Source organism: Rothia sp. P4278, from assembly GCF_048512945.1.
Classification (GTDB): Bacteria; Actinomycetota; Actinomycetes; order Actinomycetales; family Micrococcaceae; genus Rothia.
On sequence record NZ_JBLXXU010000003.1, the window covers coordinates 115,344 to 173,014 of the forward strand.

The 57,671-nt window shown below is 55.2% G+C and carries 44 protein-coding genes, 1 pseudogene and 1 CRISPR repeat array (2 of these 46 cut by a window edge); of the genes and pseudogenes, 17 read left to right on the plus strand and 28 right to left on the minus strand.

Going from position 1 to position 57,671, the window contains the following annotated elements; genetic code table 11:
- Both ACN085_RS07560 and ACN085_RS07565 read right to left on the minus strand, forming a co-directional pair.
- Nucleotides 1-1,078: the 5' portion of an ABC transporter substrate-binding protein gene (locus ACN085_RS07560; protein WP_419111108.1), read on the minus strand. It extends 188 nt beyond the left edge of the window; 1,078 of the gene's 1,266 nt are visible here — the first part of the coding sequence; its start codon is at nucleotides 1,076-1,078; the stop codon falls past the left edge of the window.
- Nucleotides 1,079-4,048, minus strand: a complete 2,970-nt coding sequence (locus ACN085_RS07565; protein WP_419111109.1) for a hypothetical protein — start codon at nucleotides 4,046-4,048, stop codon at nucleotides 1,079-1,081. It abuts the gene before it with no gap.
- A gap of 178 nt (nucleotides 4,049-4,226) precedes the next feature.
- Between ACN085_RS07565 and ACN085_RS07570 the strand changes: the two genes are divergently transcribed.
- Nucleotides 4,227-6,182 carry a serine/threonine-protein kinase gene (locus ACN085_RS07570; RefSeq protein WP_419111111.1) on the plus strand — a complete coding sequence of 652 codons (1,956 nt, stop codon included), beginning with the start codon at nucleotides 4,227-4,229 and terminating at the stop codon, nucleotides 6,180-6,182.
- A 171-nt stretch (nucleotides 6,183-6,353) separates the two neighbouring features.
- Here ACN085_RS07570 and ACN085_RS07575 read toward each other — a convergent pair whose 3' ends face one another.
- Together ACN085_RS07575 and ACN085_RS07580 are read right to left on the minus strand one after the other, a co-directional pair.
- The gene (locus ACN085_RS07575; RefSeq protein ID WP_419100254.1) at nucleotides 6,354-6,560 is read right to left on the minus strand and encodes a cold-shock protein; all 207 of its coding nucleotides are present in this window, start codon (nucleotides 6,558-6,560) and stop codon (nucleotides 6,354-6,356) included.
- Nucleotides 6,561-6,826: 266 nt separating this feature from the next.
- Nucleotides 6,827-7,246, minus strand: a complete 420-nt coding sequence (locus ACN085_RS07580; protein ID WP_419111112.1) for a GNAT family N-acetyltransferase — start codon at nucleotides 7,244-7,246, stop codon at nucleotides 6,827-6,829.
- A gap of 87 nt (nucleotides 7,247-7,333) precedes the next feature.
- On the opposite strand from ACN085_RS07580, the gene ACN085_RS07585 reads away from it, so the two are divergent.
- Nucleotides 7,334-7,855 carry a hypothetical protein gene (locus ACN085_RS07585; protein WP_419100256.1) on the plus strand — a complete coding sequence of 174 codons (522 nt, stop codon included), beginning with the start codon at nucleotides 7,334-7,336 and terminating at the stop codon, nucleotides 7,853-7,855.
- 111 nt (nucleotides 7,856-7,966) lie between these two features.
- Here ACN085_RS07585 and ACN085_RS07590 read toward each other — a convergent pair whose 3' ends face one another.
- From ACN085_RS07590 to ACN085_RS07625, 8 genes are all read right to left on the minus strand, one after another.
- The gene (locus tag ACN085_RS07590; RefSeq protein WP_419111113.1) at nucleotides 7,967-8,716 is read right to left on the minus strand and encodes an amino acid ABC transporter ATP-binding protein; all 750 of its coding nucleotides are present in this window, start codon (nucleotides 8,714-8,716) and stop codon (nucleotides 7,967-7,969) included.
- Nucleotides 8,709-9,386 (minus strand): amino acid ABC transporter permease, encoded by a 678-nt coding sequence (locus ACN085_RS07595; protein WP_419111114.1) that lies wholly within the window; start codon nucleotides 9,384-9,386, stop codon nucleotides 8,709-8,711. The genes ACN085_RS07590 and ACN085_RS07595 overlap by 8 nt, the downstream gene beginning before the upstream one ends.
- 33 nt (nucleotides 9,387-9,419) lie before the next feature.
- Nucleotides 9,420-10,244, minus strand: coding sequence for a transporter substrate-binding domain-containing protein (locus ACN085_RS07600; RefSeq protein ID WP_419111115.1), 825 nt, complete (start codon nucleotides 10,242-10,244; stop codon nucleotides 9,420-9,422).
- 200 nt (nucleotides 10,245-10,444) lie between these two features.
- Entirely contained in the window at nucleotides 10,445-11,281 is an 837-nt protein-coding gene (locus ACN085_RS07605) for an NlpC/P60 family protein (protein ID WP_419111116.1), read from the minus strand.
- 356 nt (nucleotides 11,282-11,637) lie between these two features.
- The gene (gene cas5e, locus ACN085_RS07610; protein WP_419111117.1) at nucleotides 11,638-12,345 is read right to left on the minus strand and encodes a type I-E CRISPR-associated protein Cas5/CasD; all 708 of its coding nucleotides are present in this window, start codon (nucleotides 12,343-12,345) and stop codon (nucleotides 11,638-11,640) included.
- Nucleotides 12,342-13,409 carry a type I-E CRISPR-associated protein Cas7/Cse4/CasC gene (cas7e, locus tag ACN085_RS07615; protein ID WP_419111118.1) on the minus strand — a complete coding sequence of 356 codons (1,068 nt, stop codon included), beginning with the start codon at nucleotides 13,407-13,409 and terminating at the stop codon, nucleotides 12,342-12,344. The genes cas5e and cas7e overlap by 4 nt, the downstream gene beginning before the upstream one ends.
- A gap of 12 nt (nucleotides 13,410-13,421) precedes the next feature.
- Nucleotides 13,422-14,036, minus strand: a complete 615-nt coding sequence (locus ACN085_RS07620) for a type I-E CRISPR-associated protein Cse2/CasB (protein ID WP_419111119.1) — start codon at nucleotides 14,034-14,036, stop codon at nucleotides 13,422-13,424.
- Nucleotides 14,026-15,651: a type I-E CRISPR-associated protein Cse1/CasA gene (locus ACN085_RS07625; protein ID WP_419111120.1), complete on the minus strand. Its 1,626-nt coding sequence runs from the start codon at nucleotides 15,649-15,651 to the stop codon at nucleotides 14,026-14,028. The genes ACN085_RS07620 and ACN085_RS07625 overlap by 11 nt, the downstream gene beginning before the upstream one ends.
- Nucleotides 15,652-15,958: 307 nt before the next feature.
- On the opposite strand from ACN085_RS07625, the gene cas6e reads away from it, so the two are divergent.
- The 5 genes from cas6e (at nucleotide 15,959) to ACN085_RS07650 (ending at nucleotide 23,586) form a co-directional block, all read left to right on the plus strand.
- The gene (cas6e, locus tag ACN085_RS07630) at nucleotides 15,959-16,600 is read left to right on the plus strand and encodes a type I-E CRISPR-associated protein Cas6/Cse3/CasE (protein ID WP_419111121.1); all 642 of its coding nucleotides are present in this window, start codon (nucleotides 15,959-15,961) and stop codon (nucleotides 16,598-16,600) included.
- 9 nt (nucleotides 16,601-16,609) lie between these two features.
- Nucleotides 16,610-19,240 carry a CRISPR-associated helicase Cas3' gene (cas3, locus tag ACN085_RS07635; RefSeq protein WP_419111122.1) on the plus strand — a complete coding sequence of 877 codons (2,631 nt, stop codon included), beginning with the start codon at nucleotides 16,610-16,612 and terminating at the stop codon, nucleotides 19,238-19,240.
- Complete coding sequence (gene cas1e, locus ACN085_RS07640) at nucleotides 19,237-20,175, plus strand: type I-E CRISPR-associated endonuclease Cas1e (RefSeq protein WP_419111123.1); 939 nt, start codon at nucleotides 19,237-19,239, stop codon at nucleotides 20,173-20,175. Before cas3 ends, cas1e begins: the two co-directional genes overlap by 4 nt.
- Before the next feature lie 2 nt (nucleotides 20,176-20,177).
- Nucleotides 20,178-20,489 (plus strand): type I-E CRISPR-associated endoribonuclease Cas2e, encoded by a 312-nt coding sequence (gene cas2e, locus ACN085_RS07645; protein ID WP_419111124.1) that lies wholly within the window; start codon nucleotides 20,178-20,180, stop codon nucleotides 20,487-20,489.
- Between the two features lie 21 nt (nucleotides 20,490-20,510).
- Nucleotides 20,511-22,613: a CRISPR direct-repeat array (repeat unit 29 nt; unit sequence CTCTTCCCCGCGTAGGCGGGGGTATTTCC).
- Nucleotides 22,614-22,956: 343 nt separating this feature from the next.
- A complete protein-coding gene (locus ACN085_RS07650) occupies nucleotides 22,957-23,586 on the plus strand; it encodes a DedA family protein (protein ID WP_419100263.1) in 630 nt (209 codons plus the stop codon).
- A gap of 87 nt (nucleotides 23,587-23,673) precedes the next feature.
- On the opposite strand, the gene ACN085_RS07655 is transcribed toward ACN085_RS07650, so the two are convergent.
- The 3 genes from ACN085_RS07655 to ACN085_RS07665 form a co-directional block, all read right to left on the minus strand.
- On the minus strand, nucleotides 23,674-24,870 hold the full coding sequence (locus ACN085_RS07655) for an RNase H family protein (protein ID WP_419111125.1): 1,197 nt from the start codon (nucleotides 24,868-24,870) through the stop codon (nucleotides 23,674-23,676).
- Nucleotides 24,871-25,080: 210 nt separating this feature from the next.
- A complete protein-coding gene (ilvD, locus tag ACN085_RS07660) occupies nucleotides 25,081-26,919 on the minus strand; it encodes a dihydroxy-acid dehydratase (RefSeq protein ID WP_419111126.1) in 1,839 nt (612 codons plus the stop codon).
- Between the two features lie 258 nt (nucleotides 26,920-27,177).
- The gene (locus tag ACN085_RS07665; protein ID WP_419111127.1) at nucleotides 27,178-27,354 is read right to left on the minus strand and encodes a hypothetical protein; all 177 of its coding nucleotides are present in this window, start codon (nucleotides 27,352-27,354) and stop codon (nucleotides 27,178-27,180) included.
- Nucleotides 27,355-27,541: 187 nt separating this feature from the next.
- On the opposite strand from ACN085_RS07665, the gene treR reads away from it, so the two are divergent.
- From treR to ACN085_RS07680, 3 genes are all read left to right on the plus strand, one after another.
- Complete coding sequence (treR, locus tag ACN085_RS07670; protein ID WP_419111128.1) at nucleotides 27,542-28,276, plus strand: trehalose operon repressor; 735 nt, start codon at nucleotides 27,542-27,544, stop codon at nucleotides 28,274-28,276.
- 155 nt (nucleotides 28,277-28,431) lie between these two features.
- The gene (locus ACN085_RS07675) at nucleotides 28,432-30,087 is read left to right on the plus strand and encodes an alpha,alpha-phosphotrehalase (RefSeq protein ID WP_419111129.1); all 1,656 of its coding nucleotides are present in this window, start codon (nucleotides 28,432-28,434) and stop codon (nucleotides 30,085-30,087) included.
- 124 nt (nucleotides 30,088-30,211) lie between these two features.
- Entirely contained in the window at nucleotides 30,212-31,732 is a 1,521-nt protein-coding gene (locus tag ACN085_RS07680) for an MFS transporter (RefSeq protein WP_419111200.1), read from the plus strand.
- A 10-nt stretch (nucleotides 31,733-31,742) separates the two neighbouring features.
- Here ACN085_RS07680 and ACN085_RS07685 read toward each other — a convergent pair whose 3' ends face one another.
- Nucleotides 31,743-32,774, minus strand: coding sequence for a magnesium and cobalt transport protein CorA (locus ACN085_RS07685; RefSeq protein WP_419105254.1), 1,032 nt, complete (start codon nucleotides 32,772-32,774; stop codon nucleotides 31,743-31,745).
- A gap of 3,259 nt (nucleotides 32,775-36,033) precedes the next feature.
- Entirely contained in the window at nucleotides 36,034-37,326 is a 1,293-nt protein-coding gene (locus tag ACN085_RS07690; protein WP_419111130.1) for an adenylosuccinate synthase, read from the minus strand.
- A 421-nt stretch (nucleotides 37,327-37,747) separates the two neighbouring features.
- Here ACN085_RS07690 and ACN085_RS07695 point away from each other — a divergent pair, with 421 nt between their 5' ends.
- Nucleotides 37,748-38,692 carry an Ltp family lipoprotein gene (locus ACN085_RS07695; protein WP_419111131.1) on the plus strand — a complete coding sequence of 315 codons (945 nt, stop codon included), beginning with the start codon at nucleotides 37,748-37,750 and terminating at the stop codon, nucleotides 38,690-38,692.
- A 25-nt stretch (nucleotides 38,693-38,717) separates the two neighbouring features.
- Here the strand turns inward: ACN085_RS07695 and ACN085_RS07700 are convergent, their stop codons facing one another.
- The 3 genes from ACN085_RS07700 to ACN085_RS07710 form a co-directional block, all read right to left on the minus strand.
- Nucleotides 38,718-39,704 carry an aldo/keto reductase gene (locus tag ACN085_RS07700; protein ID WP_419111132.1) on the minus strand — a complete coding sequence of 329 codons (987 nt, stop codon included), beginning with the start codon at nucleotides 39,702-39,704 and terminating at the stop codon, nucleotides 38,718-38,720.
- A 10-nt stretch (nucleotides 39,705-39,714) separates the two neighbouring features.
- The gene (locus tag ACN085_RS07705; RefSeq protein WP_419111133.1) at nucleotides 39,715-41,211 is read right to left on the minus strand and encodes an MDR family MFS transporter; all 1,497 of its coding nucleotides are present in this window, start codon (nucleotides 41,209-41,211) and stop codon (nucleotides 39,715-39,717) included.
- Nucleotides 41,212-41,369: 158 nt separating this feature from the next.
- A complete protein-coding gene (locus ACN085_RS07710) occupies nucleotides 41,370-42,161 on the minus strand; it encodes a hypothetical protein (protein WP_419111134.1) in 792 nt (263 codons plus the stop codon).
- Between the two features lie 263 nt (nucleotides 42,162-42,424).
- Here ACN085_RS07710 and ACN085_RS07715 point away from each other — a divergent pair, with 263 nt between their 5' ends.
- Together ACN085_RS07715 and ACN085_RS07720 are read left to right on the plus strand one after the other, a co-directional pair.
- Nucleotides 42,425-44,401: a M13 family metallopeptidase gene (locus ACN085_RS07715; protein ID WP_419111135.1), complete on the plus strand. Its 1,977-nt coding sequence runs from the start codon at nucleotides 42,425-42,427 to the stop codon at nucleotides 44,399-44,401.
- Between the two features lie 333 nt (nucleotides 44,402-44,734).
- A pseudogene (locus ACN085_RS07720) lies at nucleotides 44,735-44,956 on the plus strand (LLM class flavin-dependent oxidoreductase); the annotation flags it as partial.
- Between the two features lie 178 nt (nucleotides 44,957-45,134).
- Here ACN085_RS07720 and ACN085_RS07725 read toward each other — a convergent pair.
- Nucleotides 45,135-45,716: a class I SAM-dependent methyltransferase gene (locus ACN085_RS07725; protein ID WP_419111136.1), complete on the minus strand. Its 582-nt coding sequence runs from the start codon at nucleotides 45,714-45,716 to the stop codon at nucleotides 45,135-45,137.
- 157 nt (nucleotides 45,717-45,873) lie between these two features.
- Nucleotides 45,874-46,203 carry a hypothetical protein gene (locus tag ACN085_RS07730; protein ID WP_419111137.1) on the minus strand — a complete coding sequence of 110 codons (330 nt, stop codon included), beginning with the start codon at nucleotides 46,201-46,203 and terminating at the stop codon, nucleotides 45,874-45,876.
- A 282-nt stretch (nucleotides 46,204-46,485) separates the two neighbouring features.
- Between ACN085_RS07730 and ACN085_RS07735 the strand changes: the two genes are divergently transcribed.
- On the plus strand, nucleotides 46,486-46,911 hold the full coding sequence (locus ACN085_RS07735) for a low molecular weight phosphatase family protein (protein ID WP_419100282.1): 426 nt from the start codon (nucleotides 46,486-46,488) through the stop codon (nucleotides 46,909-46,911).
- Nucleotides 46,912-47,114: 203 nt separating this feature from the next.
- On the opposite strand, the gene ACN085_RS07740 is transcribed toward ACN085_RS07735, so the two are convergent.
- Entirely contained in the window at nucleotides 47,115-47,837 is a 723-nt protein-coding gene (locus ACN085_RS07740; protein ID WP_419111138.1) for a DUF4870 domain-containing protein, read from the minus strand.
- Between the two features lie 184 nt (nucleotides 47,838-48,021).
- On the opposite strand from ACN085_RS07740, the gene nadE reads away from it, so the two are divergent.
- A complete protein-coding gene (nadE, locus tag ACN085_RS07745) occupies nucleotides 48,022-48,843 on the plus strand; it encodes an ammonia-dependent NAD(+) synthetase (protein ID WP_419111139.1) in 822 nt (273 codons plus the stop codon).
- 315 nt (nucleotides 48,844-49,158) lie between these two features.
- Here nadE and ACN085_RS07750 read toward each other — a convergent pair whose 3' ends face one another.
- From ACN085_RS07750 to ACN085_RS07770, 5 genes are read right to left on the minus strand one after another with little or no spacing between them, the layout of a single operon-like run.
- Complete coding sequence (locus ACN085_RS07750) at nucleotides 49,159-50,472, minus strand: M18 family aminopeptidase (protein ID WP_419111140.1); 1,314 nt, start codon at nucleotides 50,470-50,472, stop codon at nucleotides 49,159-49,161.
- Nucleotides 50,473-50,482: 10 nt separating this feature from the next.
- Nucleotides 50,483-51,631 carry a lysostaphin resistance A-like protein gene (locus tag ACN085_RS07755; protein WP_419111141.1) on the minus strand — a complete coding sequence of 383 codons (1,149 nt, stop codon included), beginning with the start codon at nucleotides 51,629-51,631 and terminating at the stop codon, nucleotides 50,483-50,485.
- Between the two features lie 46 nt (nucleotides 51,632-51,677).
- Nucleotides 51,678-52,970, minus strand: coding sequence for a glycosyltransferase 87 family protein (locus ACN085_RS07760; protein WP_419111142.1), 1,293 nt, complete (start codon nucleotides 52,968-52,970; stop codon nucleotides 51,678-51,680).
- 6 nt (nucleotides 52,971-52,976) lie between these two features.
- Nucleotides 52,977-53,459 carry a hypothetical protein gene (locus ACN085_RS07765; RefSeq protein WP_419100288.1) on the minus strand — a complete coding sequence of 161 codons (483 nt, stop codon included), beginning with the start codon at nucleotides 53,457-53,459 and terminating at the stop codon, nucleotides 52,977-52,979.
- A 21-nt stretch (nucleotides 53,460-53,480) separates the two neighbouring features.
- Nucleotides 53,481-53,984 carry a DUF456 domain-containing protein gene (locus ACN085_RS07770; protein ID WP_419111143.1) on the minus strand — a complete coding sequence of 168 codons (504 nt, stop codon included), beginning with the start codon at nucleotides 53,982-53,984 and terminating at the stop codon, nucleotides 53,481-53,483.
- A 193-nt stretch (nucleotides 53,985-54,177) separates the two neighbouring features.
- Between ACN085_RS07770 and ACN085_RS07775 the strand changes: the two genes are divergently transcribed.
- Nucleotides 54,178-55,452, plus strand: a complete 1,275-nt coding sequence (locus ACN085_RS07775) for a hypothetical protein (protein WP_419111144.1) — start codon at nucleotides 54,178-54,180, stop codon at nucleotides 55,450-55,452.
- 97 nt (nucleotides 55,453-55,549) lie between these two features.
- Nucleotides 55,550-57,671 carry the 5' portion of a multicopper oxidase domain-containing protein gene (locus ACN085_RS07780; protein ID WP_419111145.1) on the plus strand. The gene runs 743 nt beyond the window's last position, so only the first 2,122 of its 2,865 coding nucleotides appear in the window; its start codon is at nucleotides 55,550-55,552; its stop codon lies off the right edge, out of view.

Below are 57,671 nucleotides of genomic sequence, written 5' to 3' on the forward strand. Positions count from 1 at the left end.
CGTCCTTAGCCTTATGAGAAGGGGAACCTTCCATGGCACGCACAAAAGCTACCAGCGAATCGTGGCTACGGGAATCGGCAGCCCCCGCAACCTCGCTAAAAGGCTGATCGCCTAGGGGGCTTGTAGCGTCAGAAGAATCGCTCATAATCTTCACCATCTGGAGGTAGGCAGACATAGAGCGGCCCTCACCATCTGACTTCAAGGCAACCGCATCACCACTGTCGTAGCCGATGCTGACAGCATTGATAGTAGAGCGCTTGACCTCCCCAGAGAGATAGCTTGCCCCAAAAGCAGGGCTAGTTGCACCCGGAGCGAGGATAAGTTCCGCATCAACACCAAGATCCTGCAAGGAACGCACAACCCTAGCCTGAAGGTAGGGGTCAGCATTGATGGCGATAGCAACCGGGACCTTGCTGTCCTTGACCTGCTGCGAGAGATCCCGCGCAAGCTGCTCAGTATCAGTACCTGCTGTTACCTTCACAACCTGGTCAGCAGGATACTCAACGCCACCAAAGTTCTCCTGGTCAAGGCGGATAAGGCGCTGACCTGCATTGTGAACCGCCATCAGATTTTTCATGCTGTGATCATCGACCTGAAATGACCAGGTCCCCTCCGCATCGGGGGAATCGTAGGGGAAAATGAGAGGAATATCGAGCTGCTGAGCCAGGTCAATAGCCTCCTTGAGGTGCTTACCGCGAGTAGCCACAATGATTCCAGAAACATTTTGCTCAGCCAGCGAGCGAACTGCCGCAAGAGCACCGCTTGCTGTGCCACGGTCATCTTCAGTAACCAACGTGATACCGGCGCCGGCACGGTTAAAACGCTCAAGAGCGACCTGCGCACCGGCTGCTGCCTGGTTCCATTCAGACCCCTCAGCGTTCTCGTTACCAACGGTTACCAGCAAACCGATAGAGCCTCCCCTAACAGAACCTCCCGCCTTAAGCTCAACAGGCACCGTGACAGCAACAGCGTGGTCTTGCTCCTGAGCCTTCGTTTGGAAAATCGCCACCAAAACTAGGGATACGATCAGAGCGATAACAGCAATCGGAGCGCCAACAGTAGCTATTTTGCTTTTCATCTACTTGGCACCGCCCAGAGTGAAGGTATAGATAGTCTTAACCGTTGCGCCCGATGGTGCCTCAAGCTGGAAAGCAGGCATTCCATTGAGCTTTGCAAGCGAGGCCTTGTACTGTGCCTGCTTGAAACGAATCTCACCCATATCCTCTTCACGGAGAGTCGCGTACTTCTCGGCGTTCTGAGTAGCCAGTGAAAGCTGGTAGTCAGCTCCCTCTGCCTTGCTAGCGTTCAGGGTCAAAGATCCCAGAAGACCGGACCCATCAATCGTGGTGTCACCAACATCGAGCATAATTTTCTGAAGCTCGCTGGTCAGAACTGCTGATGCCCCAGCAACATCCTGGGTTGCCTGGTCATGGCTTTCCTGAATACGTTCAAGAGCAGACTGGGTACGAGCATCTGCCTGCTCCACCTGCTTCTGAGCGCTTTCTTTAAGCTGTTCCGTCTGTTCCTTAACCAGATTTTCGGCGCCTGTAGATAGAGTGTTTGATGTGAGGGTAAGTTCAGTCACCTGCTGCGAAAAGAGAGCGCTAATGCTCTGCTTGCCCTGTGAACCTTGCTCAGAAATTCTCCGGGTCTGCTGGCCAAGAAGCTCGTTGACTTCATCCGCGCTCTCAGCTGGAGCGGTCTCAGCCAACTTTTTAATAGCCTGAGCCATAGCATCTTGCTGAGCTGCAAGCTCATCGAGACTAACAGAAAGATTTCCGAAGCTTTCCGATAACCCCGGCATCGCCTCCTTCACCGCTTTCACAGAAGAGCCCTCAGAGGGATCAGGGGTGGCTGTGGCCGATTGGCTAGGGGAAGGATCACCGGGAGTAGGGTCACCAGGGCTTGGTTGAGGGGATTGCCCTTGACCCAGAGCTTGACGGAGCTTAGCTGTTTCGCTGAGAACCCCCTCAATATTCTCTGTAAGGGCACTCAGCTTCTGGGAAGCCCCAGAGGTCTCAACATCCACATCGGTAATGCTCAGAACACTGGCCCACAGGTCAGCCTGGTTCTTCAAACGTTGGTCAAAAGGCGCAGGGAATTTGGGAGACTGACCTATCGGGAGTGTACCGTCGTCTGCCTGACTCGTTGGACTGACAACAGCCAAGCTAGGCGAGGTAGATGGAGCAGGAGCCGCGCTCTCGGTGGAGTGCCCACTCGGAGTAGCGGACGGGCTGGGAGTAGCCTTCTCAGCACCGCACGGAAGATCGGTGAGGTAGCCTCGAAGCCTGTCAATTTCTTCCTGCGACAGCTTGCCCGCCTGTTCGGTGCCGCCATCAGATAACAGGCAGAGCTGATCAGCCAGCTCCTTGTTTTGCGAAACCATTGACATCTTACCGGCAGAGTCATCGGTAAGCTCAGCCAGGGCATCAGCGGCGGTCTGATGGATACTCTGAAGCAGGCCCCGCAAGGATTCAAGATCTTCACTCGATGACTTCATCTTCTCGTCGATCAGATTCAGAGTTGCTAGAACACTTGCCGTATCAACAGGCTCTGAACTTTCAGACGGTGAGGGCGCCGGGTCTACAGGGGGATCCTCAGGGTCGCTCGGTTCCGGGGAAGCCTGCCCTGGTGCTAGGGCATCCACCTTCTTCTGCAGATCCTCAAGAGCCTGAGTAGCGCTAGTGTAGTCGCTCATGACCTGACTCAAGGGGCCAGGATTGAGCTCATCAATGAGCGCCTGGGCATGTGAGCTGTGTTCAAGCATCAAGGCGGTCAATACTGTCTGGGAGTTAAAGACAGCGCAGGCTGCAGATACTGAATCCTTACAGGTTTCAGCGGTCGGGTTCTCGGGGCCCAGAATCGAATTCACGGTTTCCAAGACCTGATCACGGCAGTCAATATTTGCTTCGCTGTAAGCACCGAGTACATTCGACAGCTGAACCATGTTCGAATAAACAGTTGAACCGCCCTCAGGCTGGACAATATTAACCTGGCAAGTTCCAGCATCAAACACGGGTGCAGGGACTTCCTCGCCCTCACGTCCCAGGAAGCTCTCCAGCGCCTCAAGAGTCTGCTGAACTTGGGACACCAACTCACCTTGCGAACTCTGGGTACTCTCACCCAGGTTAGCCTTGAGACCGCCAAGCTTCTCCTGCAAATCAGCAAGCTGACCGGTCAAACGGTCAGAGCTCTGCTTAAGTTCCTGAATCGTCGAAGACTTCAGCCCCTCAGCACTCGAATTAAGGTTGCTACGGACAGAGGACATCGTCGCACCTGCATCTGCAAGTGCCTGGTTTGTTTCAGCAATCAGTTCAACAGTCTGCTGCATCAGCTCCAGCTCAGAAGTCTGCTCAGCACTAAAAGCCGACGACACTGCCCCTGAAGCAGTCAAATCACTAGTTAGCCCAGGCTGGACACCCACAGTGAAACGGGGAACCTTAAAGTCCTCAGTGGAAAGATTTACAGTAAAAGTTGTGCTGGCACTGCCCTTGGGGCCAGCAAGAATCTTGCCCCACTGAATGACAGCGTCCCCCTGATCATTAGTGCTCACGATGCCGTTGGTCTTACCCCTGCCAAGAGTCGCCTCAGACAGGACCGCCTGAGGCTTCACACCGGTCAGCGTGGTAGAAGCTGCAACAGAGAGAGGCGCACCGATCAGAGCGCTCTTCTTCTTCTGCACCCCGGCCACATCGTAGGTCAGTGCTTGAGACTGAACAGTCAGGTTCTCCACCGTAATATCAATGCTGACAGGACCGGTGAAGCCCTCAAGCTCGCTTAAGTCGCTACCGGACTTATCAGCTGTAGTGTAACGAGTCGTCACACGAACGGGTAAATCATTCACCGTTTCCCTCACGCTATAGTCGACCTCTTCGCTAGCGGAGGTACCACGTAAAGCATCAAAAGAGACGATAGTCGAACCAATACTCGACACCTCAGCCGAGTTAGTAAGCTCCACGTTCACATTCTGCAAGATGTTTGAGGCATCCACTGAAGCAGTATTTTGGCTAGAGCAACCGGTAAACAAAAGAGCAGCAACAGCTACCATGGCCGATAGCCTTTTAAACTTTAGATCCGGCGTCCGCCGCAATAGTGTTCTGGATTCAGAAGACATGAAGAGCCCATTTCATGAGGGAGTGTGTGTTGTTTAAAGCTACGCCCCATTGTATCGGGTTTTCAATTACACTAAGGGAGGCATTATGTCTTGAACTGAGGAAGACTAGGGTATGGCAGAGATGAGCGCAGGTGCACCACTCGGTGCCTCGTACACCCTGGTAGAGCAGGTAGGCAAAGGAGCCTCGGGGCAGGTATGGCGGCTTGACCACGCCAAAAAGTCTGAACCGCTGGCCGCAAAAATCCTCCACCATCACCTCACCGCAGACACCGCAATTGTAGAACGATTCGTCCGTGAACGATCCGTCCTCCTCAACCTCAACAACAAAAACATCCTTGCAGTACACGATCTTGTTGTAGAAGGAGAAACCCTGGCCCTAGTCATGGACTACTGTGCGGGTGGATCCCTACGGGAGGTCATACAGAAATCCGGCACCTTAGCGCCCTCACAAGCACTAAAACTCACCGCAACAGTCCTTGAAACACTCGCCTTCGCACACGGCAAGAACGTCATCCACCGCGACATCAAGCCAGATAATATCCTTTTCGCCCTTCCGGAAAGCTCACCGCGCAGCGAGAACCTGCGCATCACAGACTTCGGTATCGCCTCACTGATCCAAGAAGGAAAAGCACACACCACCACGCTTGCAGGCACACCCCACTATCTACCACCAGAGCTTATTCAAAACGGAGTAACCGGCCCCGCAGGCGATGTCTACTCGACAGGCATCATGCTCTACGAGCTCCTTGCAGGGCGCACCCCCTTCGCAGGAGAAGGCACCGACTTTACCGTCGCCTACCGGCATGTATCCGCCACAGTCCCACCTCTAGACCTGCCTGAGCCCATCATGCAGGAACTCATGAGCCTGCTCAGCAAAAACCCCGACCGGCGCCCCCACGCCCTAGACTCTGCGGGCCGACTACGCGCTTTAGCAGACAGATTTGCAGATCTGCCTGCGCTCACGCTCTCCTCTGAACCCAACAAATTCTCCGAAGTAGAACGCCCCAAAACCGTCATCCGAGGGTTAGCACACGACACCGCCCCTGCACTCAAGACCGAAGCTGACGAAACCGACGCCCCCAATCTAGGTCAGGCACCGCTCCCCACGGTCATCAGACCCGAGGCCTTACGACCAGCACAGCCTGCCCGCCAAAGTACCTCCACCGAAGCCCATGACACAGACGAGCAGAAAAAAGCAAAATCAAAAATGCTGTGGTTAGCTGTCATCGGTGCCATACTCCTGATCGCAACAGGGTGGGGAATCTACTGGGCAGTGTCGTCAAGCAGCCAGAACAAAGAACCGTTCACCGTAGTCGGCAGGCAAGAAAGCCCACTGCCCTCAGGGCTATCAGTTCGCCGGGAAGCAACCTACACACCCTCCACCTCCACGATCAACCTCAAAGTAGTCTACTCGGCACAGAAAGCACCGCTGTCCGGGGAAATCCTAGAAGTTCTCCCACCCACAGTTGAAGACGCAGCCTGCCCCAACGCCACCTGGGATAGAACCGACGGTCAACGCAACCAGCCAACAATCACTGATATGACCATAGAGTGCGGCTGGACCCTCAAAGGTATGGACATCAAACCCAACCAGGAGTACGAGGTTCAAGCACAAATCCAGGCACAGCTAGCTGACCAAAAAGCACTTGAAAGCTGGCTTGACACGGTATCTAGCCAAACCAAAGAAGCAGTCACCTCAGCCGACTACCAAAGTACAGCCTATATAGCCCAGCGACTCCAAAATATAGAGGTCAAAGTTCCCGCGCGAACGGTAAGCCAGACAGTCATACCTGTAAAACTTATCCCCGTATGGCCAAGCGGAGAGGACCTCCTCAACCCCATCTACTCGTCAGAAACCCCTGGCAAACCCACCGGTATGCTCCAAGCAATAGCCGGTCACGATAAGCCGCTCCGCTTCTCAGACGGCTGCTCCGGTCATATCGCTGTGGACGAGAGTGGCCTCAAAGTCACCGCACTTTCGGTAGCTGAACGGTGCACGGTACTGGCACGCGTGGGCAACTTTACCGACTTGCAAAGCAATAATTTCACCATCACCACCCGAGACTAAGACACTCCCCCGACTCAGCAAGTACTACAGGGGTAAAGGGATTATTGTCTGCCCTGTGGGCGACTAGAAACGGCCCGAGTTAGCTGGCTCTACCAGCCCAAGGGCACACAAAAGGTTTGGCCCCCGTCCATAGTGGACGGGGGCCGAACCCTTTATCAGTTAGCGCAATGCTTAGCTGAGAACGTTGATGTTCGCGGCCTGCATGCCGCGATCGCTCTGCTCAGGATCGTAAGCAACTGAGTCGCCTTCTTCGAGTGAGCGGTAGCCGTTTGAGTTAATCGCTGAGAAGTGAGCGAAAAGATCTGCTGAGCCGTCGTCGGGCTGGATGAATCCGTAGCCTTTTTCAGCGTTAAACCATTTTACAGTGCCAGTAGCCATGTGTTTTATTCCTTCTGGAAAATGCGTCCAAACCTCGAACGCTTAAGGTGTGCCCTCTCTTTTCCCAAGGAGATGAAACGCAAAACTAAAAACAAAATTCTAAATTCTTACTACACCAACCGGTGGGCACGTCTCTGACTCTACAGCACCCCGGCGGCTTTGTATGCATTATGTGTCGCAGGTCTCCTTTGTGGCTGCAAATGCAGCTCAATACCCCGACTCTTAGGCGCCAAGCACCTGATGAAAGCCAAGAAATCTAGCGGTTTTTACTTAAAGGAGGCCAGAGTCAGGCAGTTATAGTCACCCACGGGCCTAAAACCACGGGAAAGGTAGAGGTCAATAACATGCTTGTTACCCTCATGGGCATCTGTAGAAATATAAACCTGACGCACCCCACCAACGGCCTCCAGGGCGGCATCGAGAAGAGAGCTACCCACGCCCTGCCCCTGGGCGTCCGGGTGCACCAATAGATCCTGGATGTAGGTAATCGTCACGCCGTCCCCGACCGTTCTCACCAAGCCAATCAACCGACCAGAAAAGTCACGCGCGCAGGCCAGATAGTGCGACCCTCTGCACATGGCCACCAGATTCTCAGGCTTTTCAGTGTAGGCGGACCAGCCCACCGAAGAGTAAAGCTCCTCAAGCTCACCCCTGGCAGGGACAAGCCCCAGCACTAGATCAAACATTTTGCCCCCTCACCGATATGGGCCGCTCGCTAGGTCTGGGGAACAGCAGCCAACTGTACCGCCAGAAAATCACCTTAGTATTAAACTATGCAGAAAAAATCACAGATAGACCAGCTGGGCAAACTAAAACCCCAAGACGTAGCCCACCGTGTTTCGGCCTATACTTACGGCAACATCCTAGCCCTAGGGGCACTCATCCTCACCAAACCCGGTCAGATTGCTCAGGGCCACACACTCACTGTTCTGCTAGCAACCGGGCTCACCACCTACCTGGCTCACTTTCTAGCAGAAAGCCAGGAGCACCGCCTCTTGCACGGCAAGGCACTCACAGGTCAAGACATCATAAAAGCCTTACGCAACGCAGTGCCCATCATGAGCTCGACACTACTACCGGCTCTCTTTATTGCCCTAGGTTCCTGGGGTTTTCTCGCTCCCCCCACAGCCTGGTTCCTAGCGGTCACAGTGCTACTCTTACGGCTGGCCTCCATGGGGTTTGTAGTAGCGCGCTACCAGCAGCAAGCAGCCAGCTTCCGGACCTTACTTGGTGGAATCCTCTTCGCCAGCCTCGGTCTAGTAGTGGCCCTACTCAAGGCCCTGCTGACGCATTAGCAAGCTACCCTAACCCAAGCGTACTCACCCAGCGGCTAGCCATATCGGCCTGTGCAGGTTCGCATAACCAGCCAGGGTCAGACCCAATAGGGCGCTAGGTGACGAAAATAGCTAGATGCGGTAGTCCGTCATCTCAAAGATTTGCAAGAAGCGGGCGATACGCTCATTGGTGGATTGGAAGAAAGGCTCGGGCGCACCGTTATAGAGCACCTTCCCTCCGTCCAAAAAGATGATGCGGTCCGCAACCCGGCGGGCGAAAGCCATGTTGTGAGTGACCACCACCAGGGAGCGCTTCTCCCGCGCTAGATCAATCAGAACCCGGATGACCTCGGCTTCTAGCTCCGGGTCAAGGGCACTGGTAGGTTCGTCAAAGAGTAGGTAGTCCGGGGACACCGCCAGGGCGCGGGCAATAGCCACCCGCTGCTGCTGACCACCGGAAAGACTATCTGGGTAAGAACTAGCCTTATCTCCCAACCCCACCTTGTCCAAGAGCTCCAGGGCATACTGATGGGCAACGCCCTTGCCTACCTTCCCATTCAGGACCGGGGCAATAGCCACGTTCTGAACAGCGGTCAGGTGCGGGAAAAGGTTGAAACTCTGAAAGACCATAGCCGAGTGTTTGCGGATACTCCGCACCTGCTCATCGGTCAATTTGCTGGAAAAATCAACCGAATCCCCCGCAAGATCCAGTACACCAGCCTCCGGTACCTCTAGCAGGTTGAAACAACGCAAAAGTGTTGATTTACCGGAGCCGGAGGGGCCCAGAATCACCGTGGTCTCACCACTGGTGAGCTCTAGGGAAACCCCGTTCAAGACAGTTTGCTCACCAAAGCTCTTGGTCAGGTTCTGCACACTAAGCATGAGAGCTCCTTAGGTAGCGGCTGGTGCGCTTTTCGAGGGCCTGCTGGGCAACCGACAGGACGGTAAAAATAACCAGGTAGATAAGGGCAACTTCAAGGTACATAGCCAGGGGCTCAAAAGTACGGGCAGCGACCTGCTTACCGGACTGAAAGAGGTCAACCATAGAAATGACCGACACCAGTGAGGTTCCCTTAACCAGATCAATCAGGTCGTTTCCCAGGGGCGGCAGGGCGATGCGGGTAGCCTGAGGTATCACCACGTGGCGCAGGGTCTGCTTGCGGGTCAGATTCAGGGTACGGGCGGCCTCAAACTGGCCACGCGGTATAGAAGCGTAAGCCGAGCGGAAAGTCTCAGCCACATAGGCCCCGGTATTCAGGCTCAAGGCAATAACCGCAGCAGGCCAGGGATCAAGAGTGATGCCCAGCCTGGGTAGCCCGTAGAAGACCAGGAACAACTGCACCAAAAGTGGTGTACCCCGGAAGAACCAGACAAAGGCGGTAGCCAACCAGTTGAGGGGGTTATACCGGCTCAGGTTGCGGGCGGCTGTCGCCAGCAGACCTAGCACCAGCGCAAGCACAAAGGCAACCAGGGTAAGAGGTACTGTTACCTGCACGGTAGCCAGCAAGAGGGAGGGCAGAGATTCTGCCCACAGTTCTAGGTAGCGGTCCATGATGTCCTAGAGATCTTTCTCCGGGCGGGCCGGTTAGGCTTTAGCCGAAGGACTGAGATCAAGACCTACATACTTCTGGTAAATAGCCTTAAGGTTGCCATTTTCCAGGTTCTTGGTGATGGAGTCGTTGATGGCTTTCTGGAGGCTGAGCGCGCCCTTGGGCATGAGGATAGCCGGCTGGGATGCCTCCCCCAGCAACCCGTCAAGCAGGCGAATGGGGGCATCGGGGTGCTGTTCCTTGTAGTAGGCGAAGGTGACGGCATCGTTGCCTACGGCATCTACACGGCCGGTGAGTACCTGCTCAATGGCCTCGTCGAAGCCGGTCACAATGGTCATCTTTGCGCCTGCGGCCTCTAGTAGGGTGCGGAAGTTGGAGGTTTCACTCGATGCGGCAGTCGCGCCCTTGAGATCCTCAATCTTCTGTAGGGAAGAACTCTCCAGAACAGCCACCCTGCCCTCAGAAGCAAGGTAGGGGATAGAAAAATCGTACTTCTGCTTGCGTTCTTCCGTGGGGGAGACATTATTGATGACAAGGTCGTAGCGGTTGGAGTCCACACCGGCGATCAGCGAGTCCCACTGGGTTTCGATGTATTCTGCTTTGACACCCAGATCGGCGGCGATGAGGTCGGCAAGATCCTTTTCCATACCGACCAGCTGGCCGGATTCATTGTGGTAGTTCCAGGGCGCGTAGGTACCTTCTAGGCCAACACGGAGAGTCCCGGAATCTTTGATGGCCTGGAGTTTATCTCCTGCATCAGTTGAGCTGGCCTGAGAGGATGAGCCGCAGGCAGACAGGGCAAGCGTCACCAAAGATGCACCGGTCAGTGACAGAGCGCTACGGCGGGTGAGGGCCTTCATGGGTTGGTTTTCCTTTCGAGGAGCTTGATCTTACGCCCATTGAGCCTATACCCGCTGGCAACAAGTCAAAGAATTATTGTTACGCCTTTATTACGCACTTCTAGGGGAGGCAGTCACATCATCACCCACAAGGCATAAACCCCACCCTAGAAGGGTGGGGTTTATCAGGACTTATTTATTGGCTCGGTAGCCGGTAAGTATTAGCTGTTGTAACCTGCGGGGGACACGAAAATGGGTGCTGATGCGGTGGGCAGGTTCACAGAGAAGACGCTGGTGCCCATACCGTTCCAGCCGCCGTGAACAGCCTGGCCGTTACCAATGTAAACAGCGATGTGTTGCTGGCCAAAACCATTGGAGGCGTAGATAACCAGGTCACCGGGCTGGGGGTTGGAGGTCACAGTACCCAGTGACATGTAATCCATGGGCCAACCGTGGAAGTTAATGCCAGCGGCCCTCAGGGAGTTGGTGGCCAGCGCGGTGCAGTCGGTCTGCGCGTTGACAGATGCGGCTGCCAGAGCCGCCGCAACAACGGCATCACGTTTTGCCTGGTTAGTAGCCACAGCAAGGGTGGGGGCAGGTGCGGACTCCTGAACGGGAGCTGCGACCTCAACAGGTGCGGCCGACTGAACGGGGACAGGCTCTTCTGCTGTCGGTACAGGTGTTTCTTCTACAGGTGCGGGCGCGTCCTCAAGAACCTCTACAGTTTCTGACTGCACAGTGACGGCTGCTTCTTCAAGAGCGGGAGCCTCTGCAAGAGGTGCTGCCTCTGTAGGAGCCTGCTCGTCAATAACGGGTGCTTCTTCAAGTGCGGGAGTGGATTCAACCGGCTTTTCGGGAGCCACAACGTATTCGGGAACACCCCACTGCCCAATTTTGGTCTCGCCGGCAAGGTCGAATGCCTTGAGCTGGGGGGTGGTAACTACTGCACCGTTGTCTACGGTGGTCTGCGGGGCTTCATTGTTGGTTGCGTTAGCTGCTGCAAAAACAGCACCTGACATGATGACACCTACCGCACCTACGGAGAGTGAACGACGCAATCTTGTACCTTTCGTCTCTTCTGGAGATCTTCGCAGCCGGGTTGCTGCTACATGCTGGGCGGCCCGCCTTTCTTAAGCAGAGCTCCCATGCTTCCCTCGGAAGCTGATTGGACCCGAATAATTTTATAACGATTTGGTAACGATGTATACCATATCGTTATAAAAGTTACTTTTGCACCAATTCCCAGCTCGTCAAGGTGAGGTTCCAGATACCGGTTTTTGGGTAAGACCGCCCGCCACAGGCCGCTTAGTATCAGCCCCCTGCATTCACTGATAGGAGCAGAATAGTAATTCAATCCAGCTGACACAAAGACGGTGTGCACCGCACTGATGCACACCGTCTCCACAAAGCAGGGTCAGGCCGTTACCGTTTTGCGACGTTTAAGATCCCGTCCCACAGCCTTGAGCCATGCCTGGCGGTCAGGAACCGTAGGCACCTCCTTAACGGAAGGAGCCATGAGGTGGTTTTGCACAAACTCATGAATAGTTACCCGCGCTTTTCCCTGGTCCCCATGGGAAGAAATCGCAGGGAGCTGGTAGATCAGCTCAGAATTTCCTACGCCCAAGTAGAAGGGAAAGACAGCCGGGAAGGCTTTACGCCCCATGTAAGTTGAGAACCTGGGGCTCCGTAAGGCCCGGTCAATTTCCTCCGTACGCCCTTCCGCAGTAATCCTCACAATAAACTCAGTATCGGCCAGGTAAGTGCGGTTCACAATGGACGTACCTCCCTGAGCGTCAGGGGTAAACACGAGGTTTTTTGCACTACCGGCCTTCATCCCCTGAGCGAGAAGCAAACGGCGGCGGAACTTCTCTTCACCTGTACGCTGGTTAATAGTGTGAAAATCATCAACAAATGTTGCACGGCGGTCCTGCCGCACGGTGAAATGGACACTTTCCAGCCATTCAGGGACTTCATCTCGCCTATACCCCAAGGCACCCGCCAAAAGGCCCCGTAGGCTACGAGGGGAGGGCACTTCCTCTGTCCTCACAATGTTGCCGGTAACGGCTGCCCCTGCCCAGGACTGCAGGGGGCCAGCCAGTCGGATGTAAATAGAGTCACTCACTGCTGAATCCATTCGACAACGGTATCGATAAATTCCTTGAGAGAGCTCGCTTCGAGGGTGCCAAACTTACCGTTGAGACCTTCATAGGTGCCGGTCAGGGCCTCAAGGGGTCCAAAGTTATCGGGGTCGAAGTTGCGCGCCTGCTTGTACTGCTTTGCTAGGTGTTCAATGCTAGGAGCCAGGTAACCACCTTCTTGAGCATTGCGAACAGGGGTCTCAAAATCGTAGGCAGTACGGTACTGTTGTTCTTCGGCCAGGACGAGGGCAGGCTGGATGTAGGGGGCGGTGCTATTTTCTTTACCGCGAGGCAGACCGTAAATGATTGCGGTAATAAGATCGCGCAGGTTGCCCTCTGCCTTCTCCTGCCCGAAGCCAGTCCAGGACTCTTTGAGCTGGGCTCTATCGATGCTGATGGTCCGGTAGAAGATACCGTTGGTGTATTGGGCCACACCGAGGAAGGTAGCGCCGGTTTTACCTTCTCGTTCCTTCACATCGTCTACCGTTGAGAAGTAGTCGGTTTCGATAGTGGCTGCATGGGTCGTTACCCCGGGTGAAACACTTAAAGCTGCCTCTGTATTCTTCTGGGGAGCGTTGGCAAACATGCGGCCAAAAGCAGCAATTGCGAGGGAACCGGTCTTACCTTCTTTAATGAAGTCAGCATCGGTTTTACCCAGAATAGTGGTTGCGGCGGTGGTAATTTCTTCTTCACTGAGCCAGGACGAACGGGCTGATCCGCCTTCATCACCGCTGTCTTCTTTTCCCCCGCCTTTGGTCAGGCTACTCACGAGAGGTTTTACTGCCTTCTCCAGAGCCTTTTGATCTGCTTGGGGGTCGATTTCTAGTGCCTTAGCAACAATTTCTTCCGCCAGACTACCTGAGCGTACTGATCGGTCCAGGGAAGAGTTTTCGTAGGCAACACGAATGCCACGTTTGACGGACTGGGATGAGTGGAGGGCACGCAGGGCACCGCCAACGGTGACGCGCTTGGGAGTTCCGTTATCGTCGCGGTTGAGGTTGGAATAGGGAACAGAAGTCAAAATGCTAATGGTGAGATTGTTTGACATGGTTATTTATCCTTACTGGTCTTCGGCCGGTGAGTCTTCTTCGGCCTGGGAGAGGGTGTAGTTGAATGAGGAGTAGTAGTCACGGAGTATCTGGCGGCGATTCTCTTGAGATGCTGACGAAAGGCCGTTACCCCAAAAAATTAAGGTTCTTACCAGGTTATATTTATCAAGAGCTGGCGGGTTCTCTAGGTTACGTGCAAGTGCCAGTAACCTCCGGACACTCAAGACAGCTTCTTCAAGCGGCTGGGTATGCAGATAAGCTAAGCGCTGTCCTACCACGTCCGGTTTATCTGGGTTAAGCGTGTTCTTTTTATCATCTGCCAGGCGCTTGGAAAGCTGGTAGCACCAGGATCCGAAAGATCTATAGCCCCGCCCACCTTTAGTATTGAATGCAGGGATTTCTGGATACTCTACAAGGGCTGCAACCGCACGTAAAAGCGCAGTTTTTTGCTCCTGGTTAAACCGATCTGTATGAGGCAATACATAGGGGTAAGCATAATACTCAGTAACGGAGCTACTCCCCCGACGGAGGCAAGCAATCTCCTTTTCATTACCTTCTTTTTGTTTGCTTAAGTCAATAACATGTTTGATAAGGGTTTGCCACTGGACTGGCTGGCTATTCGTCATCGCTATCCTCCTCGTTAGGGGTTTCCTTGATAATATTCATTGCTTTCCGAAGGCGGGCGTAAAGCTGCCCGCGCACATACTCAATGCGGGCAGTATTCTGGTTGCTGTAGGGCAGAACGGTTGCGTCATAGGCCCCAATTGCGGCCCGCACAGCATCTTCAAGGAGAGAGTTTGGCAGGTAACTGCAATTCTCCCTGTCGTATTGGAGGAACTGTATGTATACGGGGGTAATGGCTCGCCAGTAATGAGCAGAAGCGTCAGGCCTTAGCTGCTCTAAATCGTCAAGAACCACAGGTGCGTAGCCTTCTTGAAGACGTTTTTCGTCCCCAGCATTTTTACGACGGAACGGCGAACAAATAATGGCATGCATCTGCTGTACTACGCGAGCCTGTTCTTGGACAAGCTCTTGGACCTCCTCACTTTGCCCAAAGACCCAACGCTCCGGATCAGGTGTATAAACCTGTGAAGCGCGAATACTAGGCGATGATGCTGTTCCTTCAATCTGGTGCCGGATAAAAGCTAACCTAGATTTATCTGACGAATAGAAACAGTCATCACGCTGGTCTTTAGCCACAGCCACTTTATGCTCTGACGCCCATTCAACAGCCAGGTCCGTGGCGTCTCTACCCAAGTCGAGTCGCTGAGCCTTGGAATCTCCTTGCTGATTCTTAATGTAGAGGTAAAAAGGGTCATGAGTATTGCGGTCGTCCCACCAGTTCTTGCGGGCATCTTTATCTTGGCCCATAGTGGGCAGGTACCACTCTTGTGGAATACCACCAATACGCACACCCACAAGACGCTCGCCCTCCCAGAGGCAGGCTGCAGTGTTGGAACTCCATGTACCTGCCCAGAGGGGGTGTTCTGTTCCATCATCACGTAAAGCTGTAGTGCCTAATCTGTCGCACCAAGCCGGCAGTCCCTCCCCCTGAACCCAGTCTTTAGGCAGGGACTGCAAAAGAGTTGCGAGAAGGCTTCTCTCCTCCCAAAAAATCTCTGTAGCAGTGTTCCCTTTCCCCAGGAAGCGAATACCGGGAGAACCCATTGCGCATTTTTCACCATCGTAGACGTTGTTGCCCGCCATGGAGTAATGATGGTGTATCGCTAGGTTCTGGACTCCCTCCACTAGGCCCAAACTGTCCGGCTGAGAAACTGACAGGTTCCAGAAGTCTTCTCCTTGGTCAGCAGGCATAGCAGGAAGCAACTTTTTAACGGGCTGCTTCCCCGGCGCCAGCAAACGAGCGGAGTCTTTAGGAGACTCTGGTTTCACGGCTGGACGCTGCAAGAAAGGGAATGTGGATGAAAAAAGATCGGCCCCAGCTTCTAGCTGCTTGAGCCCCTGATCTACCGCAGACCGGCTCAACCCTTGCTTAAGAATCTTTTGAGCTAGCTTCTTCTCTCTTCTCGGCTCATACCCCTCTTCGTAGCGCAAGACCACGGCAAGCACATCCCTAAGGATTCGCATCTGCGACCCCAAAGCGTAACCTGGAGCCTTTTTATCAAGGAAGGCACCTTCTTCGTGTGCGGATAATAGAGCTTCTCTTATAGTGATACCAGACACTCCATTCTTGGTTTCAAGGCGAATCCAGGGAATGTCCGTCAAAGCATTGGATAACAACGACTACCTCCTTCGGTATCTCCACCACCAGAGTAACCTATTAAACCAAACATTACAATTGTATGTCTAAAAAATTATTGCTCTTCTGTTCCCAAGTAAGTACACTGGAAACAGATTCCCCCGTACCTACGGGGAAAATCTCGGACACTACAAATGTATTGAACTACCCCGCAACTAGCTAGATGCCAGAGCAGGAATCCGAGGCAGAAGTAACTCTACCAGTCCCACCTGGTACAACCCAGAGAGAAGGTAAAACGCAGTGCCGCACACCGTATTCCTTACTAAATACCCAGTTCATGAAGCCCTCATGGTGGATCATCCCGGCAAACCACAGCAAGGCTGGGATATCAATTCCCCCGTTTTCCGCCACCGTGCCGTCATGCACCTGTTCCCTGAGCTCACGCTTGATAACCCACGCGCCTCATCCAACATCCTCTTTCGACTTGACACCCCAGCCGGTAGCGCACCCTACTTTCTTATTCAGTCTGATATCGCGCCGGCAGAAGGGCACCCCGTAGAAACAAAGCACATTGAACTCGCTGCACCACCTGCTGGCACCCATATCTCATTCCGCATCTCTATTAACGCGGTCAGGAGAAAAAGACGAGAGGAAGGGAGTGACCGCAAGAGAGGCCTGGGTATCACGCAGGTTCCCTTTGATGGAGATACCAAAGCTGATAAGCATCTACCTCGCATGAGCGAATGGCTAGCCGGGAAGCTTTCTCCCGCGCTCAGTGAAGTAACCATCCTTAATCATCAACGCCAAGCCTTAGGCTCCAACCGGTCAGGCCACTCACAGGGCAGCCCCTTCGTTGTACAGGTCGATACAGTTGACGGATTCGGCTGTGTTGAAGACCCAGCTCTCCTGGAGGAACTACTGCTGAAAGGCATCGGACGCGCAAAGTCATATGGTTGCGGCTTGCTCTCCATCCGCCCCCTCACCAGCTAAGGAAGACCAGTGAAGACCCACCCTTACCTATGGTCCAAGCAAAACGGTCTCAACCAGACTTATCCCCTTTTAGCCCATCTACTCGATACGGCAACGGTAGCCCGGGCTCTGCACGACTATTGGCTCAGACCAGGCCTACGCGCCCTCATCGCAGCTGAGCTAGGGGAACAGAGCATAAAAATTATCCAATGGATTGCAGGTTCACACGACATAGGTAAGGCGTCCCCTATTTTCCAGGCTCAACCCCGCCGTAAAGGGCCTGAATGGGACCAAATACGCGAATCAATATCTACCCACGAACCGGCCTGCGTCTTCCTCGATAACCGAACCCTGGCCGATATTACTCGAAGCGGCAACCGGTTTCTGGCCCGGCATGAGCAGATAGGGGCTTTCACCCTTTCCCATAAAAAACTGACAGACCGTACCGACTACGCTTCAGATTTTTGGTTCGCTCTTCCATCCTTAGGTCACCACGGCGCTTTCACCTTTCCGGATTGGGGAAATAGCAAAGTAACTAAGAAAAGGTTTCATCAAGCACTAGAACAGGGGTGGGCTGAGGCTCAATCTGACTTAATCAGCCTTCTCTCTGAAGCACTAGATACTTCCCCTGAGGAATTTCCTGAAGAGGTCTCACCCACCGTTATTGTCTTACTCTCAGGGCTTGTCATTCTTGCTGACCGTATCGCTTCGGGTACCGACTGGGTTACTCACAATCAAGAGCTTATGGCTCAAGGCAAGCTCTCCCTTGAAGAGCCAGCGGAATGGATTAAAGCTTGCACCGACCTTGCTCTACAGCGTGTCAAAGATACAGTAGGTCTCTACCAGGGATGGGAAAACGCAGAAGCAGCTCATTCCGCTATCTTAGGCACCTATACCCCGCGCCCCTTACAAGAAGAAGCGCTCACAACAGGTGAAGGTATTTGGAATGCGATGGCACCCACCGGCAACGGAAAAACTGAAGCAGCTCTGCTACGCCACTCCCTCAAAGACGAACGCCTTATCTTCCTGCTCCCCACCCAGGCCACAACTAATGCCCTTATGCGGCGCATCCAAAAAGCCTACGCCACTACCCCCAACGTGGCAGCATTAGCTCATGGGCTTTCGTCCATCGAAGATTTCTACACCCGGCCCGTCACCGTTTTCTCCGACACCTGCAACGGTCATGACAGTGGTGGACTCTACCCCACTGAATTTGTTAAATCGGGGGCCTCTCGCCTACTCGCGCCCGTCTGCGTTGGCACCATCGACCAGCCGCTTATGGCCTCCATCCCCATGAAATGGACCCACCTGCGACTCCTGGCTCTTGCTAACTCCCACGTGGTGATCGACGAGATCCACACTCTAGACCACTACCAAAGTGAGCTTCTCGTTCCCCTCCTCACCTGGCTCGGGCTAACCAACACCCGTGTCACCTTCTTATCTGCAACCTTTCCACAGTGGCAGCGGGATCGCTTTATCGGCGCATATACGGGAGAACCCCCAACAAGCAAAGCTATCTTTCCGGCAACGGAAATAGCGGACTACAAGAATGCTTGTATCCAGCAGACATTGCTCAATACCCCCGAATACACCATTGATTTCTCCTTTACCGAGCCCGACTTTATAGATCTTGAAACAGCCCATCTTGAATGGGCCGTTAATCAACGCCAAAAATTCCCTCATGCGCGGCTTGGGATTATCTGCAATACAGTAAAAAGAGCCCAGGCTATCGCCCAAAAACTAGCTCTACAAGACGAACCAGTTATTCTTTTGCACTCCCGAATGACCGCTGAACACCGTAAGCTCAACTCTGAGCTTCTGGAGAAAACAATCGGTTCTGGTGGTACAGGAAGCGCACTCACAGTAGTCGGCACCCAAGCTATTGAAGCCTCCTTAGATATTGACCTCGATATACTCTCCACTGATCTCTGCCCAGCACCTTCTTTGATTCAAAGAGCTGGGCGTGTATGGCGGCGAACAGATAAAAATCGTGTAGAGCGGGTTCCCGGTATCAAGAACTTAACCATTCACGTGGTGAAACCAAAAGATGCCGAAACGCGGATGCTCAAGCCCTACCATGCAGCTGAGCTTCAACGTACCTGGGATTTCCTACAGGCTAACCCTGCATTCCCTTGCCCAAGGATGAACCAAGACTTTGTGGACGCAGCCGTCGTAACCCTTGACTCAATACTCACATCAGACGACTTCGACCTGGTTGCAGAAAACGCTGCAGCTTTGCGGGAAGGTAAAAAGAAAGCTAAGAAACTTGCTTCTGCGCTACACCCTCTAAGCACCATCAAAGAATTTAGCGATATGACAGATAAGAACTTCAATGACTCAGACGATGGTGCCTTCACCCGGCTTATCAACAGTGAAGTCCGCCAGGTCATCGTCGGTGGCAACCCAGAGCAGATACCCGGCGCATGGGAAGGAACCCTTGAAGATTTGCTTTCCCTTACCTCGCATCACCAAGCAGATATTCAGAAAGCGTTACGAGCGTCCTTGCCTATTGTTGTATCTCAGGACAACCGTGAATACCTCAACAGCCTGCCATCGCTCGCTGATTCTAAGACTCTCCTCAGCCGCTACTACTACATGCAAGTCCCTGAAGGTAGCGTATACGACTGCATTCTTGGTTTTACGGGAGCGGGTGAACAATGAGCTACTCAGAAGAAGCTCTCGCTTTCTCCACTATCCCTACGGACCACCAGGTGAGGCTCGAGGACCGAGTCTCTTTCCTCTACCTTGAATACTGCGTCATTAGGCAAGATAAGACAGGTGTGATTGCCTACGGTGGCGATACCGAAAAGGGCCCTGTAGCCGGTAAACGAATTCAATTACCGGTGAGCGGGCTTTCGGTTCTCATGTTAGGCCCGGGCACTAGCATTACTCAGCCTGCTATAACGTCTTGTACCCGTGCAGGGACTACCGTCATGTTTACCGGTGGCGGTGGCGTCCCCGCCTATTCGCATGCAACCCCCTTGACGTCATCTGCCAGGTGGGCTATTGCTCAAGCCCGCCTTGTCGCGCAAGAGAAGGATCAGCGTGCTACGGCTCTGGTGCTTTATAAGAAGCAACTTGGGATTGAGCATATGCCTGGTGGGACTATTGCTGCCATGCGCGGGCTGGAGGGCAGAACTATTCGCAACCTCTACCGAGATACAGCAAAGAAGTACAGGATTTCAGGTTTCCGTAGGCAGGTAGATGCCGATGACAACGTCAATATGGCGTTAAATATTGCTCACTCGATTCTGTACGGGTGCGCGGCTGCTGCCTGCGCGTCGATTGGGGTTAACCCTGCACTGGGAATTATTCATCGGGGTGATGCACGTTCGCTTCTCTTTGACCTTGCTGATCTCTATAAGCCGTCGCTGTCTATACCTGTAGCATTTGCCTGCCACAGTAGCAGTAACCTTGCTGAGGATGTGCGCACTGGGGTGCGGAAAGAGCTGGTCAAACAGCAGGTGCTTAAGGGGATGTTACAAACCCTTATGGAGGTGCTCACCCCCTACCTTCCGGAAAGGGACGATGACCGTCTGGTCAGTGACCGAGGCGATGAGGTTGAGGGGCATGTTCAGTATGGGGGTGACCAGTAATCATGTTTGTTGTGCTCTCTGCAACTGCTATTCCTGAGCATCTGCGAGGTTACATTAGTAGATTTCTATCGGAAGCAGCAACGGGGCTATATGTTGGTAACGTATCCAAGAGGGTTCGTGAAAATCTTTGGAGCAGATGCGTTCTGGCCGCGAAAGAAGGGTCCTTCACTATGATTACCAGTGATAGACAAACTGAACAAGGTTTTACTGTTGTATCTGTGGGAGTGCAAAGCAGACCTGTTATTGAGCTGGATGGGCTCACACTTACCTACACACAGCTACCTAAAAACAGCGAAAAATCAGGCCTCAGCTGATAAAATCACAGGTCAGATAGTCTCTTCCCCGCGTAGGCGGGGGTATTTCCAGCGGCGTTTCGATAGGTGATGACGCTATCCGCTCTTCCCCGCGTAGGCGGGGGTATTTCCATGGCATTGTTGGACATTTTCAGCTCAAGACGCTCTTCCCCGCGTAGGCGGGGGTATTTCCGTGTTTTATTGTTGAAGTGTTGCAAAACGAAGCTCTTCCCCGCGTAGGCGGGGGTATTTCCATGCCAACCTGGCTCATTACCATCACAGTCATCTCTTCCCCGCGTAGGCGGGGGTATTTCCAGGCCGTGGCCCCGCTGGCCCCATCAGTAGCTCTCTTCCCCGCGTAGGCGGGGGTATTTCCTTCCTCCCAGTCAATCGGAATAACGGGGTAGGCTCTTCCCCGCGTAGGCGGGGGTATTTCCGGGCACCAGGCAAACATACTGCATAAATATGCCTCTTCCCCGCGTAGGCGGGGGTATTTCCTAGGTCAAAGGTGTCTTCAGTAGTGCCAGTAGCTCTTCCCCGCGTAGGCGGGGGTATTTCCCTGAAAGAAACCGCAGAATGGAACTCGCAGAACTCTTCCCCGCGTAGGCGGGGGTATTTCCTTTCCCGCAGCTTTCTGAATCGTGTACCTGGTCTCTTCCCCGCGTAGGCGGGGGTATTTCCCAGCGGGCCGGGGATGAAGATGCGCTGGCCCACTCTTCCCCGCGTAGGCGGGGGTATTTCCCAGCCCGGCGCGCAAATAACTATCTACGAGGACTCTTCCCCGCGTAGGCGGGGGTATTTCCCGGCTATCAATTATTTATTGGGCCTTTGAATTCTCTTCCCCGCGTAGGCGGGGGTATTTCCCAAAGGTCAGTTTGCTTCTGGTAGTCATCAGTCTCTTCCCCGCGTAGGCGGGGGTATTTCCCAGCGCAGTGCGTGAGAGCGTATTCCAGGCCTCTCTTCCCCGCGTAGGCGGGGGTATTTCCTATTGAGCGTAAGGAAGATTCTGTCTCTGGCCCTCTTCCCCGCGTAGGCGGGGGTATTTCCGCCCACTTCTTGCAATTCCAGTACGCGGCGGACTCTTCCCCGCGTAGGCGGGGGTATTTCCAAAACCCTTGGGCGGGCTTTCTACTACTACGACTCTTCCCCGCGTAGGCGGGGGTATTTCCTGAGCCTTATAGGCCGCCTCCAGGCTCTCGGCCTCTTCCCCGCGTAGGCGGGGGTATTTCCGTAAACCCATATCACCGGCTAGCGAAGCCGCTCTCTTCCCCGCGTAGGCGGGGGTATTTCCACTAGCGCTGCGCTAGCTTGCGGTGGGTACGCCTCTTCCCCGCGTAGGCGGGGGTATTTCCGTCGCCTTTAGGGCCAGCAGGGCCAGCAGGGCCTCTTCCCCGCGTAGGCGGGGGTATTTCCTAGGCGCAGGCCAGGAAGAAAGCAGGTGGTTTCTCTTCCCCGCGTAGGCGGGGGTATTTCTTAGTCCCTGTAGGCCGATTCCCTGGGTGAACACTCTTCCCCGCGTAGGCGGGGGTATTTCCGACCAGCGCCGCCGCCTTTATATTGGGAACAACTCTTCCCCGCGTAGGCGGGGGTATTTCCTGAAAGACCGCCGTGACACCGACGACGCTTCTCTCTTCCCCGCGTAGGCGGGGGTATTTCTCACAGCCTGGCTCAATGCACTCAAGCCAGCGGCTCTTCCCCGCGTAGGCGGGGGTATTTCCCGGGGAAACAAGATTGAGGCCAAAATTCCAAGCTCTTCCCCGCGTAGGCGGGGGTATTTCCGTGGTCACCCTACCCACCGATATAACCGCCCTCTCTTCCCCGCGTAGGCGGGGGTATTTCCCTATATTTAAAGAGCACATACATGCCCCACAACTCTTCCCCGCGTAGGCGGGGGTATTTCCTGAGCGCGCCGCCTTGCGTGCCCAGCTAGAAGCTCTTCCCCGCGTAGGCGGGGGTATTTCCATGAAAGCGCCCCGCTTTCCTGGAGCCTTGATCTCTTCCCCGCGTAGGCGGGGGTATTTCCGCGAGTATGCAGGCCATCGCCCAGGCGGTCACCTCTTCCCCGCGTAGGCGGGGGTATTTCCCGGGCGCGGCGCGTATTTGGGCCGCTTGGGTACTCTTCCCCGCGTAGGCGGGGGTATTTCCTGGGTTCTTGTGTATTTGAATCATCGGTGTCTCTCTTCCCCGCGTAGGCGGGGTATTTCTGTGTCCCCCGCCTTACCAGCCGTAGGGATAGGCTCCCCCCCCCCCCCGCCTAAGCGGGGACACCCAAAAAGTCTTTGCCGTAGCTAGGCACAGCACCAACACCGCCCTCACCACCGGAAGTACCCGCCCCGGTAAGAAGAAACTAAAAGTAGGTTCCGCTATCACAGTTCCTTGGGGGGAAAGAGGCCTAAGGCCCTAGCGCCTATGCTAAGTCAGACACCCTCAGCTAAACTGGGGGACATTGCTTAAACGCCCCTCACCGCCACCCCACGAAAGGGCCCCTGTGCTCCAGAACATCATCGACTGGGTTATCTCTATCATGGAAGCCATCGGCTCACCCGGTGTTGGCCTGGCCGTCTTCCTTGAAAACGTCTTCCCGCCCATTCCCTCTGAGGTGATTCTGCCGCTGGCCGGTTTCACTGCATCCCAGGGGTCCATGAATATCTTTGCAGCTTTTATCTGGGCTACCATCGGTTCGCTGGCAGGAGCCTACTTCCTCTACTATCTGGGGGCGGCAATCGGAGCTGACCGCCTACGCCGTATCGCAGATAAGATGTGGCTGGTTAAAGTGGAGGACGTCGATGGTGCACTTATCTGGTTCGACAAGTACGGTAAAGCCTCTATCCTGATCGGGCGTGTTATCCCGGGTATCCGTTCCCTTATTTCCATTCCTGCCGGTGTTCACCGCATGAACCCCATAACTTTTGGCCTCTACACCTTATTGGGTTCAGCTATCTGGAACGCCCTGCTCATCTACTGCGGCTGGATACTCGGTGAAAACTGGCCTGTTGTTGAAGGGTTCATTGATCGGTACTCCAAGGTAGTGTACGCCCTAGTCGCTCTTGCCCTGGTAGGCACTTTCGTGTGGCTCATCCTCCGTGCCCAGAAAGATAAGAAGGCAAAAGCTCTCTAGGGCTCTCCCCTACCGCGCCTCAAGAGGCCACCTGTTTCTCCCTCCAATGAAGGTAAAACAGGTGGCCTCTTTGCTGTGGATCCCTACCTACTTCCAGAGCCGGTTACGGGCGTGAACAACCGAGGGTTTAATCTGAATCCACTCAGCACACGGTAGCCGGAGCGCTTTTTCGCACCCGGAGAGCGCGGTAATAATCGACTCGCACCGCTGGTTGAACTCAGAAACGTACCCCTTTTCCACGATCTGCCCGGGGAAATGACGGTGCATCTTAGAAACCGAGTCGGATGACTCCTGAAGCCCGTGCCCTGAATGCCCAGGGACATGCTTAACCAGCACCCGACGCTCACGGATAGCCGCAGTGAGCCGCTCCATCTCGTCCAAGACCTGCTGGTTCTGCACACCCTCGGTTATCCAAGTCTTATAGACCCAGCGGTTATGGGCCAGACGCAACACAAAGGTAAGCGCCCCCAGGGAGTCAGTGTGAATAATCAGCTGCCGACCGCCGTGGTAGAAGATATTGAAAGCCGCCAGCATGGCCGAGAGCTCCCCGGTCATAATGTTGGTGGCATCGTAGTGGGAGTGAAAGAAGAAGCCGTCCTCACTCACCCCACCAATACCCATGCGCCCACCCTTATGGTAGCGCTTGTTGTTGGTAGAGCGGTAAGAGCAGTCAGTAAAGACACTGTACTCCGCCAGCTTTTCCAGGGGGAGCTGGGCGGTGTTCTGCTCAAGTTCACGGTGGGCTAGTCGGGAAGCCTCATCAAAGAAGTGAGGCATAAGTTCTGCCGCCGGGGTGCCCAGAAGTTTCACGTGAATTTCCCCCAGCGAGTGAGACTCATAGGGGTTCATGACCTTATCCAAGGAACGGTATTCCATGAAGTCGCGGAAGGCAGTGAACTTACGGAAGAGCAGTTTAAGGTAGTGCTTATCTGCAGCTACGGTCATCAGGTTCTGTTTGTATTCTTCGGGGATAACATCCATAGCGGCCAGGATGGCGCGGCCCAGCATGTCGGTGTGTACCGTATCGCAGGGTTCCATCAGACAGTGGGTGAGAGATTCCGCGATAGGTTCGCACTCTAGAACTTCGCGGTCCCCGTTCTCCCGAGAGATAAACACAAAAGCCGTGAGCCCAACATGGCAGTCACCGGCAACCCGTATCTGGTCCATGACCACGGCGATGACGGCTACACCCTGTTCAGTGAAGCCCGCCGGGTAAGAGCTGGTGTAATCTGGCGGCTCCCAGGTTAACTGGCATTTCTTAATATGCGCGGGCGTGATGTCCACATTATTCATCTCCTATGGGGTTGTCGGTATTATGCTTACCCCTTAAAGCTATCTCAGGAGACTGACTAATTGCTACCGGCACCCCACCCACTGGACAGAGCAGCCCTTCTCTCAACAGTAAAACTCCTACTCACCGGTAACTCAAAAGACGAAAAAGCCGGGGGGCTTGAAGCCACCCCGGCTTTACCGGAAAACCTCAGAAGCTACCCCTTACTCGGGTACGATGCGCACAGCACCCTTATCGGCGCTGGTTACCATCGAAGCGTAGGCCCGCAGGGCACTGGACACCTGGCGCTCACGCGGCTTGGTGGGCTTCCAGGGGGCAGGGCCCTTAGCGGCACGGCGGGCGGCTAGGACCTCATCGGGTACATTCACGCGCAGAATCCGGTTATGGACGTCAATCTCAATTTCGTCGCCGTGCTCAATCAGGCCCACGGCGCCACCAGCGGCGGCCTCGGGTGAGATATGGCCGATGGAGATACCCGAAGTGCCGCCCGAGAAACGACCGTCAGTAATCAGTGCGCACTGCTTACCTAGGCCCAGGCCCTTGAGGTAGGAGGTGGGGTAGAGCATTTCCTGCATGCCCGGCCCGCCCTTGGGGCCCTCGTACTGGATGACCACGATATCCCCGGGCTTAACGTTCTTGGAGAGAATCTCGTACACGGCCTCGTCCTGAGACTCCACGACAAAAGCCTTACCCACAAAGTGGAAGAGTTCCTCGTCGATACCGGCGCTCTTGATGATTGCGCCGTCCTCAGCGATATTGCCGTAGAGCACCGCCAGGCCGCCGTCCTTGGTGTAGGCGTGCCCAACCGAGCGGATACAGCCCTTTTCGGGGTCGGTCTCGTGCGAGTCGAACTTGTTAGCGGTGGAGAAAGCCTGGGTGGTGCGAACACCTCCGGGTGCAGCCAGGAAGAGTTCCTTAGCGGTTTCGGTGGCCGCGCCGGAACGAATATCCCAGTCAGAAAGCCAAGATTCTAAAGAATCGGAGTGAACCGAGTGGACGTCGCGGTTGAGCAGGCCACCCCGGTCAAGTTCGCCCAGCAGGGCTGGGATGCCACCGGCGCGGTGGACGTGCTCAATGTGGTACTGGGTGGAGTTGGGGGCAACCTTAGCCAGGCAGGGCACCTTGCGGGAAATCGCGTCAATGTCGCGCAGGGTAAAGTCCACACCGGCCTCGTGGGCAATCGCCAGAATGTGCAGGACGGTGTTGGTGGAGCCACCCATTGCAACATCCAGGGCCATAGCGTTCTCGAAAGCGGCTTTGCTGGCAATGCTGCGGGGCAGGACGCTCTCGTCGTCCTGCTCGTAGTAGCGCTTGGCCAACTCAACGATCTTGGCACCGGCCTCTAGGAAGAGCTGCTTACGGGCTACCTGGGTGGCAAGGGTGGTGCCGTTACCGGGTAGGGCCAGGCCAATGGCTTCGTTGAGGCAGTTCATGGAGTTGGCGGTGAACATACCGGCGCAGGATCCGCAGGTGGGGCAGGCGTTCTGTTCGACCTGGGCTAGGGCCTCATCGCTCACGGAGTCGTCAACGGCCATGACCATAGCGTCTACCAGGTCCAGGCGGTGCTCTACTACGCCGTCAATGGCGGCACCCGATTCCATGGGCCCGCCAGATACAAAGATGACGGGGATATTCAGGCGCATAGCGGCCAGCAGCATACCGGGGGTGATCTTGTCGCAGTTGGAGATACAGACCAGGGCATCGGCGCGGTGGGCGTTGACCATGTACTCTACCGAGTCCGCAATCAGGTCGCGGGAGGGCAGGGAGTAGAGCATACCGTCATGGCCCATGGCGATACCGTCATCGACCGCAATGGTGTTGAATTCTTTGGCTACACCGCCGGCTTGGCGGATAGCACCGGCCACCAGCTCACCCATGTTTTTCAGGTGCACGTGGCCGGGAACGAATTGGGTGAAAGAGTTGGCAATAGCAATAATGGGCTTGCCGAAGTCGTCTTCTCCCATGCCGGTTGCCCGCCAGAGCGCGCGGGCTCCTGCCATGTTCCTGCCGTGGGTGGATGTGCGCGAGCGCAGTTCTGGCATCGTGTTCCCCTTGATAACTGGTGGTAGTCGTCTTGGGTATCTAGTTTACGCCGGGTGCTGGTGAGGGTAGATGCAACCGCTGGGTGTTCTCAGATAGTGGAGTTTTAGACAGTGATAGGTTTTTCTCCCCAGATTTTGTTGAATAAGCCTTGTCTAGGAAGAGTTACTCACGGCAAGCACAGGGCGACGCCCCGCCTGCTCGCGGCCAACGGTAGTATTCAGGCGTCGCCCACCGGAGTTCTCCCCCTCGAACTTCTGCTAACTCCATGGATCGCTCTGCCAGCCCTCCGCTTCTTTGAGGTAGGCATCATCTGGCTGGTTCTCTTGCATTTCACGGGCCAGAGGCTCGAAGCGCACCCCGCGCCAGGCAGGTGCCTTTCGCGCTAGACAGACCCCTTGGGGTTGCTCGCTCAAACCACTGTTCCAGTAGGTCAAACCCAGGAATACTTTTCTCTACTCCTTCAGTTCAGATTCCCATCAAACGTGTGACATTTATTTATGGGTGGTTCCCTCGAAAACCCTGGATAAGCCCCCTAGACTATAGGGAAACACGACCGCCGTGTAAAAGCTCTCACTTTATTTGGCACAGAGTGCTATCGCACATGTTATTTAGGGGAACCCAATGGGAAAATTTGAACGTATCTACCACGATTTGGCTCGTGACATTGATGAGGGTAAATACGGTGTCGGGGATTTGTTGCCCAGTGAGATGAAGCTGACTGAGCGCTATCAGGTATCCCGTGAGACCGTTCGCAAAGCCCTGGCTATTCTGGTTGACCGGGGATATATCCAGCGCATTATGGGGAAGGGTTCGCTGGTGGTTGATCACAAACGGTACTCCATACCCGTTTCATCGTTGTTGAGCTATAAGGAATTTGCTGAGTCAGCTAGCCGCAGCACACTCACCGAGCTTATTAAGCTAGAAGATGCTGTGTTGCCTCCGGTTCCCTTCCAGGCACTGGCAGAAGGCACTGTTGAGCAGGTGCCAGTTACCCATGTGATGCGTGTACGCCACATGGATGGCGCACCGGCGATTATTGACCATGACTATATTGTCAAAGCTGTTGTTCCTAATATATCGGGGGAGGTAGCCAGGGACTCGCTCTACACTTATTTTGAGCAGGAGCTGGGGCTGAACATCTCCTCAGCGTCAAGGCAGATCACGGTTGAGCCGGCTACACCCAACGATGCCAAGTACCTGAATCTGCACGCTGGGGAATACGTTGCGGTGACAACGTCCATTACGGCATTGGACGACGGCACGGCCTTTCAGTACACCATTTCTCGTCACCGGGCAGATAAGTTCCGCTACCTGGACTTCGCCCACCGGCGCCGGGGAATTCCAGTTTCTGAATAAAGTTCCAAATCTCTTATAACCCAAACAGGGCAACCTGTCAGACAGGTAGAGTGGGGTGTGCCAGCCAGCAGGCTGTCATGCCCCCTTTCTGCTATCTATGCACAGAACCAGCTAGCCAGACGACTACCGGAACCCACACAACGGAGCAGCGCACCATGAGCTTTCATGATCAGGTTATCTACCAGGTCTACCCCAAGTCCTACCGCGATTCGAGCGGTAACGGTGTGGGGGATCTGCGCGGTGTACTTGAGAAGGTTCCCTATATTGCCTCGCTGGGGGTCGATATGGTCTGGCTCAACCCTTTTTATGTGTCACCCCAGAACGATAACGGCTACGACATTGCCGATTACTACCGCATAGACCCGGATATGGGCACCATGGAGGACTTTCAGGAACTGGTAGCTGCCCTCGGTGAATACGGTATCGGGGTCATGGTCGATATGGTGCTCAATCATGTCTCTACGGAGCACGAATGGTTCCAGCGGGCACTGGCCGGTGAACAAAAGTACCGGGACTACTTCTACCTGCGCCTGGCCCAGCCCGATGGGAGCCTGCCGACCACCTGGGAATCAAAGTTCGGCGGGCCTGCCTGGTCACCTTTCGGGGGCACCGACCTCTACTACCTGCACCTCTACGACACCACCCAGGCTGACCTGAACTGGCATAACCCGCAGGTTCGGGCTGAACTGCACCGGGTTGTGAACTTCTGGAAGAGCAAGGGCGTGCGGGGCTTCCGCTTTGACGTTCTCAATGTCATCGGCAAGAGCGAGGTACTGCGTAATGCCACCCCCGGCGAGAATGAGAAACTGCTCTACACCGACACAGAACAGGTACACACCTGGGTTAAGGAACTCAACCAGCAGACCTTCGGGGGCACCCCGGGGCTGCTTACCGTGGGCGAGATGTCCTCCACCACCATCGAGAACAGCGTGCGCTACACCCGGCCCGACAGCCGGGAGCTGGACATGGTTTTCTCCTTCCACCACCTGAAAGTGGACTATGACCGGGGTGAGAAGTGGTCAGATGTACCCTTCGATTTTATGGCCCTTAAGGGGGTGCTGACCGACTGGTCAGTCGGTATTCAAGCGGGTGGGGGCTGGCAGGCCCTTTTCTGGAATAACCATGACCAGCCGCGCGCTATCAACCGCTTTGGCGATCCAGGGCTGTACCGGGAAGAATCAGCGACCATGTTGGCCGCCGCTATCCACCTGGGCCGGGGCACCCCCTACATCTACCAGGGCGAGGAAATCGGCATGATCGACCCTGCCTATGAATCTATGGACGACTATGTAGATATTGAGTCCCACAAGGCCTACCGTACGCTGGTGGATAGGGGGCTGAGCTCCGAGCAGGCTTTCCGTGTTGTGGCTTCTAAGTCGCGGGATAATTCTCGCACCCCTATGCAGTGGGATGCTTCTGAGTTTGCTGGATTTAGCGAAGTCCAGCCTTGGTTACGCCCCACCTCCCAGGCCCTCATGAGTGTGGAGCGGCAGGAGGCCGAGGGCAAGATTCTGCCTTTCTACCGCCGCCTGGTTGAGCTGCGCCACCAGATGCCGCTGATTGCGGAGGGAAGCTACGAGCCTTTTGCCCGCGAGCACCAGAGCGTCTACGGGTTTATCCGCGAATATCAGGGGCAGAAGCTACTGGTGCTCTGCAACTTCTACGGGGCAGATACCGCTGTGGAGCTAGCCGCAGAATTCGCGGTGGGGAAGGTGCTGGTCTGTAATTACAAGAATTGCCCTGACCTCACCACCGCAGAAGGCCGACTGACCCTGCGCCCCTACGAAACCGTAGCGGTACTGGTGGACTAAACCTTCCACGGTAAAATAGGCGCTGTGGCTCTGCTCTAGGCCAGAAGCCACACGCTACCGATGATACCGACCCCAGGTAGCCCGCCACCGCGAAAGAGCAGGCATGCACCCCGTCACCGGCCAAATGGCCGCCCTACCAGACCCCTCACCCTCAGCGCCCCCCTACCCCCGCAGGTGGGTAGCACTCGCTGTACTCATGCTCCCGGTCCTCCTGGTCTCCATCGACAACACAGCGCTGTCTTTTGCCTTACCCGAAATCTCCGCCCACCTAACGCCCACAGGCCCCCAGCTTCTCTGGATTAACGACATCTACGCCCTGGTGCTCTCCGGCCTACTCATACCAGCAGGAAGTCTCAGCGACCGCTACGGGCGCCGCACCATGCTCCTAATCGGCAGCACTGGCTTCACCTTGGTATCTGTCGCGGCAGCCTTTGCTCCTAGCGCAGAATGGCTGATCGCCGCCCGCGCAGGAATGGCTGTTTTCGGGGCACTCCTCATGCCCTCCACTCTCTCCATCATCCGCAACATTTTCACCGACAGCACCGAACGGCGCACAGCCATAGCTATCTGGGCATCAGGTTTCGCCTCCGGTGCGGCCCTTGGACCCATCACCGGCGGAATCCTGCTTGAGCACTACTGGTGGGGTTCCATCTTCCTCATAGCCCTGCCCATTATGCTGCCCCTGCTCATCCTCGGGCCCTGGCTCATCCCCAATTCCAAGGACCCCAACCCCGGTGCCATAGACCCGCTCAGCATCGTGCTCATTATGACCACCATGACCCCGGCCGTCTACGCCATCAAGCACTTTGCCCACAAGGGCCTGGACCTACTCACCGCCAGTATGCTCATCCTGGCCCTGCTCTGCGGGTTCATCTTTACCCGCCGCCAGCTAACCCGCACGAATCCCATGCTGGACGTGAGGCTCTTCACCAACAAGCGGTTTACCGGGGCGGCACTGACTAACCTTATGACGGTATTTTCCCTGGTCGGCTTCCTCTACTTCGTTTCCCAGCACCTGCAACTGGTGAGCGGGCTCTCCCCGCTCCAAGCATCCCTGGTTCTGCTCCCCGGTCTGGCGCTCTCCGTTATCGCGGGCCTGGTGGTGGTCTACCTGGTCAAGTTCGTACGGCTCTGGATCATGATTTGCATGGCTCTGGGCCTCATGGTGATAGCCTTCGCACTGGTCATGCTCACCGCCCACACCGGCTCGGACACCAGTATTCTGATCGCTTTCGCCCTGTTAGGAACCGGCATAGGTTTCGCTGAGACCCTGACCAACGACATCATCATGTCAGCAGTCCCGCCTGAAAAAGCGGGGGCCGCCTCCGCTATCTCTGAAACCGCCTACGAAAGCGGGGCTGTGCTCGGTATCGCGGTTCTGGGTTCTATCCTCAATGCCGCCTATCTCGCCCACCTTGTCATACCCGCAGGTGTCAGTGAGCCTGATGCCGCACTGGCCCGCGAAACCCTGGGCGGTGCCGTTGCCGTGGCGGATCAGGTTGGCGGGCAGGCCGGTAGCGCGCTCCTAGAGTCAGCCCAGCAGGCCTTTGACGCGGGTGTTCTCTATACCGCCGGGATCGGCGGTGTGCTCATGCTCCTGTGTATTGTGCTAGTCACTCAGACCCTACGGACAGCCCCTAGGTAAAGGCCTAGGGCTAGAGCCAGCCCTTCTTGCGGAAGACCACCCAGAGGATCAGGGAGACAAGGGCCATGAGCCCCAAAGAGGCAGGGTAGCCCCAGGCCCAGTGTAACTCTGGCATCTCATCAAAGTTCATTCCATAGATAGACCCAATGACCGTTGGGACGACCAGGATCGCCGCCCAGGCGGAGATACGCTTCATGTCATCGTTCTGCCGTTCGGCAACAATGGTGGAGTTAACAGCCAGAGCATTTTCAAGCGATGCTTTTAGGTCATCGACCCGTTCGTTAATCTGTAGGACGTGGTCGTGGACGTCGCGGAAGAGGCGAATGAGCTCTACGCCCTCTTCGGTTCCGGTGGTGCGACCGGTTGTTTCCATCAGGCGGAGGCGGCCCATGAGCAGGTCCAGCATAGGCACCAGGGGTTTTACCGCGCGTTTGAAGTCGGCTACCTCGTTGAGCAGGCCGTAGATACGCTGGGAGATTTCGGAGGCTTCCCCGCCGGAAGAGAAGAGGGTGTCTTCGATTTCGTCCCCATCATTTTCTAGCCCGTCTATGACCGGGTAGTAGCTATCAACCAGGCTATCCAGGACTCCGTGCAAGAAAAACATGGTCTGGGCACTGGTGGCGCAAGTCTGCATTACCAGCTCATTAAAGTTCTGGTTCATGGCAGCACGGGTTTTCTCGGCTGACCGCAGTGAGTCTTTAACCAACCAAATCATAAAGTGAGGACCAACGAAGAGGTGGGTCTCCCCCAGCCGAAGCTCCTCGGTGTCGTCCAGGTAGACGATGGACCGCAGAACCAGGAAGTAAGTGTCGCCGTAGCGCTCTATTTTGGCGCGCTGGTGGCCGTGCTCCGAGTCTTCAATAGCCAGCGGGTGGAGGTCAAAGAGAGCCGCCAGAACCTCTAAATCCTGGTGACTGGCCTCAAGAAGGCCAACAAATGTACGGTCGCCCACCTGTGGTTGAAGCTCCGCGAAGTCTTTCAGGGTGCCGTATTCTTCGATGTCGCCATTGGCGCGCACAATTTTGCTGAGGAGAAGAGCCATGCTCACCATGCTATAGGAGCCTGCCCCACCGACATGAACTTGCCGGGTAACTCAGCCTGAGGGGTGCCATGAGGCTTATTCAAAAGTAGGAACACACCCCATACCCACCAACCAGATAACGGCACCAGCAAATGACAATCAATGAGGATAAATCATCACAAATAATCTCAAACCCACCGAAAGAACCATTACTCCACCAGCGCGCAAGAGGACTCACACCTCAACAATTCACCACACCACCAAGAGCCCCACCACCCCCAGCATCTGGGCAAAACCAAGCAGCCAACCACCAGCATTCACCCTCGCCCAAGCCCTCAAAGCCCCGCTAACCTACCACCGGCGCAATCTCACTGAAGAGCTCCCTACTGAACTCTTCGACACCTCTCACCCCACCATCGCGCGGACCATCAACAGCATTAAGAAAGCGCCTCAAAATCTCTTTCCCCGCTCAATCCACCCTTAAACCAGCTCACTCAAAACACGGGGCCTTTGGCGATTGGCAGAACCCTGATTCCTCCTTGGAATTGGTGCTCCCAAGGTAAAACAAAACTTCTTCTGTAAGGGCAAACAGGCTGGTTCAACCATCATGTCATTTGCCCCCGGGGGAACTCTTGACTATCACTGACCCTATACCCAGGGCCAAGCATGATTCGCGCACTTTTAAGCATCATGGGCTGGACCGGGGGCCGGATTCATCTATCTTGGCTGCTAAGGGTTATATCGAGCTAGGCCTAGTCATTTTAGTCAGAGACAGTAAAGTCCACAAGACACCTGCGGATGTGAAGGCGGTGAACAGGTTCATTAATTTACGTCGGGCGGTGGTAGAGCAGGTGGCTGCGCAGGTAGGGATGCCTGGCAATTTAGTTTTGGCCTATGTGGAGCTATTTGTTTCTCTTTTAATATCACTAGTTCAGATAACGACGATGATGTATCGTTGGGTTTTGAATTAGGTGCTGGTGGGGAGCTTAGCGCTGATACATTTATTGGAAGAACCTCCGGGGACCCAACTCCTGAGTACAGCACAGCATATAATAGTTTTTGCCAGGCCGCGTACGGAGGAGGTTGGAAGAGCGGAATGCAGGTACCTATCGATGGAAGCCCTGGATCAACCTCCAATGGGTTTTTATTCGGTGTCGGAGTAGGGTGTTCTCAAAGTTTTTCATGGGACTGGGGAGTGAAATGATACCGATCAATAGTGTTGATTGTATTTTTTGAATTTTTGGTGCCCTACTAGGAGCTTCCTTTAGTATCTACCGAATAATGAAATACCCCTCACGGGTAAGAAACCAAAAAGGAATATTCATTCCAGGAATCCCACCAGGGCCCCTTGCGGATAAAATTTTATATACTGTATCCCCTATAGCTGTATTTATCGGAGGCATTCATTTAGCAATGAAGAAAATCCCTTTATAAAAAATGTTTTATTTTCACCTTTTTCTATACATTGATTGCACTAAAGCAACAAAGGAAATACTTATGTTTAATATATTCGAGCATGTTAACCTCCCCGTATTTATCACTTCGTGGATCGGCTTTGCTATTTTTGGCATATTCCTTCCGCCGGTAACACATGACAAAGGAGTATGGTTCTTCATTAGTATCGCAATTTCAATTGTTTTTCTTATCATCTTTTGGTATCAAGTTTTGAAAGCTTTTGCGCGAAGAAAGCAAGATACCGTCAGGGAATCTGACCCGCATGAGTAAGAAGAAAGAAATGAGCGCAAAACACATACATGGACATCCTAAACCGTATCTATTAACCGGGAGATAACGACTTATATGGAGGAGTAACGTTTGGTATTGGGGCGAGCTGGTCTCGTACGTATGATAAATTTTGGCCTGCAAAGTAGGGGTATGTAGTAATGAATAATCTAGTAATTATAGTCGGAGCATTGGCTTTTATAGTGGGGACAATACTTTCTATATATCGAATAAGAGTATATCCAGATCGGGAAAGTGGGAAGCGGGGAGGTATTTTTCTGCCCGGCGTAGAAGCCGGATCATTTATAGATAGAATGTGGTATATAGGGTCATCACTAGGATTTGGGCTCATGGGGCTCGTATGGATTATTAGTGAATTGATGAAAAAACCATGAAGAGGGATTATAAAATTTTTCTATCTGCATGGATAATAGGATTTTTATCCACTTCATTGATACCCTTTTTTCAAAACGAAAAATCTTTTGTGTTCTATATGCTATTTATTTTTACTGCAATTTCCTATTTAATTTTTCTGGTTTATGGAATTAGGATTCTTTCTAATTTATTTACATTTAAAAAGAAAAATAATTAGAAATATCGAAACCATTTTGTGATATTTCGAAACACAAAAAATAATTGACATTCATGTTGAGAAGATTCATCATGAGGGTAAACTGCTTATGTTGAACACCCCCTGCAACTGGTGACCCTCTCTTTCTACGCGATACGGATAGGGCCAGTGTTCCTATATATATTTCTGATCTGATTGATTCTGATATTCGTTTGGTGAAGGATGATGGTTCGCCGCCTGACTATAATAGGGCATGTGTATACTTAGCGTTATAGGTCTTGTGGGATCTGGGCTTGTTTTTGCGGGCAGCATTATTGCCTTACCCAAGACTTTTGGGGCAACAACTCTAACAGCTATTGGCTCAGGCATAGTCTTTTTAGGAGCACTAGGAATGGCAGGCTTAACATGTCTCTAAAAGAAAAATATACGAGTCGTAAAAAATACTCTAGAATCCTTCTACTACTCGGATCCCTTTTTTACCTGGTAGCACTTTTAGGATTTTCATATTTTTACCTAAAAACCCCTGTGGGAATTTTTCTTGCGGTTTTAATATTATTTACACTAATCGCAAATATATACATATTAATAAAATATTTTAAAAAGTAAGTATTAATCTACAGCCAACCTCCAAGTTTGCGGAACTAACCAAGACACTGATATCTCCACAGAGTCAAACCCCCCAAAAAAAATTTGGGTAACTTTTCAAGGTCTACGATCTTATCCCAGCTCTCATATACAGCCCTGCACCAGCGGATAGCAAAACCCAATAAGCAAGATAAGCCAGATATTAATTAAGCAATAACCCGTCCCATCGCCGACCACAACCGGGCTTACGCCGAATTATTCCACTTTAGCCAGTCACTGAACCACCGCGGTCAGAAAAAATTTTGAGGTGTTGTCCTTTGAAAAAGTCAACAAATCTCTTAAAAGGTGAGGCCCGCTCCCCTACCAGGAGCGGGCCTCACCTTCCATACGGGTTAGTCCAAGTTAGTCTTCCTCAATCAGGTCGCGGACCACAATAGTCTGCTCGCGGCCCGGGCCAACACCAATAGCCGAGATACGACAGCCAGAGATCTCTTCGAGCTTCTCTAGGTACCTACGGGCATTGACGGGCAGCTCTTCAAGAGTCTTAGCCTCAGTAATGTCCTCAGCCCAACCGTCAAAGTACTCATAAATAGGCTTTGCATGGTGAAAGTCCGACTGAGTCATAGGCATCTCATCAAAGCGAACGCCGTCCACATCGTAGGCCACACAGACCGGAATTTTCTCCAACCCGGTGAGCACATCCAGCTTGGTGATGAAGAGGTCGGTAAAGCCGTTAATGCGTACGGCCTGACGGGCCAACACCGCGTCATACCAGCCACAGCGTCGGGGGCGGCCAGTATTGACCCCAAACTCTCCACCGGTCTTCTGCAAGAACTCGCCCATCTCGTCAAAGAGTTCTGTGGGGAAGGGTCCAGCACCCACGCGGGTGGTGTAGGCCTTCTGAATACCGATGACGCGGGAAATGCGGGTGGGGCCAACACCGGAACCAACCGAAGCGCCGCCTGCGGTGGGGTTCGATGAGGTCACGAAGGGGTAGGTGCCGTGGTCAACGTCCAAGAAAGTGGCCTGGCCGCCCTCCATGAGCAGGGTCTTACCCTCATCCAGCGCCTTGTTAAGGAGCTGGGTTGATTCCACAATCATAGGCGCTAGCCGATCGGCGAAGCTCATGAAGTAGTCAACGATCTCTTCGACCTCAACGTGGCGGCGGTTGTAGACCTTGACCAGCAGTTCGTTCTTCTGGCGCAGGGCCCCTTCAACCTTCTGACGCAGGATAGATTCATCGAGAATATCCTGCACACGGATACCCAGGCGGCCCACCTTATCCATGTAGGTGGGGCCAATACCGCGACCGGTGGTACCGATAGCACGCTTGCCCAGGAACCGTTCGGTCACCTTATCCATGGTCTGGTGGTAGGGAGCCACCAGGTGGGCGTTGGCTGAAATCTTGAGTTTGGAGGTGTCTGCCCCGCGCGCTTCAAGCCCGTCAATTTCTTCAAAAAGGGCCTCGGGGTTCACCACAACACCGTTACCGATCACCGGGACAGCGTTTTCTGAGAGGATACCGGCGGGAAGGAGCTTGAGCTCAAACTTCTGGCCGTTGACGACGACGGTGTGCCCGGCATTGTTGCCACCGTTGGGCTTGACGACATAGTCAACGCGACCGCCAAGCAGGTCGGTTGCTTTGCCCTTACCTTCGTCGCCCCACTGGGCGCCTACAATCACGATTGCTGGCATAAAAGTCTTACTCCTGAATAGGTGTCACCTGCCGGGTTTCACGGCGGTGGGGTGGCGCTGAGCTAGCTGTGTATGCGGTTTGGCGCAGAGCACACCGTTTTTAAGAATACCAAGGTGGCACAGTATTGAGAGGGGCGGCGCGGTTTTCTGGCAAGAACAAAAGTAGAAGGCTCCCTCGGTAGGCACCCTATATACAGGGACTCATACAGTGCTCAGTGGGTCAGAACCCATTATGCGAAGCCTAAAAATCATAGGACATCGCAATTCTCCAAGAAAGATGTTTTACAAGTAAAATATTCTATATTTATTTAAAAATTGTAAATTTTACAAGTCACATAAAACTAATCACCATTCCACCACAAACACCATAAATCTCCAAGCAATACCGCCCAGTAATTTTTAATAAATTAGAATGGGTAGCATGAGCAGCTTTCCCCCCAATAGCGCCCCAGATTCCCCCCAACTAGCACCCCCACAAACGGAGACTCATAAACCTAAAAACCGCATAGGACTTATAGCCCTTACACTTTCCGTGTCGGGGCTCATCTTCGGCATTTTTCCGGCAACCTCGGTCCTGGGCTGGATCCTGCTACCCGCCGGCTTTGGTGCCGGAATCGCAGGTCTCTTCCAAAAATCAAAGGAAAGAGTTACCTCAATTCTGGCGATTGTTCTTTCCTTTCTGGGCACCGTCATTTGTGGCATCGTACTATTGGTTACAGCGGTCCTCTCCGCTTCGCATCAGCCAGCAGCTAGACAGCCAGCAAGCGAAACTGAGGCAGAATCCCCCGTCGCTTCATCTTCGCTGTCAGCACCGGCGCTCATGCAACCCGCCGATTCCAGCCTTGCCTCATCTTCGGCTCAGCCAAGCACAACCACAACCCCCTCAAAGGCAGAATCACAGTCAAAGGGCAGCGTCCCTGACGGCTACGAGAATGCTCTGGCAGAAGCACGCAATTACGTCAAAATTATGGACTTCTCCTACGCCGGGCTCTACGACCAGCTCACCAGTGAATACGGCGGAAAGCACTCGGCAGAGGCCGCCCAGTACGCTCTGGATAATCTGGAGGTTGACTGGAATGCCGAAGCCTTAGGAGCAGCACAGAACTACATTGACATCATGTCCTTCTCCTATGCCGGGCTCTACGACCAGCTCACCAATGAATACGGTGAGCAGTTCACCCCCGAACAGGCCCAGTACGCGGTGGATCAGGTCAAGGTTGACTGGAATGCCGAAGCACTAGAGTCAGCCCGGAGCTACATGGACCTGATGGACATGAGCACCGACAGTCTCTACGACCAGCTCACCAGCAAGCACGGTGAACAGTTCACCCCCGAACAGGCCCAGTACGCTATCGACCACCTCTAACCGGGAAGCCCCTCTTGTGACGTGATTAGAACAGCGCGACCTTGGGAGGTGCCGGGAAGATCGCGTCGAGTTGCGCCAGGTCGATGTCACTCAGACGGGTCACGATGGCCGCCACATTCGCTTTGACCTGTGCCTGGCTCGTTGCTCCCGCGATTACCGACGCCACCGGGTTCTGCTGGGCCAGCCAGCTAAAGGCAACCTGCACCTCGGTAAGACCGCGCTCGAAGGCAAAAGCAGAGAAAGCCTCCAACTGCCCCCAGTTGGCGCCCTCTAAGAGGGCGGGCTTGATGCGAGTCAAACGGCCATCAGCAGGAGCTTGGGTACGGGTGTATTTACCGGTCAAGAGACCGTTAGCTAGGGGGAAGTAGGGCAGCAGGCCCAGCCCGAACTCGCGGGCTGCCGGTAGAACCTCCAGTTCAGCCCTGCGGTCCAGTAGGTTGTAGTGATTCTCAGCAGCTATATAACGGTGGCCCAAGGCGCGGCCTAGGTGCTCAGCGTGGGCTAGTTGCCAGCCAGCGTAATTAGAGGAGCCAATATAACGCACCTTGCCCTGCTCAATCAGGGTGCCCAGAGCAGAGAGGGTTTCCTCAACCGGGGTGGCGGGGTCGGGGGTGTGATGGAAGTAGAGGTCAATATAGTCTGTGCCCAGGCGGGTCAGTGACGCTTCAACAGCGCGCATAATGTAGCGGCGGGACCCGCGCACACCGTAGTCACGCCCATTCACACCGCCCATATCCATGCCGAACTTGCTGACAATCACGATGTCGTCCCGGTCTATCCCAGTCTCACGCAGGGCACGGCCAAACATGGTCTCGGAAACCCCGGGCTCGGCGCCGTAGATATCGGCAACATCGAAGAGGGTGATGCCCTCGGCTACAGCAGCGGCAAGGACGGCGTTAGTGCCAGCCTGTGTTTCGGTTGCGGTTTTACTGCGTCCCAGGTTGTTACACCCCAGGCCGACCGCTGATACGGTTAGCCCGCTCTTACCCACTTGGCGATATTCAATACTCATAGCCTCTACCTTAGCGGGCTGCGGGTGCGGCTCCGGTGGATTGCTTGCCCGCAGGTACCAGAAGAGCAACGACCAGGCAGACCAGTGACAGGCAGGCGGCAGCGAAGAAGGCCAGGTGCACGCCGTCCATGTAGGCGGCCAGATCGGTCTTTTTGCTGGTAGCTTTTCCTAGCTCGAGCAGGGCCACAAAGCTGGCGGTAGCTGCAGCGCCCGAAACCTGCTGGAAGGTAGTCATAGCCGATGAGCCAAAAGCCTGCAGTTCGCCGTTGAGCGACCCCAGGCCCACCGACATCATGGGTGTGTTAATGAGGGGTAGCGAGAAGCTCATGAGCATGTAGGTTGCTACCACGTACCAGACAGCGGTGTCCTGGCTAAAGGTGCTCATCAGCCAGATAGATGCGATAAAGAGAACCGCACCGGGGATCACCAGGGTACGAGTGCCCAGACGGTCAGCCAGGCGGCCAACAAAGGGACTGAGTACGGCCATGAGCAGGCCACCGGGAAGGAGCATCATACCGGTCTCCAGCGGGGTCAGGCCCAGGACGTTCACGGTGTAGAGCGGAATCAGGATAGCGGTACCCAGCATGACACCCATACCCACCGAACTCATCATAACGGTGAGGGTGAAAGGCCGTGCCTTGAAGATACGCAGGTCCATGAAGGGGCCGCGTTCTTGGAGCTTAATCTGGCGCACCACAAAAGCGGCGATAATGACGGCGGCAAGACCAATGACCAGCCAGGGGCTAACCGGCAGGTGGGCACCGCCGTGGGTTGATTCCCCGCCAAGCGAGGAGAGACCCAAGACCAGGCCGCCGAAGCCTGCGGTAGATAGAACGATGGAGAGCAGATCAAGACGTTGGCTTTTGCCCTGGGGCTTACCGGCAGGTGCCAGGCGGGAACCCACAGCAAGGGCAATCAAACCGATAGGCAGAATGAGCCAGAAAAGCCAACGCCAGCTCGCAACATTCAGAATCAGGCCAGAGACGGTGGGGCCAGCAGCAGGGGCCGCTGAAATGACCATACCGATGATGCCCATAGCCTGGCCGATTTTACTGGGTGCAACCAGACGCATCATGGTGGTCATCAGCAAGGGAATCACGATGCCGGTTCCGCCCGCCTGAAGCACTCGCCCTACCAGGAGTAGAGCAATGCCGGGGGCTGTAGCCGATACCAGAGTACCTAGCGAGAAGAGGGCCATAGCTCCCAGGAAGACCGCTCGAATGGAGTAGCGGGAAATAATGAAGCCCGATGCGGGGGTCACCACAGCCATGGTGAGCATAAAGCCGGTGGAGGTCCATTGGGCAGTTGCTGCCGCGATGTTGAGGTCTTCCATGATGTTGGGAAGAGCCACCCCCAGTAGGGTTTCATTGAGAATCAGAACAAAAGCGGATAGAACCATGATGGCAAGTAGTAGGAACTCATGACGTTCAAGCGACTGAGTCTGAGGACTAGCCTGGGGTCTTAGATGTTCTGATGGGTTGCTCTGGGCAGGCTGAGATGAAGGCATAGGCTACTAACCCTACCTAAAGGATGACCTAGTTAGCTATAAAATCTTGCTCACAGCCAGCTGACCTTGAGGTCAGGTAGGTACAAGAAAAAACGCTAGGGCTAGTAGCTTTTGCCACTAGCCCTAACGTCTTCTGCGGGTATCTAGGTAGAAAAACCTTAGAACTTGCCGTCGTAACCGCTACGCCAGGTGTTACCGGCAATACCAACGGTATCTAGTACGTGCCAGTGGCCGGTAGCCTTGTTCCTGATAACCCAGATAGCCTTGATCCAGCTTTGGCAGGAGCTAAACCAACGGTTAGCTGTTTTAATCTGTAGTTTGCCGACCCCGTGGGTGTTGCTGAAGCAGACGTTGTTGGACTGAACCATGATGGACCCCTGGGGTAGGGTGATGGTGCAGGGCCCGGAGCTACAACCGTCGAAGGCGTAAGGCATAGTAAGCCCGCTGACGTCACAGGGGCTAGTCCAGTTACCGGCAAAAAAATTGCCGCTGCTGTAGTAGCCACGGCTGATGCAGCGGAAACGTTCGGCGGCGTTACCGTGGGTGTTGGCGCGTGAGCCATCGCCACACACGGGCACCAGGTAGCACTGAACGTCGTAGCCTGCGCTACCTGCGGAAGCATCTAGGGTCAGGGTGGTGGTGTTGCCAAAGCACCAGCCTTCACCGTTGCTCTGGTCTGTGAAGTGTGCACAGGGAATCTGGCTCATCCAGTTACCGTCGTGGCAGCCCGGGGGCAGGGGTACCTGGCCGCCACCGCCGGTGCTGGGGGGGTTGGGGTTACCGGGGTTAGGGGTGGGGTGGGGGTGACCGGGGTGAGGAGTGGGCGTGGGCTGGGGTTGTCCACCGGGTGGGGTGGTGCTATCAGCAAATGCAGCTGGGGCTACTGCCATCAGGGGTGCTGCAATAGCCAGACCTTTAAGAGCCGTACGGCGATTTGTAGAAAGAGTCATGATTTTCTCCCTAGAGAAATAGTGGTGTGTCACACGTGTATGGGTGCGGTGAGGCTGGGGCGCAGGTACCCTTTGAAGGGTCCTAAGCTCGCTTGCTCACACATCATTTTTCTCCAGAAAAGTGCTGATAACTAGAGGAAACTCCAATTTGTGGCGATAAGAGTGGGCATTGTAGGTAGTTCTGTTGATAGGCTGGTCACGCCCTGAGCCAAACCCACTAAATCAGGTCAAGAAGATATCAGCAGACCTCTAAACTGAGAAGCATGACACATTCAGGTATTGATACCAGCTTCCTTGACCCCGCCACCAACCCTGCCGACGACTTTTTCCGTTACGTCAACGGCACCTGGTACGACTCCCACCAGATTCCCGCCGACCGTTCACGTGACGGTGGCATGTACTTCTTGCGCGATGCCGCCGAAAAGCATGTGCGTGAGATTGTCGAAAAGTTCGCCGCAGAACAGCCCGGCTCCCGTATCGGTGCGCTCTACTCATCTTTCATGAATACCGAGAAAATTGAGCAGGACGCCCTCACTCCCCTACTTGCCGAAGTCGAGCAGGTTTTGGCCGCCGCCACCCCCGATGACATGGTGCGGGTCATGGCAGCGCTCGATGTTCAGGGCCACGGCGGCCCCTTTGGCTGGTACACCAGCATTGACGCTAAGAACCCCGAGAAATATGTGCTCTACCTGTCCCAGACCGGTCTGGGCCTGCCTGATGAGTCCTACTACCGCGACGAAAAGTACGCCGAGATCCGTGATGCCTACCTTCAGCACATCACCCGCATGTTTGAGCTGACCGGCCTGGCCGAGAACTTTGGGCTAGAAGCCGCCGATGCCGCTAAAGCTGTCTTTGCCCATGAGACCGAGATTGCCTCCCACCACTGGGATAACGTTAAGTCCCGCAATGCCGATCTGCGCTATAACCCAATTCAGGCATCGGAGCTAGAGGGCAGTTTCCCAGGCTTCCCCTTTAGCAGCTGGCTTGAGGGCATGGGCATCTCTCTGGAGAAAGCGGGTACCGTGGTGGTTAACCAGCCCTCCTACTTTGAGGCCGCCGCCCAGATGTGGGCCACTGCCCCGCTGTTTATCTGGAAGCTCTGGTACATCTGGCATATGGCTCATTCCCGTGCGCCCTACCTGACCGAAGCGATTGTGGCTGAGAACTTTGACTTCTACGGGCGTACCCTTTCGGGTTCCCAAGAACTGCGCGAGCGCTGGAAGCGCGGAGTTGGTCTGGTAGAAGGTTCCCTGGGTGAGGAGCTGGGTAAGGAATACGTTGCTATCCACTTCCCGCCAGCCCACAAGGCTAAGATGCTGGAACTGGTCAATGACCTGCTGGCGGCCTACCGCGAGTCGATTGGCACCCTGGACTGGATGACCGATGAGACCCGCGCCCGCGCCCTGGAAAAGCTGGGTAGCTTTGTCACAAAGATTGGTTACCCCGACACCTGGCGGGATTACTCTGAGCTGGAACTGACCGATGATCTCTTTGAGAATCTGCGCCGGTCGGCGGTCTTTGAACACGAGTTCCAGGTGGGTCGCATCAACGAACCGGTCGATAAGAACGAGTGGCTGATGACCCCGCAGACCGTCAACGCCTACTACATGCCACCGGCCAATGAGATCGTCTTCCCTGCGGCCATTCTTCAGCCACCCTACTTTGATCCTGAGGCTGATGATGCCGTTAATTACGGTGCAATCGGCGGTGTGATTGGGCACGAGATTGGGCACGGCTTTGATGATCAGGGTTCTAAGTACGACGGCACCGGTGCCCTCAATAACTGGTGGACGGACGCTGACCGTTCAGAGTTCACCGAGCATACTAAGGCCCTGGTGGAGCAGTACAACGCCTACACCCCCACCGGCCTTGACCCCGAAAAGTTCACGGTTAATGGTGAGCTGACCCTGGGTGAAAATATTGGTGACCTGGGTGGTCTTTCTATTGCCTTGAAGGCCTACAAAATTGCGCTTGAGCGTCAGGGCCTGACCCTGGAGACTGCCCCGGTGATTGACGGCCTGACCGCCACCCAGCGTGTCTTTGTGGCCTGGGCGCAGGGCTGGCGTATGAAGACCCGCCCCCAGACCGCCGAGATGTTCCTGGCTATTGACCCGCACTCCCCCGAGGAGTTCCGTGTCAACGGCGTAGTGCGCAATATTGACGAGTTCTATACGGCCTTTGATGTTCAGCCGGGTGATGCCCTCTACCTGGCCCCCGAAGAGCGGGTTAAGATCTGGTAGAGCTACTGCCATGAATGCTTGGTGCTAGAACGATAGCGGTTGACCTCAGGTGGCGGTTGGTAACTAGCCAACCGCGCAGGGACTATACCTGCTGTATCTAGCACCTTGTAGCTCGGTCTATTCTCACCCCCTGTCTCCTATGGGGTCTTTTCTACTTCTACTGTCATGTCACCCGGTCTGTGGCCCTGGCTCAATTGAGCCAGGGCTCTTTTTTTGGGTAAGTACTTGCCCTAGGCATCCGACCCAAAACAAGAAATTACTTTACAAGGAAAGTATTTTGGTTTAGAGTGGGGGCTATACAAGAGATAAAACTCAAAAAGAAAGGCATCCATCATGCAATTTGGCATCTTCACAGTAGGCGACATCACCCCAGACCCCCACAGCGGCAAGGCCCCCAGCGAGTACCGGCGCCAACGCAATATCGTCGAAATGGCTCAAAAAGCCGAAGAGGTAGGGCTAGATGTCTTCGCAGTAGGCCAGCACCACAACCCACCCTTTATAGCCTCCTCTCCTACCACCACCCTCGCCTATATTCCAAATACCCAAGAAACCCTCAATGCAGGGTCCTTCTTTGGTATCGCAGGTCAGAAAAGACCCGGGCCTCAAGCCGCTCAGGTAACTCGGCCACAGGGGTCAGTTGGGCTCTCTGTCACCCCTTTTGAAGAGCTCCTTAGAGCGGATTAGGTCTCTGGTGCTCATCTGTAGCCTGTGAAGGCAACTGCCACATATGCCCTTATCTCACTTCTGCAGCAGTAGGTAAGGGCTTGTACGGTCTCTGGGCTATTAGCTCAAAGGTGTGCCAGAACTTCTCCCCCGAAAAAGTCTTACCCCAGTAGGCCTGTTCCTCAAGTCGATGCACTTGCATGCCGCGTAGGCTCTCCTCCAACCAGGAACGCTCAACACTAGAAATATCAGATTCCTGCGCCCAACTATCCTCGGGGCCAAAGAGGTCCACAGCAATCAGCCCGCCAGGGGCAAGACTGTTCAGGAGCCGACTCCACACATCACCAAAAACCTCCGGTGGGCAGTACGGCAGGGAAAAGCCTGCATAAATACAGCAAAAATACGATGATTCTAAACCCACATCTTGCATAGGCAAGGTTGCAAGTTCCCAGCGGCTCAACCACTCGGGGTTCGACCGAACTATCTCTTGTGCGATGAGTTTCCCAGAGTCAGGAGTAGGCTCCACTGACAGAACATCAAACCCTTGAGCCAACAGTGCTTTTGTTTCAATGCCAGCTCCAGCCCCCACATCAAGAGCCTTGCCCCCGCAAACATCTAGGAGTGAGAGGGCATCAGTCAGTAAAGAGCGCACAGGTCTGCCCACCTGGGCTTGATTGTACCCACTCCAGTGTCCCGCATCATGTGAAAGCATAGTTTTATACTATCCAAATTCTGTGTGATTCACGCCCCATAAAAATACACCTGCCCTCTCGTCCCAGCGAGAAGATAGATGCTCACCGCGGAGGGAACTAGCTCATAGCAGGTGTTTCCCACAGGTTCAGCACGGTGCCGATCCCCTTCTTGACCGCCTTGCGGTAGACCACGGTGCCCCAGGCAATATCCTTAATAGGTATGCCTCCCACCGAGTAGACTGTAATCTTCTCTTCTTCGTCCTCGGGGGCGGGGTGCTTCAAGGCCAGCCCCATACCGCGCAGTTCAGAGGTGTCCATCTGCCCGTTATGGATACGGTCGTTGAACTTGCACCCAATAATGGACAGGTGGTTGTGCGACTTGCCTGGCTCGGTTCCCTCGGCCCAGGCATGGTACATGCCGGCATTATCCAACAGTTTGCCAATCACAGGGCCAAACATTCCCTAGTCCAGCTGCTCGGCCAGTAGGGTAGTCACCGCGCGTCTGGAGGGCAGGGGCTTCTTCCATGTCGTCAGTGCAGGCGGCGACATCTTCAACACCAGCTAAATGGTATTCACGGTATCTAGGCAGGGTCTAACCTGCCTGGAGAAGTTTCCTCTTCTTTCGGACCCAGCCAGGTTCACTTGTGCATATTTTTGCAGGGTACAGCTGGCCAGCCGCCCTGGGCGCTAGGCTTATCTTTAGTCACCAAACTCAAGCTGAGGAGAGCTATGGCAACCCCACCCCGCGTCCTTTTTGTCTGCCAGTCCAACAAGGGAAAGTCACAGATGGCGCAGGCCCTGATGAACCTGCACGCCCAGGGGCAGGTGGTCGCCACCTCAGCGGGAACTCAGGCCGCGGTTGGTGGTGCTGTAAACGCTGAGTCTGCTGAGTCACTAGCTGAGCTAGGGGCCGATATGAGCACCGGCTACCCCAAGTACGCGAGCGAGCAGGAGCTACAGGAGGCCGACCGCATCATTATTGTTGGTACCGCCGCCCACCTTGAAGGGGTCAGCCCCGAGATTGAAGCTAAGACCGAGCGTTGGGAAACCGATGAACCGTCCCTGCGCGGGATTGAGGGAGCTGAGCGCATGAAGCTGATCCGTGATGACATCAACCAGCGTGTCCTGGCCCTGCTGGACGAGCTGACCGGCTAATACCTACCTTTCATCCGTGGTAGCAGAAGGCTCACAGCGAAGTTGCTGGCTCGGAGCGGGCGTGAATCGCCGTGTGAGCGATAGCGAACCAGGTGAGAAGGTCAGCAAGGAGCATGAGTCTGGCCTACCCCTGATAAGGGAAAGGGACTGGAAGGCACCGCATTAGCCCGGCGCTTCCAGTCCCTTTGAGCGTTAAAGGCCTACTAGCTCAGGACCTTGATGGCCATGGGGTAGTCGTAGACCTGCCCGTTATTTGCCTTAACAGCGGCAATAATGTGCAGAACAATGAGGGCTACCCAAACAGCAAGCAGGATAATCCAGGTAAATACCGCTGCTATACCAAGCGTGGCAATGGTAAGAATCCAGACAGCCACGTTGATAAGCCACATGGTGAAGGAGAAGTTAAAGGCCCCAGCCGCTGCGTAACGCACGAACTGGTAGCCGGGCTTGTCCTTGTAAATGAACCAGAAAATCAGAGGCCCAATAAAATTAAGGGATGAGACCGTAACTACCAGCCCAATCAGACCTGAAAGGTGGGCGAACAAAGCCATAGATTTGGCATCAGAAGGAATCTGGTTGCCGTAGGCATCAAAGGTTGGCTGACCAACGCCCGGCTGGCTGGGGCCGGACTGACCGTAACCAGGTGCGCTGTAGGCACCAGGCTGGCCGGAAGGCTGTTGGCCGTAACCGGGTGATTGCGGTGCGTAGGGGTCAGCTTGGGCAGAAGCGGGTTGCTGAGCGGTGTAGTCCTGTGTCTGCTGGCTGGGCTGACCGTACACCGGGGTGTCCTGCTGGGGCGCGTTGGGGGCCTGCTCGACTGGTTCCGGCTCAGCCCGGTGGTTCGGTGACTGGGGAGCCTCACCCTCAGGGCCGATTGATGAATTGCTGTTCTGGTGGGGCAGGTGAGGATTGTTCTGCTCAGTCACGCTGAAGCCTTTCGCGGGGTTATTTACTTCTACCTAATACTCTAAGTCAACCCCAACAGGTTTATACCGTTGAGGGGCCTCATCTGCTCTGAAATCATCCTCACAGATGAGCATATAAGACCTCTTTCTCATTCTCTGGGGCTAGATAAGGCGCAAGGAGAGGGCTCCCGAGTAGCATGGAGTCATGCGCGAACTACAGGCTCACATTATTGAAGAACTGGGTGTTAAACCCACTATCGATCCCACCGAGGAAATCCGCAAACGCGTGCAGTTCCTGGTTGACTACCTCAAAATTACCGGGACCCGCGGCTTCGTGCTGGGCATTTCCGGGGGACTAGATTCCACTCTGGCGGGCAGGCTCTGCCAGCTCGCGGTGGAGGCGCTGGAACTTGAGGATATCCAGGCCGAGTTTATTGCCGTACGCCTACCCTATAAGGTGCAGGCCGACGAGGAGGATGCCCAGGCCGCCCTGCGCTTTATCATGCCCCAGCAGACCGTGACCTATAACGTTGCGGCGGCTGTTGATGGTTTCGAGTCGGCATTTGCCGATGCCACCGGCCAGCCGATTTCGGACTTCAATAAGGGCAACGTCAAGGCGCGCGCCCGTATGATCGCCCAGTACGCCCTAGCCGGTGAGAGGAACCTGCTCGTGGTGGGGACCGACCACGGGGCGGAGGCTGTGACCGGCTTCTTTACCAAGTTCGGGGACGGCGGGGCCGACATAATGCCTCTCTTTGGCCTCAACAAGCGCCAAAACCGTGAGCTGCTCAAGGTTCTGGGGGCTGAAAAGAGGCTCTGGGAGAAGGTGCCCACCGCTGACCTGCTCGATAGCAAGCCGGGCCGTACCGATGAGGACGAGTTGGGTGTCAGCTACGACCAGATTGATGACTATCTTGAGGGTAAAGAGATTGACCCTGTGGCTGCTGAAAATATTGAGGGCCGTTTCTTGCGCTCACGCCATAAACGCACCACCCCCGTCACCGTCTTTGATACCTGGTACAGGTAACACTTTTGCTTGAAGTCAGCCCCGCCCGGTTTGGTGCGGGGCTGACTTTTTAAAGTCTTATCGGAGCGGAACCTTGAGCGCTGTGCCCTTGGTTGAGCCAACTGGCTCGGGGCTGGCGTTAAGGGTCTTGGAGAGGTTGGTGTCTTGGGCTCTGTGCCCTTGGTTGAGCCAACTGGCTCGGGGCTGACGTCAAGGGTGTTGGCATAGGCCTGGTATTCAAGCTCTGTGCCCTTGGTTGAGCCAACTGGCTCGGGGCTGGCGTCAAGGGTGTTGGCGAAGCCAAGGGCACAGAGTTCTACCCATTCAGCTGTGCTTTTACAGGCGGTAGAAACCCTCAATAGCGCGGGCCAGGTAGGCCATATCAGCTACGGTGGTCAGCTCCCGGGCCGAGTGCATAGACAAGAGCCCAACACCCACATCGACCGTTCGCATACCCAGGCGGGTGGCGGTGATAGGCCCAATGGTAGAGCCGCAAGGAACATTGTTGTTCGATACGAACTCCTGGTAGGGAACCCCAGCGAGTGCACAGGCCTGAGCGAAGATACCGGCCCCCACCGCATCGGTGGCGTAGCGCTGGTTGGCGTTGATTTTGAGCAGGGGCCCGCCACCGGGCAGGGGGCGAACGGTGGGGTCGTGGTGGCCGGTGTAGTTGGGGTGGACCAGGTGCCCCGCATCGGATGAGAGGCAGATGGAGGCGGCCAGGGTTCGGCGGTAGTCCTCAACAGTTTCTCCCCTGGCCTGGGAGAGTCGAACCAGTACGTCTTCGAGGAAGGGCCCGGCGGCACCGGAGCGGCTTTCTGAGCCGATTTCTTCGTGGTCGAAGGCGGCCAGCATGACGGTGTGCTGGGGGTTGTTCGGCTGGTGGGCAGCGTATCGGGTGAGGGCGGTCAGCCCGGCGTGCACGGAGCTGAGGTTATCCAGACGGCCCGAGGCAAAAAGTTCCTGGTTTTCGCCGAAAACGCTGGGGGGTGTTGCATCGGCGAACATGAGGTCGTAGCCCACGATGGTGGTGGGGTCTACCGGCCCGCCATCGGCGTGTTCTGCTAGGTAGGCCAGGACGTCTCCGGTGGAGTCCCCGAAGCCCCAGAGCGGGTAGAGGTTGCCCTGCTTATCCAGCTTAAAACCGTTGTTGGCTTCTCGGTCCAGGTGGATGGCGAGCTGGGGTAGGCGGGCGATGGGTCCGGTGGCGACCAGCCGGTTTTCTAGGTGACCGTCGACCAGTAGGGTCAGGCGTCCGGCTAGGCGCAGTTCTCTGTCGAGCCAGGAGTTGAGTAGGGGTCCGCCGTAGACTTCGACTCCTACCTGGTTCCAGGTCAGGGTGCGGATGGATGACTTAGGCTTGACTTTGAACCCCGGTGAGTCGGTGTGGGCACCGAGCACACGGTAGCCGGTATGGGACTGGGTACCAACCCAGGCGATGATCGCTCCGTCGCGCACCACAAAGTGCTTGCCGGTTGCTGCGGAGCTATCCCAGGTTGCTTCTTCATCAAGCGGGGTGAAGCCGGCGGTGCCTAGGCGGCGGGCGGCTTCTGCGGCGGCCTGGAAGGAGGTGGGTGAGGCGGTAATAAAGGCCGCCAGGTCATCGATGTTGGTGCGGGGGTCAAGCGGGGTATCAGCCGGAAGAGTCATGGGACACATTTTACCGGACGGGGGCGGGGCGGGGTGTTGGCTGTTCTTTGACCCAGACCTGCGCGGGGCGGGTGCGGGCTAGGTTCTTCTTCTTGGCAAGGAGCACAACCACAAGCACGAAAATACCGTTGGTGATCAGTGATGAGGTAAAGCCTGCTAGGTTAGAGCCTTCTTGCAGGAAGGGGTCAGCCAGGCCAAAGACCCCGAAGGTCATAGCGACGAGGTTATTGACCGTGTGCAGGGCGATTGCGGCTTCAAGCCCGCCGGTGCGCCAGGTGATGTAGCCTGCGGCGATCCCCAGTGTCAGGACGGACAGCTGACCCCAGAGGTCGTACATGTGGCCCAGCATGAAGAGTGGGGCGGGCAGGACGATAGCCCAGGCCGGGTGTTTGAGCCAGCGGCCGATGCTTTGCATGAGAAAACCCCGGAAGACCAGTTCTTCGGCATAGGCCTGAAAGGGAACGACGAGGCCAATACAGATCAGGAGCACTATGAGGGTTGTGCCCTGAGCTTGGGGTGCGAGTTGGTAGGTGCTACCGGTAGCTGCCTCAAGGGCCAGGGGGATCAGAACCATGATGAGTGTGGACAGGCCCAGGCATACCATGAGCCAGCCCCAGCGCATACGGCCCGCAACGGAGTGAATCAGACCCCAGGGCTTGGGGCCCATGATGAGGCGGGCCAACCAGAGGCAGGGGAACATGAGCGCTACCGACCCGAAGAGCACTGTGAAGATAAGGGGGTCTGTAAGGGCCTGGGCTTGGAGCTGGGCGGTCATGTCGCTGGCTGTGGCGGTGGCATCGATGGTCATCTGCCCGGAGGCGGCCTGCTCCTTGAGGGCGCTCATCAGGCTGGGTATGAGCAGGGCTATGCTCAAGATAAGGGCCAGAACAAGGTAGAGGGGAGCACCAATTACTGCCTCAACCAGGGGTTTCCACCAGCGGCTCTTGGGGTCGGTCAGGGCTAGGCGGTGGTAGCCCAGCTCTTGGTGCTCTTGCCGGTAGCCGGGCCGCCAGCCTACCGGGGGTAGGTAGGGTGGCGGCTGGGTGTTCGGGGTCTGCGGAATGACAGGGGTACGCCAAGGAACTTCTTGCTGGGTCTGAGCAGGGGGTGTGGTTTCTTGGTCGGGTCCGTATTGGGGAGGCATCTGCGAACTAGTCATAGTATCTACCCTAGACATTTTTGGGGAGGCCCGTAGGGGCTTGACCCTAGATTTTGGTTTGGGTGCTCGCTAACTGTTGACGGTAGCGGAGGGCCACCAGCGCCCAGAGGAGCACCAGGGCGCTCAGGCAGATGATGGGCAGGGCGGAGAGGCTCAGCGCCAGGTGGCTGAGCTCGTCCAGGTTGTGGGTGGCCGGGTCCATGCGGATACCGATGCGCATCGGCCCGTAAATCAGACCGGCACAGCCCAGTACCGCTAGACCTGCCGCCAGCCAGCGCACCGGTTTGGTAGCTAGGGCGAAGAAGACGGGGAAGGCGTCCAGCCACAGGCCCGCCATGAGCAGGGGTAGCCAGATGTTGTGGTGGGACCAGGAAATCGGTGACATGGCCAGCATGAGGAAGCCGTTGAGGGCTATCTGTGACAGCACCATGCCCCGGCGGTGAAGAACCGGAATCAGGTAGGCAACCCCCGCCAGTAGGGCCACAATAATGCTGCCGCGCAGGGCGGTCAGCAGGGGGCCTTCGGTCAGACCTAAGTGCAGGAGCCAGCCCAGGGTGGAGATGTTGTCCACGTAGTTGATGTTTCCCACGCGGGAGGGGTCAGAAATGGCGTAGAACCAGAACTCGCGGGCGGCGGCGGGCATAAAGACGAAGCCCGCGGCTACCGTAGCCAGGAAGCTAGCGCCCAGGGTGAGCAGGCCCTTGATGTCCCGGCGCATGAGTAGAATCAGCCCAAAAGCCAGCGGGGTGAGTTTGATACCGCCGGCAATACCGATCAGGACACCGCGTGGCAGACGGCTGGCGGGGCGGAGCAGGTCAGCCATGACCAAGAGCAGAATCAGGGCGTTAATCTGGGCTAGGCCGATGCTGCGGTCCCAGGGGCTGAACATGGTGATACAGGTAGCCAGAACAAGAACCAGTGAGCGGCTACCGAGGAGGGCCTCACCGGGTACGGTTACCCCGCGTAAGCGGGCGTAGTTGAGCACCAGAACCGAAATCCACAGGGCTGCACTCATGGCCAGGAGCGTCATCATTCCAGCGCCAACGCCCAGGGGCAGGAAAGCAAAGGGGGCAAAGACCATGACCGCAAAGGGCGGGTAGGTAAAGGGCAGGGCAATAGGCTTGCCCTCTTGCAGGTAGTAGTTATAGAGGGTTTTACCCGGGTAAAGGTCGCCAAAGACCACGCCTGCGCCGGTGCGGTAGACCTCGAAGTCCTGGCCGTTGAGAAAGATGGAGTGGCGAATGTGCCACTGCATGACCGCTAGGCAGAAAATAGCGGTCAGGATCGGCCAGATACGGTGGCGAGCCGGTAGCGTGGCGCTCAGGCGAAGAATATTCACAACTAGCTACTCCTGGGGGTCCGCAGCCGTTCCCCGGTCCCTGGTGGCCGAGTCTTTGCGGACGGCGACCAGCTTGGTTCCCCTGCGGGCTTTGGCTCTACCGGGTAGGCGCTTGTCCACCCCTTCTTTCGTGCTGGTTTCCTTCTTGGGTAGAGCCGCTATGCGCAGGGCTAGTTCTAGCACCAGGAGCCCCAGGGCCGCGTAGAAGACGTAGTAGGAGGGGTAGAAGTAGTAGAGGCTGGCGTTCCAGCCTGCAACCGTTGCGCCCAGGGCAACAACGGCCAGGGCAAGAATAATGATGTGGGCCAGTGAAAACTTACCGGTGCCCTCACGGTTACGCCAGCTGATGTAGATAGACATGAGCGCAAAAAGGACGGGGAAGAAGATTTGGCCAGAAAGCGCCATGGTGTCATCGGTGTACCGGAAGATACCGAGAGCTTGGATGATTGCGGTGGCGGCCAGGATCAGGGAGGCAGGCAGAGTTTTCACGAGAGATTACTTTACCGTTCTTTAGGCAGTGACGAAGTAGATGATGGCGGTAAGAGTGAATATACTGCCAGCGGTGAGGGCGGCGGCTAGTTCGATGAGCATACCTAGACCCATAGATTTGAGGGCGGCCCAGGTGCTTGCCAGCGAGGTAGTAAGGTCACCGCCGCTGCGGGTGGTTTCGCTCAGGAAGAGGGCAAGTGCGAACCCCACGAACAGGCCAACCACGGGGATAAGGAACATGCCGGTTACGGCACCGACCACTCCCCAGAGGATAGATGAGTTGGGGATAGCCCTGCGTTTGAGGGTGCGCCCAGTCAGGAGGGCTTGAGCCATCATACCGGCAAGGACGATGGGTGCGCCCAGCCCTAGAAGCCACCATCCTTCGGGGCTCCGCAGGGTGAGGCTCCAGAGCAGGATTCCTGCCAGGACGGCCAGGGAGCCGGGCAGAACCGGGTAAACAATACCGATACAGCCTAGGGCAATGAGCAGAGCGGCCCCGAGAGTGATAAGGAAAACGAAATACATGCCTCTAGTTTATGGACTTTTTGTACAAAAAATCCTAACGTGCGTGGGGCGAGCCCAATTTCCATGATAAAATGGGTGTTTAAAATATACTCCCTCAGCTAGTATTTAAAAAAGATAAAATTAAATTTTTAAGAAATCCCAGCCACCTCCAAACAGCACCTTGAACCCTAAATATAAAACTAAGGATTTTAAATTGAAAAAAACGCTAACAACATTATTCCTCATAACTTCAACTGTCATGGCTACCGGTTGTGGTGCGGAAAATACCAATGTCAACGCAAGCCCTTCAAGCGATCAGAAAATTGGAAAAGAGCAATCTTTCGAGAATAAAAAATATGTAATGTATATTGACGAAGGTAGTATATCGAAGGATGTATCAACCCTAGGCGGTGACTACGATAAATATTATGATAAGTACATTAAATATATTGCTCCAAACGGTAAACCCATTACCATAGTTGCTGCTAGCCAAGTTACAAATGAGCAAGTTCTGAAAGCATACAATATACTGAGTTTTTATCTTACAAATACAGCAAAATACGATAAAACTGCAGTGGCTAATTCCATGGCCGACAACGGAGCGGTTCTTGTGATGCCAAACGGATCTGATGGGGATGGAAAAACACCTGAAGATGCCCTACTGGGACAACCCCTCTATCAGATGGAAACGCCTACTGCAGGCAGCAAATGGTACATGGACAATGACTATTCACACAGGGATGCCTCCTACGAAGAAATCTTTCATTTAGTCCACGGTGAAGGCATAGGCACAACTACAAGGCCTGCCGCTGAATCTGAACTAGCTCAAAAAATAAAATCGGGAATGGATAAAGCTCTCCCGCAGAATAAAGCAGACTGGGGCCAGAAAGGCCTGTGGGGGCTAAATTCTCTTGACTGGCTCAAAGAGCTAGAGGCCGAGGGTAGCTTGGAGAACGAGTATATAGTTTCTGGGATCGACTCCTATTATGGCCTCTGGGAAGCATACACCGAAAATGATAAGGGGATGTGGGGAATTTACATTCCTAAAAATAGATCTCAAGTACAAGAAAAGGACCCGGCGGCGTACGAAGTCATCACTGATTTTGTCGGCCCAGAGCTATCCTATATGGAAAGAATTTCACCGGATTTTGACGGAACATTCAAACTCTACTTGGATCAGAACGAAACTTACACCTTCAAGTCACAATATAATCAAAATGCTAGACTTACAGGTGCCAAAAATTCTAATCTTGAGGGCAACAACCTAGACAACATCTTATTGGGGAATAAAGGTAATAACATTATCGATGGCAAAGATGGCAATGATGTAGTTCAGCTATCTAGTAAATCGACTGAGTACGTTCTTACCCGAGATGGCGATGATATCTTAATCAAAGATAAAAAATCTAGAGATGGCGAGGACACCCTCAAAAATATAGAAATTTTAAGATTCACTGATAAAGATATTCCAGTAGATAAAATTTCATAACTAAAAGCCCGCATCAGCCGTAGGGCATAGGCTTCCTATGGCGACGAACCGCCTCCAGTTGATATAATCCGCATAGGATATACGATATTTTGGAGTGATGATGGCGGAGCCCACCCCCCAGCAACCAGAGAACGCACCTAAGCCGCATCAGGCACCAGGCCCGCAGGGGTCAGGGAACTCCCCCACCGCACCCACCCGTGGCTACCGGCAGGAACTCAGCATCGGGACCCGCCCCGTAGATGCGCCCGGCGCCCCTATCAGCGAGCGCCAGGCCCGCGATATAGCTACCGGCCGAGCAACATGGCACCGCAAGGCCTCCAAACCCGTCTCCCTCTGGATGTTTGCGCTTTTTGCGGTACTCATGACCCACCGGTGGATTCCCGAGTCGCTCTGGCTGATGGTGCACATGGTGACCCTGGGGCTGATAACCAACTCTATTCTGGTCTGGTCCCAGCACTTTACCGAGGCCCTGCTCAAAAACAAGCTGCCCGACAGCGCCCGCCCGGTTCAGCTGGTGCGCATCTACACGCTCAACGCTTCGATAGTTGTGCTCATGGTGGGGGTCATCTTCAACCTCTACCCCCTGACCCTGATTGGCTCGACCGGGGTGGGGCTTGTGGTGGCCTGGCACGGGCTGGCCCTACTTCAGCAAATGCGTTCTGCCCTGCCTGCCCGTTTCGGTACCAGCATTAGGTACTATATTGCCGCCTCCTGGCTCCTGCCCCTGGGTGCTACTTTCGGTGCACTCCTGGCCTACGACGGCACCAGTGCCACCTGGCATTCCCGCCTACTTTTAGCCCATGAGGCAGTGAACGTCCTAGGCTTTGTGGGCATCACCGTGGTCGGCACGCTCATGACGCTCTGGCCCACGATGCTCCGCACCGTCATGCTCCCCGATGCTGTGGCACGTTCTTCCCGCGCGCTGGTGCTCATGTGCGCCGGGCTCACGCTCACCGTCACCGGTGCCCTCATGGGGAATGCTCCCCTGGCTACATCCGGCCTGATACTGTACGCCGCCGCCCTGATTCTGGTGGGTGTGCTCATGGTAGGAACCACCGCCGCCAAGAAACCCTCTGACTACCCCACCTTCTCGGTGGCTGCCGGTATGGTGTGGCTGCTGGTGGGTGTCCTGTGGGCCGCCGTCCTGGTACTCACCCAGGGCCTAGAGAGCCTGAGCCTACGCCCCATCACCCCCGTCTTTGTGGCAGGCTTCTTAGCCCAGGTGCTGTTGGGCGCCATGAGCTACCTGCTCCCCGCGCGTATGGGCGGTGGGCCTAAGGCTGTGCGTGCCTCTAATCGGGAGTTCAACCGCTTCTCAGCCGGCCGAGTCACCATGATTAACCTGGCTCTTCTGGTCTTTATTCTGCCCGTGAACATCACCGGCTCATGGGTACGCACAGCGGCCTCCCTGCTGGGAGCTTTCACCCTCTTCGCTTTTATCCCGCTCATGCTACGCGGGGTCAAACAGTCAGTAGCTATCCGCAAAGCCATGATTCAGGCCCGCGCCCGGGGTGAAGCCCCCGTCCCAGACCCGGAAGCCCAGCACCCCCAACCGGTACCCCACCTGCGCCATGCCCTCATCGGTGCGCTGGCAGTGGTGCTGGTTGTAGGCCTGGGAGTGGCAGCTGATCCCGCCGCACGGGCACGACTGGCGGCAAGCGGGACCGGTTCCGCCGCTACCGGCCAGACCACCACCCTGACCGTTGAGGCAACCGCCGACATGCGCTTTACCCCCAACACCGCCGAGGTACCCGCAGGCAACCGGCTGGTCATCGAAGTCCACAACACCGATACCAAGAACGCCCACGACCTGACCTTTGCCAACGGCACCTCCACCGGGCGCATCAACCCCGGGGAAACAAAGACCGTAGAGGTCGGCACCATCACCCAGGATCTGGAAGGCTGGTGCTCCGTCATGGGCCACCGGGCCATGGGCATGACCTTTCAGGTAACTGCCACCGGCGCTACCAGCACTCAGGGCACCGGCGGTCAGCAGGCCGGGCACACCGCCGCAGGCCAGGTACTCTCCCCCACCGACATTGACCTGCAAGGCGACATCTCAGCAAACTACCAGAGCCGGGACGCCGCCCTAGCACCCGTCCCCGAGGGCGAAAACATCGACGGGCGCACCGTCCACCGCCAAACCTTCAAGGTTCAAGAACTCACCCGCGAGATAGCCCCCGGCACCACCCTGAACGCCTGGACCTACAAGGGCTCCT

Excerpts from the sequence above, each read along its gene's own strand:
- ACN085_RS07710 (WP_419111134.1), bottom strand. The coding sequence starts at position 42,161 with ATGACTCTTTCTACAAATCGCCGTACGGCTCTTAAAGGTCTGGCTATT.
- ACN085_RS07620 (WP_419111119.1), bottom strand. The coding sequence starts at position 14,036 with ATGACGAATAGCCAGCCAGTCCAGTGGCAAACCCTTATCAAACATGTT.
- ACN085_RS07600 (WP_419111115.1), bottom strand. The coding sequence starts at position 10,244 with ATGAAGGCCCTCACCCGCCGTAGCGCTCTGTCACTGACCGGTGCATCT.
- ilvD (WP_419111126.1), bottom strand. The coding sequence starts at position 26,919 with ATGCCAGAACTGCGCTCGCGCACATCCACCCACGGCAGGAACATGGCA.
- ACN085_RS07565 (WP_419111109.1), bottom strand. The coding sequence starts at position 4,048 with ATGGTAGCTGTTGCTGCTCTTTTGTTTACCGGTTGCTCTAGCCAAAAT.
- ACN085_RS07695 (WP_419111131.1), top strand. The coding sequence starts at position 37,748 with ATGAGCAGCTTTCCCCCCAATAGCGCCCCAGATTCCCCCCAACTAGCA.
- cas7e (WP_419111118.1), bottom strand. The coding sequence starts at position 13,409 with ATGTCAAACAATCTCACCATTAGCATTTTGACTTCTGTTCCCTATTCC.
- ACN085_RS07700 (WP_419111132.1), bottom strand. The coding sequence starts at position 39,704 with ATGAGTATTGAATATCGCCAAGTGGGTAAGAGCGGGCTAACCGTATCA.
- treR (WP_419111128.1), top strand. The coding sequence starts at position 27,542 with ATGGGAAAATTTGAACGTATCTACCACGATTTGGCTCGTGACATTGAT.
- ACN085_RS07680 (WP_419111200.1), top strand. The coding sequence starts at position 30,212 with ATGGCCGCCCTACCAGACCCCTCACCCTCAGCGCCCCCCTACCCCCGC.
- ACN085_RS07770 (WP_419111143.1), bottom strand. The coding sequence starts at position 53,984 with ATGTATTTCGTTTTCCTTATCACTCTCGGGGCCGCTCTGCTCATTGCC.
- ACN085_RS07595 (WP_419111114.1), bottom strand. The coding sequence starts at position 9,386 with ATGGACCGCTACCTAGAACTGTGGGCAGAATCTCTGCCCTCCCTCTTG.
- ACN085_RS07755 (WP_419111141.1), bottom strand. The coding sequence starts at position 51,631 with ATGACTAGTTCGCAGATGCCTCCCCAATACGGACCCGACCAAGAAACC.
- nadE (WP_419111139.1), top strand. The coding sequence starts at position 48,022 with ATGCGCGAACTACAGGCTCACATTATTGAAGAACTGGGTGTTAAACCC.
- ACN085_RS07750 (WP_419111140.1), bottom strand. The coding sequence starts at position 50,472 with ATGACTCTTCCGGCTGATACCCCGCTTGACCCCCGCACCAACATCGAT.
- ACN085_RS07690 (WP_419111130.1), bottom strand. The coding sequence starts at position 37,326 with ATGCCAGCAATCGTGATTGTAGGCGCCCAGTGGGGCGACGAAGGTAAG.
- ACN085_RS07585 (WP_419100256.1), top strand. The coding sequence starts at position 7,334 with ATGCAGAAAAAATCACAGATAGACCAGCTGGGCAAACTAAAACCCCAA.
- ACN085_RS07705 (WP_419111133.1), bottom strand. The coding sequence starts at position 41,211 with ATGCCTTCATCTCAGCCTGCCCAGAGCAACCCATCAGAACATCTAAGA.
- ACN085_RS07590 (WP_419111113.1), bottom strand. The coding sequence starts at position 8,716 with ATGCTTAGTGTGCAGAACCTGACCAAGAGCTTTGGTGAGCAAACTGTC.
- cas1e (WP_419111123.1), top strand. The coding sequence starts at position 19,237 with ATGAGCTACTCAGAAGAAGCTCTCGCTTTCTCCACTATCCCTACGGAC.
- ACN085_RS07675 (WP_419111129.1), top strand. The coding sequence starts at position 28,432 with ATGAGCTTTCATGATCAGGTTATCTACCAGGTCTACCCCAAGTCCTAC.
- ACN085_RS07685 (WP_419105254.1), bottom strand. The coding sequence starts at position 32,774 with ATGGCTCTTCTCCTCAGCAAAATTGTGCGCGCCAATGGCGACATCGAA.
- cas6e (WP_419111121.1), top strand. The coding sequence starts at position 15,959 with ATGGTGGATCATCCCGGCAAACCACAGCAAGGCTGGGATATCAATTCC.
- ACN085_RS07580 (WP_419111112.1), bottom strand. The coding sequence starts at position 7,246 with ATGTTTGATCTAGTGCTGGGGCTTGTCCCTGCCAGGGGTGAGCTTGAG.
- ACN085_RS07575 (WP_419100254.1), bottom strand. The coding sequence starts at position 6,560 with ATGGCTACTGGCACTGTAAAATGGTTTAACGCTGAAAAAGGCTACGGA.
- ACN085_RS07570 (WP_419111111.1), top strand. The coding sequence starts at position 4,227 with ATGGCAGAGATGAGCGCAGGTGCACCACTCGGTGCCTCGTACACCCTG.
- ACN085_RS07715 (WP_419111135.1), top strand. The coding sequence starts at position 42,425 with ATGACACATTCAGGTATTGATACCAGCTTCCTTGACCCCGCCACCAAC.
- ACN085_RS07735 (WP_419100282.1), top strand. The coding sequence starts at position 46,486 with ATGGCAACCCCACCCCGCGTCCTTTTTGTCTGCCAGTCCAACAAGGGA.
- cas2e (WP_419111124.1), top strand. The coding sequence starts at position 20,178 with ATGTTTGTTGTGCTCTCTGCAACTGCTATTCCTGAGCATCTGCGAGGT.